Below are 57,671 nucleotides of genomic sequence, written 5' to 3'. Positions count from 1 at the left end.
AGGTGTTAGCGGTAAATTTACGCTCACCCGTGGCTATTGCATCAATTCTACACCGTCTATCTGGTGTAATCGTTTTCTTATTAGTCGCTGTTCTTTTGTGGATTTTGGATAAATCTCTATCTTCACCAGAAGGATTTGACTACGTAAAAAATGTCGTTTTCGGAAATATCTTAGTACGTTTCATCGTATGGGTATTTGTAGCAGGCTTAATCTTCCATTTTATTGCAGGTATCAAACATCTACTTGCTGGCCTTGGTTTTGCTGAGGAATTACAAAGTGGTCGTATTGCAGCTACAGTTTCGTTGATCTTATCTGTGATCGGTATTGTCGCAGCTTTTGTATGGATTATGTTCTAATGAAAAGTGCTACAGGTTTAACGGGTTCAGGTTCTCGCGATTGGTATATCCAACGTGTATCAGCTGTAGTTTTAGCTGCTTATACTGTCGTTATGTTTGGCTGGATCCTATGCAATAGTGGATTCGGTTATGAGCAATGGGCTGGCTTTATGCTAACGCTTCCAATGAAAATTTTCTCATTGTTAGCTGTGTTATCGCTTGTTGCGCACGCTTGGATTGGTATGTGGCAAGTCTTTACAGATTATGTAACGACACGTCAAATGGGTCCTTCGGCTTCAGGTTTACGCCTTGTGTTAACTTCTGCTGTCATTATTTCAGTGTTCGTATACGCAATCTGGGGTATCCAGATTTTCTGGGCAAATTGATAGGAAGAGATCATGGCAACTACCCCTAAAGAAAATTATTCAAATATTCAAACACTATCATTCGATTCAGTTATCGTTGGTGGTGGTGGTTCTGGTATGCGTGCTGCTTACCAACTTGCTCAAGCAGGTTTGAAAGTTGCTGTATTAACCAAAGTATTCCCAACACGTTCGCATACAGTTGCTGCTCAAGGTGGTATTGGTGCATCGTTAGGAAATATGCAAGAAGATAACTGGCATTATCATTTCTACGACACAGTAAAAGGTTCTGACTGGTTAGGCGACCAAGATGCGATTGAGTTTATGACTCGTGAAGCACCGAAAGTTGTTTATGAGTTAGAGCATTTAGGTATGCCTTTTGACCGTAACGAAGATGGTACGATTTATCAGCGTCCATTTGGTGGTCACTCTGCAAACTACGGTGAAAAAGCAGTTCCACGTGCTTGTGCTGCAGCTGACCGTACTGGTCATGCACTACTACACACGTTGTATCAAAGCAACGTAAAAATGGGTACTCAATTCTTTGTTGAATGGATTGCATTAGATCTAATTCGTAACGAAGAAGGTGATGTGCTTGGTGTAACTGCAATTGATCAAGAAACAGGTAACATCGCAGTATTCCAAGCTAAAGCAACATTGTTTGCTACAGGTGGTGCTGGCCGTGTTTACCGTGCATCTACCAATGCCTACATTAATACTGGTGATGGTTTGGGTATGGCTGCTCGTGCGGGTATTCCATTACAAGATATGGAATTCTGGCAATTCCACCCAACGGGTGTTGCGGGCGCTGGTGTATTGTTAACTGAGGGTTGTCGTGGTGAGGGTGGTATCCTTCGCAACAAAGACGGCGAACCATTCATGGAACGTTATGCACCGACTTTAAAAGACTTGGCTCCACGTGATTTTGTATCTCGTTCTATGGACCAAGAAATTAAAGAAGGGCGTGGTTGTGGTCCAAAAGGTGATTATATCCTATTAGATATGACACACTTGGGTGCTGATACCATCATGAAGCGTTTACCATCAGTATTTGAGATTGGTAAGAAATTCGCGAACGTTGACTGTACTAAAGAGCCAATTCCTGTAGTGCCAACAATCCATTATCAAATGGGTGGTATTCCAACGAATATCCATGGTCAAGTTGTTGTACCTCATGGTGTTGAAGAGGGTGAATTCTCTGCTCATTATGATAAAGATACAAAACAATATACATATAAAGGCACACGTGATTATGTGAAACCAGTTAAAGGTTTCTATGCAATCGGTGAGTGCTCATGTGTATCTGTTCATGGTGCAAACCGTTTAGGTACTAACTCGTTGCTTGACCTTGTTGTATTTGGTAAAGCTGCTGGTGAACACATTATTGATTATGTGACTAAACACCATGGTGATGATTATGCTCCATTACCAAACGATGTGTTAGAAAGCACATTGGCACGTGTACGTAAGTTGGATGAATCTACATCTGGCGAAAATGCGCAAGAAGTTGCTGATGTAATTCGTGACATCGTTCAAGATCATGCTGGTGTATTCCGTACTCAAGCATTACTTGATAAAGGTGTTAAAGAAATTCTTGCGATTGAATCACGTGTTCGTAACATTCATTTGAAAGACAAATCTAAAGTATTCAACACTGCACGTATTGAAGCATTAGAAGTTGAAAACTTGTATGAAGTTGCTAAAGCAACCTTGATTTCTGCTGCTGCACGTAAAGAATGTCGTGGTGCACATACCGTTGTTGATTATGAATTAGCTCCAGATCATCCGACTTACTCTTATGGTCGTCGTGATGATGAGTGGATGAAACATACGTTATGGTATTCTTCAGACAATCGTCTTGAATATAAACCAGTACGTTTCAATCCATTAACGGTTGAAGCTATTGAACCTAAACCACGTACATTCTAATCGGGAGAACAAAGATGAGTAGAGGTACTCGTACATTCGAAATCTACCGCTATGATCCTGATAAGGATAAAGCGCCATACATGCAAACTTTTAAGTTAGAGTTAACTGACAAGCACCGTATGTTGCTTGACGCGTTACTTGCATTAAAAGTTCAGGATGAAACATTAACATTCCGCCGTTCTTGCCGTGAAGGTATTTGTGGTTCTGATGGTGTGAACATTAATGGTAAAAATGGTTTGGCATGTTTGTGGAACTTGAATGACTTGCCTGAAAAAATTGTAATTCGTCCTTTACCTGGTTTACCAGTTGTAAAAGACTTGGTTGTAGATATGAATCAATTCTACGATCAATACAATAAAATTCAGCCATTCTTGATCAACAATCAGCCAGCTCCTGCGAAAGAGCGTTTGCAGTCTCAAGCAGATCGTGAACATCTTGATGGTTTGTATGAATGTATTCTATGTGCATGTTGTTCAACTTCATGCCCATCGTTCTGGTGGAACCCTGACAAGTTCTTGGGACCATCTGCACTGTTAAATGCTTATCGTTTTATTATCGATTCGCGTGATACTGCTACTCAAGAGCGTTTGGCGCGTTTGGATGACCCATTCTCATTATTCCGTTGTAAAGGAATCATGAACTGTGTGTCTGTATGTCCAAAAGGGTTAAACCCAACTAAGGCAATTGGCCACATTCGTAATATGCTATTGGATCAAGCTGGTTAATTCGGTTTTCCTGTAGAAGAAACGGAAGTTTTGAAAAAAGCTTCCGTTTTTTTATTTGCGTCATAAAAGTATGTTTTGTGCTACAAGGATGCTGGTATGCTTATTACTTATGTAGATAAAAAGAATTAGAAAAGTTGATCAATTGCTTTGCGTTGATTCGTTTTTGAGCACTGTGCTTAGAGTTTGTGCGAGATTTGTAGAAAATCTTTAACTTTGGTCGATAAGAGTGCAACTTTTTTTGAAAGGGCGCTATATTAGATTATAATTTGATGTGTGTATTTCGCTGATTTATGGATGGTATGTGTCAAAAAAATCAATCCAAGCTTGATAACATGTTAGGATTTCTGCCAACGACTGAAAGCAAAAAATTAGGATATTCCTTAAGTTATACAGGAGATATTCACAAAAGATTTATGCAGATTATTCAGTCAAAGTCAATTTAGAAAAGTTAAAAATTTAGTTAATTTTTCTAAAATGATTTGCAAAAAATTGCTCGATGTCGTCGAGTATAAGAATGAGTTGCGCGCCTTGTTTATGGGTGCGTGACTGATTTGTTACATCAAAAGGAATACTCCTGATGTGTAGTGATAATGTCCTAAGGTTGGATGATCTTGGGTAGTAGTGTCTTGTTACCAATTCGATACTATGAATCATGGGTCTGCTTAAAAGGCAGCCTGTATTATTTTTTGCAATAGGAAATGGGTCCAAAAATGCAAGAAGTTGCTGACGCACTGCGTCTTGACACTGAACTTTCCGCTGATAGTGCAGCGTATATTGAAGAGCTTTACGAACAGTATCTAACATCTCCAACCTCAGTGTCAGAGGATTGGCGTGAATATTTCGACAAATATCCTAAAGGGGATCAACCACACGGTAGTGTGCGTGAACAATTCCTGCTTTTGGGTCGTAATTCAAGCCGAATTCAACCTGTAGTTCAAAGTGCTGTGAGCACAGAGCATGAGCGTCGTCAAATTGGTGTACTACAACTCATTGCTGCTTATCGTAACCGTGGTCATCAAAAAGCTAAACTCGATCCATTAGGTCTTGCGAAACGTGAAGACGTTCCTGACCTCGATTTATCTGCACATGGTTTAACAAAATCTGATCTTGATACTGTATTCAATACAGGTAATCTCGCGATTGGTAAAGCAGAAGCTACATTGTCGGAAATGATTGAGGCAATGGAAGCAATTTACTGTACCTCAATCGGTGCAGAATACATGCATATCGTCGACACTAAAGAAAAACGTTGGATTCAGCAGCGTTTGGAAGGTGCTCGTGGGAAATTTAATTTCTCAGCTGATCAGAAAAAAGGCTTTTTAGAGCGTTTGACTGCAGCAGAAGGCTTAGAAAAGTATTTAGGTACAAAATTCGTAGGTGCTAAGCGTTTTGGTGTGGAAGGCGGTGAGTCTTTTATTCCAATGATGAATGAGATCATTCAGCGTGCAGGTAGTGTTGGTTGTAAAGAAGTTGTGATTGGTATGCCACACCGTGGTCGTCTCAACGTTTTAGTCAACATTATGGGTAAAAACCCAGCCGACTTGTTTGGTGAGTTTGAAGGGAAGAGCCTACACAAAAAAGGTTCTGGTGATGTTAAGTATCACCAAGGTTTCTCTTCAAATGTGATGACGCCTGGTGGTGAGGTTCACTTAGCATTAGCATTTAACCCATCGCACTTAGAAATTGTTGGACCAGTAGTCGAAGGTTCGGTACGTGCTCGTCAAGTACGTCGTAAAGATATTGGTGGTGACGATGTTCTTCCTGTGATTGTTCACGGTGATGCGGCATTTGCAGGTCAAGGTGTTAACCAAGAAACCTTCCAAATGTCACAAACACGTGGTTATACAGTCGGTGGTACAGTTCATATCGTTATTAATAACCAAGTTGGTTTCACGACTTCAGATCCGCGCGATACACGTTCTACAGAATACTGTACTGACGTAGCAAAAATGATTCAGTCACCAATTTTCCATGTGAATGGTGATGATCCTGAAGCTGTAATTTTTGCAACACAACTTGCACATGATTTCCGTCATGAATTCCGCAAAGACGTTGTGATTGATTTGTTCTGTTACCGTCGTCGTGGTCATAACGAAGCAGATGAACCATCTGCAACTCAACCGTTGATGTATCAAGTGATTAATAAGAAAGCGACTACACGTACGCTTTATGCTGATCAATTGGTTCAAGAAAAAGTACTTGATCGTGCAAGCGCTGATCAAATGGTTGAAGGTTATCGTTCTGATTTAGAAGCGGGCAACCATGTTGCTAATGCATTAGTACGTGAACCAAACAAAAAAATGTTTGTGGATTGGACACCATATCTAGGTCATGAATATACAGATGTTTGGGATACGAGCTTTAACATTGATCGCTTAAAAGAACTTGGCAAAACAATGAATACATTACCTGAAGGTTTTGTATTACAACGCCAAGTACAAAAAGTTATTGATGACCGCATCAAAATGCAAACAGGTGAAATGCCACTGAACTGGGGTGCTGCTGAAACATTGGCGTATGCATCTTTGCTGGACGATGGCTTCCTAGTACGTATTACGGGTGAAGACGTTGGGCGTGGTACATTCTCTCACCGCCATGCGAAACTACATAACCAAGTTGATGGTTCTGTTTACATCCCGTTGTGTCACATTAAAGAAAATCAGCCACGTGTTGCGGTGTATGACTCTTTATTATCAGAAGAAGCTGTGCTTGCTTTTGAATATGGTTATGCAACCACTCTACCGAAGAGCTTGATCGTTTGGGAAGCACAATTTGGTGACTTTGCAAACTGTGCGCAAGTCGTGATTGACCAATTCATTGCTTCTGGTGAAACCAAGTGGGAGCGCGTATGTGGTTTAACTATGTTGTTACCACATGGTTATGAAGGTCAGGGTCCTGAGCATTCATCTGCACGTTTAGAGCGTTTCTTACAATTGTGTGCTGAAGACAATATGCAAGTATTGACTCCTACAACACCAGCACAGATTTTCCATGCTTTACGTCGTCAAGCGGTTCGTCCTATTCGTAAGCCAATGATTGTGATGTCACCAAAGTCATTGCTACGTCATAAATTAGCGACTTCAACTTTAGATGAATTAGCAAATGGTTCATTCCAAACAGTGATTGATGAAGTCGATCAAATTAACAAAGCTGACGTTACTCGTTTAGTTCTTTGTGGTGGTAAGGTTTATTACGATTTACTCGAAAAACGTCGTGAGCTTGGTTTAAACCATATCGCGATTGTTCGTATTGAACAGTTATATCCATATCCAGAACAGCGTTTAGCTGAAGTTATGGCTCAATATCCAAACATTCAAGAACTTGTTTGGGCGCAAGAAGAACCTAAAAACCAAGGCGCTTGGTTATTTATCGTTCCTCGTTTGTATGAAGACGTTCTTAAATCAGGTAAACAAATTCGTATTAGCTATGCTGGACGTGAAGCATCTGCCGCACCTGCTTGTGGCTCACCGTACTTGCATGCAAAACAACAAGCTCAGCTCGTCAATGACGCACTTGCAATTGAAGCTGAACAATCAGGAGATTCTAAATAATGGCAACCGAAATTAAAGCACCGGTATTCCCAGAGTCAGTTGCTGACGGTACGATCGCAACTTGGCATAAAAAAGTAGGTGAACCTGTATCACGTGATGAAGTGATCTGTGACATTGAAACCGATAAAGTTGTTTTAGAAGTGGTTGCTCCAGCTGATGGTAGCTTAGTTGCGATCATCAAAGGTGAAGGCGATACAGTTCTTTCTGATGAAGTAATTGCTCAATTTGAAGCTGGTGCTGTTTCTGCGGCTGCTCCTGAAGCTGCTGCACCAGTTGCAGCGGCTCCTGTGGCATCTGCCCCAGCTGCGGCTGCATCAACTCAAGCTGTTGATCAAAACCAAGCCCCTGCTGTTCGTAAAGCATTATCTGAAACAGGTATCAATGCTGCTGACGTACAAGGTACTGGTCGTGGTGGTCGTATCACTAAAGAAGACGTTGCAAATCATAAACCAGCTGCTTCAGTTCAGCCGTTAAGCGTTGCTGTAGGTGAACGTATCGAGAAACGTGTTCCAATGACACGTTTACGTAAGCGTGTTGCTGAGCGTTTATTGGCGGCTACCCAACAAACTGCAATGTTAACAACATTCAATGAAGTTAACATGAAGCCGATCATGGAAATGCGTAAGCAATATAAAGATGCTTTCGAAAAACGCCATGGCGCTCGTTTAGGTTTCATGTCTTTCTTTGTTAAAGCAGCAACAGAAGCTTTAAAACGCTATCCAGCTGTAAATGCGTCGATTGATGGTGATGATATTGTTTATCACGGTTTCTATGACATCGGTGTAGCAGTTTCTTCTGATCGTGGCTTAGTTGTGCCAATCCTTCGTGATACTGATCGTATGAACTATGCTGAAGTAGAAGGTGGTATTGCTGCATATGCTGCTAAAGCACGTGAAGGTAAATTATCGATCGAAGAGATGACTGGCGGTACATTCACTATTACTAATGGTGGTACTTTCGGTTCATTACTTTCAACACCTATTTTAAACCAGCCACAAACAGCGATTCTTGGTATGCATAAAATCCAAGAACGTCCTATGGCGGTAAATGGACAAGTTGAAATCTTGCCAATGATGTATTTAGCGCTTTCATATGACCACCGTCTAATTGATGGTAAAGAAGCAGTAGGTTTCTTAGTAACAATTAAAGAATTGTTAGAAGAGCCGGCTAAACTTATTCTTGACCTATAACTTATTATTTAAAAATCATCCCTAACTTTTCTTTAATTAAGAAAGTTCAGTCCCCTTAATCAAAAGGGGATTTAGGGAGATTGATTGGAGATAAAAATGTCTCAACAGTTTGATCTTGTTGTTATTGGCGGTGGACCTGGCGGTTATGAAGCAGCAATCCGTGCTGCACAACTAGGTTTTAAAGTTGCATGTATCGAAAAACGTATTCATAACGGTAAACCATCTTTGGGTGGTACGTGTTTAAACGTTGGTTGTATCCCTTCTAAAGCATTGCTTGACTCTTCTCATCGTTACGAAGCAACAGTTCATGAACTTGCTGAACACGGTATCACGACTGGTGAAGTTAAATTTGATTTAGATACTTTGTTAGCTCGCAAAGACAAAGTTGTTGATCAATTGACTGGTGGTGTTGCTCAATTACTTAAAGGTAATGGTATCGAGTGGTTACAAGGTACTGGTAAATTACTTGCTGGTAAAAAAGTTGAATTCACGCCATTTGAAGGTGAAGTACAAGTTTTAGAACCTAAGTATGTCATCCTTGCGACTGGTTCTGTACCTGTAAATATCCCTGTAGCTCCTGTTGATGAAGATTTGATTGTTGACTCAACTGGTGCTTTGAAATTCCCAGAAGTTCCAAAACGTCTTGGTGTTATCGGTGCAGGTGTTATCGGTTTAGAGTTAGGCTCGGTATGGCGTCGTCTTGGTTCGGAAGTTGTTGTATTTGAAGCATTAGATACTTTCCTGCCAATGGCTGATAAAGCACTTTCTAAAGAATTTCAAAAAATCTTGAAGAAACAAGGTTTAGATATTCGTATTGGTGCAAAAGTTTCTGGTACAGAAGTTAATGGTCGTGAAGTGACTGTTAAATATAACCAAGCTGGCGAAGATAAAGAGCAAGTATTTGACAAATTAATCGTTTGTGTAGGTCGTAAAGCTTATGCAGAAGGTCTATTGGCAGAAGATTCAGGCATTAAACTCACTGAACGTGGTTTAGTTGATGTAAATGATCAGTGCCAAACATCTGTTGAAGGCGTTTATGCGATCGGTGACTTAGTTCGTGGTCCAATGCTTGCTCATAAAGCAATGGAAGAAGGTGTGATGGCTGTTGAGCGTATCCATGGTCATGCTGCTCAAGTAAATTATGACACTATTATTAGTGTTATTTACACGCATCCTGAAGCTGCTTGGGTTGGTTTAACTGAAGAACAAGCTGCTGAAAAAGGTCACGAAGTTAAAGCCGGTCAATTCCCGTTTGCGGTTAATGGTCGTGCATTAGCTGCTGGTGATACAGCTGGTTTTGTTAAATTTGTTGCTGACGCAAAAACAGATCGTCTTTTGGGTATGCACGTTGTCGGTCCTAATGCATCAGACATCGTTCATCAGGGTATGATCGCACTTGAGTTTGTTTCTTCTGTTGAAGATCTACAGTTGATGACTTTTGGTCATCCAACGTTTTCTGAAGTTGTACATGAAGCTGCACTTTCAGTTGATGGTCGTGCAATCCACGCGATTCAACGTAAGCGCAAATAAAAACAAAAAGTGTGGTTCGCCACACTTTTTTGAATGAAGACGATTGGTTTATAAGACAGTCGTCGTCTCATAATGTAGTGTCCTAGTGTTAAGAATATCTAGGTCGCGTCACAATAAACAACGTAGTAGGTAATTAAATGAACTTACATGAGTATCAAGCTAAAGCGTTATTAAAAAAATATGGCATGCCAGTACAAGAAGGTATTTTGGCAACAAATGCAGATGAAGCAGTAGCTGCGTTTGAACAGCTTGGTGGTAAATTCGCGGTAATGAAAGCGCAAGTACATGCTGGTGGTCGTGGTAAGGCTGGTGGCGTAAAAGTTGCAAAATCAAAAGAAGATGTTATCGAATTTGCTAACAATATTATTGGTACTCGTCTTGTAACGTATCAAACAGATGCAAATGGTCAGCCTGTTAACAGCATTATTGTTGCAGAAGATGTCTATCCAGTTGAGCGTGAGCTTTACTTAGGCGCGGTTGTAGATCGTTCTAGCCGTCGTATTACTTTCATGGCTTCTACCGAAGGTGGTGTAGAAATCGAGAAAGTTGCTGAAGAAACACCTGAAAAAATTATTAAAGTTGAAGTTGATCCATTAGTAGGTTTACAACCATTCCAAGCACGTGAAGTTGCATTTGCTCTTGGTTTGAAAGATAAACAAATCGGTCAATTTGTTAAAATTATGTCTGCTGCTTACCAAGCATTTGTAGAAAATGATTTTGCTTTATTTGAAATTAACCCACTTTCAGTTCGTGAAAATGGCGAAATTTTATGTGTAGACGCGAAAGTAGGTATTGACTCTAACGCGCTTTATCGTTTGCCAGAAGTTGCAGCTTTGCGTGATAAATCTCAAGAAAATGAGCGTGAATTAAAAGCATCTGAATTTGACCTTAACTATGTTGCTTTAGAAGGTAACATCGGTTGTATGGTGAATGGTGCTGGTCTTGCAATGGCAACGATGGACATCATCAAGCTTTATGGTGGTCAGCCTGCTAACTTCCTAGATGTTGGTGGCGGTGCGACTAAAGAGCGTGTAATCGAAGCATTCAAAATTATTCTTGCTGATACTTCTGTACAAGGTGTTTTAATCAACATCTTTGGTGGTATCGTTCGTTGTGACATGATTGCTGAAGCAATTATTGCAGCAGTTCAAGAAGTAAACGTAACTGTACCAGTTGTTGTTCGCTTAGAAGGTAACAATGCTGAGCTAGGTGCGAAATTGCTTGATGAATCTGGTTTGAAATTAATTTCTGCAAACGGTTTATCTGATGCTGCAGAAAAAATTGTTGCTGCAGTTAAAGCGTAAGGGGAGTATCAATCATGAGCGTATTAATTAATAAAGACACTAAAGTATTGGTACAAGGTTTTACTGGTAAAAACGGTACTTTCCACTCTGCACAAGCTTTAGACTACGGTACAAAAGTTGTTGGTGGTGTTACGCCAGGTAAAGGTGGAACAACACACCTTGACCTTCCTGTATTCAATACAATGAAAGATGCTGTACGTGAGACTGGTGCTGATGCATCTGTTATTTATGTTCCAGCTCCATTTGTATTAGATTCTATCGTTGAAGCGGTTGATTCAGGCGTTGGTCTTATTGTTGTGATCACTGAAGGTGTTCCAACAATCGATATGCTTAAAGCAAAACGCTATTTAGAAACTAACGGTAATGGTACTCGTTTAGTTGGTCCTAACTGCCCAGGCGTGATCACTCCAGGTGAATGTAAGATCGGTATTATGCCTGGTCACATCCACCAACCTGGTCGTATTGGTATTATCTCACGTTCAGGTACATTGACTTATGAAGCGGTTGCTCAAACAACTAAGCTTGGTTTAGGTCAATCTACTTGTATCGGTATCGGTGGTGACCCAATCCCTGGTATGAACCAAATCGATGCATTGAAATTATTTCAAGACGATCCTGATACTGATGCAATCATCATGATTGGTGAGATTGGTGGTACTGCAGAAGAAGAAGCTGCTGAATTCATTCAATCGAATGTAACCAAGCCAGTTGTTGGTTACATCGCTGGTGTAACTGCGCCTAAAGGTAAACGTATGGGTCATGCTGGTGCGATTATCTCTGGTGGTAAAGGTACAGCAGAAGAGAAATTTGCTGCATTCGAAAAAGCAGGTATGGCTTACACTCGTAGCCCAGCTGAACTTGGCTCAACAATGATGCAAGTGCTGAAAGAGAAAGGTTTAGCGTAATACGTTAGATTTATTTATCTTGAAAAAACCCAATGGTGACATTGGGTTTTTTTTATAAGTGCAATATTGTGACAAAATACGTGCAAGATGCCGAAAAAACATATAAATAAATTTGATGGATATAATTAACTGATTGTAATAGATGAAAATATAACTTTTTATATTATGTTTAGGTTTTATTTTTTTTGAAAAAGCTTAATTAAAATATTAAAAATGAGTTTTAAATATTATCTATTTTAATTTATACAGAACGATCTTTATTATACAGGTCGTTCTTTCTTTTTAAGTTTTATTTAATAAAATGTTTATCTAAATTATTTTTCGTTTTTTTAAGTTTTTCGTATGGAAAATTAAATTTGATTTTATTTTTATATTGTTTTTGAATAAGTATAATTATTACATATGCTTATATTAATTTTTATTTTAAACTTTGGTATAATTTTATATTTAAATTTAATTTGGAGTAAAATTTTTTAATTTATTGTTGTGGTTATTTTTTTATTAAATTATTATTTATAGTAAATATTAAATAATGAGGAATAATATGATTAAAATAAAATTATTTATTCCTGTGCATTGTGTATCTCTTTTTGTTTTATTGTGTTGTGGAAGAGCTGTTTATTCAAATCCGATTGATCAACACAGGGAGTACGCTGTTCAATTAATCCAGAAAGGAGAGGTTGATCATGGGTTACTTGATTTAAAGAAATTATTAGTTTTGTATCCTAAAGACCAAAAATTAATTGCGGATTATTTTGTACTTTCGTATGGAAGAAATACGCTTCATGCTACTGAGTTGATTACCTGTATAGAAAATATACAAATAGAAGTATTTCCTATTTATGCGCAGACCAGTGTCGTGAAAACCTTAAGAGATGCCACACAATATTCTTTGGCTAAAAAGATGATTACAGGGTTTAGAGCTCATAATCCTCAAATGGGGTGGAACGTATGGTTAGCAACGATAGCTGCTGAAACAAAGCAAAATCAGGAAGCTCAAAGCATATTAAAACAAGTAGATATGCAGCAATTAAATGCAGAAGAACTAGTGCTGTTATCGCATACTGAACCGTACCAGGTTTGTCGGAGACTCAATATTCTGAGAGACTATTCCGATGAAAAAACCAAACTATACCCCCGAAATTAGAGAAAGAGCGGTTCAATTACTAATTGAATCTGAAAAAGATTATCCTTCTACTTGGGCAGCAATCACAGCTATTGCTCCTAAAATCGGTTGTACTCCTGAAACATTGCGTGTTTGGTATTTAAAGCATATGGATCAACTAAATCCTGCCAAAGTACAACAGAAATCTGACCAAGAAAAAATGAAGCAAATGGAACGTGAAATTAAAGAATTAAAGCGTGCCAATGAAATTCTACGCAAAGCAGCCGCTTTTTTCGCCCAGGCGGAGCTCGACCGCCCACACAAATAATGGTGGATTTTATCCAGAACAATAAAGATCGATATGGTGTTGAAGCGATTTGTAGAATTTTACCGATTGCAGCTTCGACCTATTATCGGGCTTTAGATCTCGTTGATAACCCAGAACATCGAGCGAAACGTGCTCTGCATGATTTACATCATGCAGAGCAAATCAAACGTATTTGGAAAGAAAGTTTAGGTCGATATGGTGTGCGTAAGGTCTGGCAACAATTGAAACGTGAAGGTTATGTTATCGCACGTTGTACAGTTGCTCGATTGATGCAGAAGCTAGGTATACAAGGTGTTTGGCGTGGTAAGAATAAACAAACCACCCGTAGCCGAGATGATCAAAAACGAGCAGATGACTTAGTAAAACGCAATTTTAATGCAGATCATCCTGACCAGCTGTGGGTCGCTGACTTCACGTATATTCAAACTCATTCAGGCTGGGTCTACACCGCATTTATTATTGATGTGTTCTCGCGAACAATTGTTGGATGGAAAGTATCAACACGGATGAATACAGATATGGTACTTGATGCACTGGAGCAAGCATTGCATGATCGAGGCATGCCAAAGAATGTGATTCATCATTCCGACAGAGGTGTGCAATATCTTTCCATTCGCTATACCAATCGTTTAGAAGCAGCAAATTTACGAGCATCAGTCGGTACAACGGGTGATTCATACGATAATGCTCTGGCTGAAACGGTGAATGGCTTATACAAAACAGAGGTGATTGAATATTTAAAAGCAGATTGGCAAGGTTTAGCGGATGTACAACTTGCGACATTAAATTGGGTAGATTGGTTCAACAAAAAGCGTGTACACAGTGCACTGGGTTATGTATCGCCTTTTGAGTTTGAAGCAATGTACTATGATAAGATTAATCCGTTAGGTCAGGTGGCCTAACTTAAATAAAAAAGTCTCCGATAAACCCGGTACGGTTCATACCTATCGATTAGTAGGAATGCCTATCCAAGCATTGCAAGCCGCAAATGCTGCTTTTGATAAGAAAAAAAATCAATTTTCTCAAGAGGAATATTTATTAGCACTGAATGATAACGGAAATTATAAGGTGGCAGATGAATATATAATGCGTTTTGTCTTATTTCAGACTCATCCTGATTTAGTGATCAGAATTAAACTCAGTCAATTCGCCACTCAAATCAAAAATGCAGTACTTGCTTATAAAACTGCTCAACAAGAAAGCAAATATGCAGATGCATATGTTGTTAGACCAAGTGCTTGCTGAAATGGAATCGTATAAACCCATAGTAAATGGTTATCCTCATTGGCAAAAAAGCTTTTATGCTGATTACATCTATGCTTTAGCGAAACGTAAGCGTTACACTGATATATTAACTACTTTACAGAGTATTAGTATTCCACTAGATCTTTGGCCAACTTATACACGTCATGCAATTGCAGATGCGTATTTAGCTACCAATCAACCTGAACAAGCAGAGCAAGTTTATTTGTCATTATTTAATGAAAAGAACTATGCTGATTATGATGTTTATTCAGCCTTATATTATGCGTATTTAGAACAAGAAAAATTTGAAGAAGCAAATAACTTGATTGATGAAATGGAACATCAATTAAGACGTTATCAATATAGCCAAGTAAAAGGTGTAGATCGTACAACTCATGAAGATTGGGAACAATATTTAAGTTTAAAAGGGTTAAATCTTGCTTATCGGAATGAGTTAGAAAAAGCCGAACAGTATTTTGAAAATTTGGTTTCAATCGCACCACGTAATATTGGTTATCAAAATAATCTCGCTTTGATTCAATGTTGGAGGCAAAAAACATTAACAGCGAAACTAACTTTAGAACAATGGAATGGTTTGGATGAAGTCAGCCAAATGACGGAAATCAACCAAATGAATAATGCGCAAGCTCTGGGAAATATTTCATATTGGCGAGAATTAAATAAAAAGCTCTTACAAACTGCTGCTGAGGATACAGGAGTACAACTGAGTTATAAAGAGTTGAAGGATCGTGATCGGTGGAGTATAGAACATCACAGTTCTTTTTCAAGGAATAAGTCTAATGATGATCGTCTATTAAATAGTTTACGAGGATCAAACGAACAGAGTTTTTGGACGCGTTTAAATAGTCCTTGGTTTAATGATTATTATCGTATCTTTGTTGAGCATCAATATCGAAAAGCACGGTATAAAAATAAGAAATTAGACGATGCTCGGGTAGGGCTGGGACTGGAATGGTCTTCAAATAGAAAAACAGCCAATATTCTATTGTCCGAAAGAAAGGATCAAGAGCGACTTGGTGTTAGATTGGATTGGTCGCATTGGTTAAATGATCATTGGGCATACAACTTCTCAGTCGATTCTGATGCTGATATACCATTACAAGCGATTGCCCAAAAGCACAAAGGGCAATCTTATGTAGCTGCGATGAATTGGCAAGCTAATGAGTCTAGAAAAGCAGGTATTCAATATCAAGCGATAGATATTGATGATGGAAATTTACGACAAGCCTATCAGGCATATTTTAGTCAGCAATTTTTTCAATCACCACAACACACAAGCACAGCGACTGTTACTGGATATTACGGAAGAAATAAAGCTGTGCAAGTTGATTATTTTAACCCTGTATCTAGCCATAGCATCGAGTTAAATCTGCAACATGATTGGTTGACATGGCGGGAATATGAGCGTGACTTTAAACAGCATTTTGAGCTGACTCTGGGTACTTTAAGCAAAAAGATTTTGCCCATCAGCCCGTTTATAACTTTTTGTATCGCCATGATTGGCGAATTTCACGTGTTTGGTATCTAAATTATGGCGTAGGGTGGGGATCTCATCCTTATGACGGTGAGCACGAAGACAAAACGTATGCCATTTTGGGCTTCGAAGGAAGGTTCTAATGAATATAAAATCTCCTTTCTGCTTATTGGCGTGTATAAGTGCAATGTCATTCAATCTATTTGCACAACCTATTGATAAGGCAGTTTCCGAATCCGCACAAACGAGCTCTAACGCTAATCAATTTGTGACGCTGACATTTCATGATGTTCGTGATGATGTCGCAGCAAAAGGGGATCGTGATTATTATGCGATTAGCAGTCAAAATTTTGCGCAATTTTTACAATGGATTAAAGATAATAAATGGCAACCGATACGATTAAAGGATGTTTGGCAAGCGCGTAATGCAGGAAAAGCTCTTCCTGAGAGAGCGTTGTTATTAACCGTTGATGATGGTGTATCGAGTGCATACACACATATTTTTCCATTATTAAAACTACATAAAATCCCTGCTGTATTTGCAATACCAACCAGTTGGATTAACGGCAATACCAAAGATGCTATTGAGGCATATGGTACAAGTAATTTGATGACATGGCAGCAAATGCGAGAAATGCAAGCTTCGGGCTTGGTGGAGTTTGGATCTCATAGTGACAATTTACATTACGGTATTGCCGCAAACCCTCAAACAAATCTAGAGTTTGCAGCAATTACTCGGCAATATTTTCCGCAGTCTGAAAGTTATGAGACTGATGAAGTCTTTAGACGTCGAGTCTTGAACGACTTGCAACAATCTAAGCAAATTTTAGATAAAGAGCTAGGTACTAATACTCGCGCAATCTTTTGGCCATATGGAGCTGTGACCAAAGAAACCGAGGAATTGGCGAGAATGGTGGGTTTACCGTTGTCATTTAGCCTAGGTAGTGAGTTAAACACAGCAGATTTATTTGGGACTTATCAACGTGCTTTGATCATTGATAATCCAATACCAGCTCAAATTTACGCTGAAATGCAAGATTTTGTATTGGATCGTCATGCACCTTATAAGCAACGTAAGAGTTTTCTGCGTTTTAATTTAGCTGAACTGGTAAAAGATAATGGAAATTCTGAACAGCGATTAGGTCAATTATTGGATCAGGTTGGAGCTTTTAAGTCGAATAATTTATTGCTGACCGTTGTTGAAGATCAGAATGATGATGGAAAAATTGATGTTGCTTATTTTCCTAATCGTAGTTTACCGATGAAAGCGGATTTATTAAATCGGGTGGTCTGGCAAGCACGTACACGGATTGCAAATAAAGTTTATGCAGAACTTCCTCTGAGTTTAGAAACTCAACAAGGTTACGACTTGTCAGAGTTAATTGCAGATTTAGTCAAAAATAATAGTTCCATCACGGGTTTGATGATTGAAACAGATGACACATTACACTGTGCAATTAGTCAACGAGATTGGGATCACATTTGTCAGAAGAAAATCGATGATGTATTGGCGATCAAAAATAAGACTAAATTGAAAGCAAATTATTATGTCAATGTCAGTACAAATTATCAGACAGCACTAAAATTCAGTTACAAGGGAGCACAGTGGGGTGGGCTACAAAAGTTACTGCAGTTGATTCCTGATCATGCTGATTTTCTGTATATCGCTTTAGATTCGAATCAATCAAAAAATAATATAAATGAGCTAGATAAAGTTTTATCGACTTTAACTGAACGTGAAAAACAACATTTGATCATTAGTTTGCAGATCGATAATCAAGCTTCTTCTTATGATTGGAAGAAATATCAGAAAATCTATCAGCAATTAAAAAGACAAGGTGTTCAAAAAATTGGTGTAGATAATTATCAGCTTTCTTATGGGGCTACGATTCATCAATATCTTTATCGTGAGTTGAGCTTAAATGGTAGTCCGCTCAGCTATCGCAATCCTTATGTGTTGAAACAAGGAGGGCGCTAATTATGGAATTTTTTTCAGATATTTCTTTAAGCGACTTATTTTTTGGCTTTGCATTTTTATTTCCTTTATTAATGGCTTGGCTTTGGATGGCGGGTGGAATTTGGTTTTATTTCAAACGTGAATTTCGGCAAACGGTTTTCCCTGAACCTAGTCAAGAAAGTTGTAGCATTATCATTCCTTGTTTTAATGAAGAAGAACAAATTCGAGAAACCATCAAGTTCGCTATGCAAAGCCAATATCCTGATTTTGAGGTGATTGCTATAAATGATGGAAGTACGGATAAAACCGCAGAGATTTTAGATGAACTTGCGTTGCACTATCCAAAACTACGTGTGGTGCATTTGGCAGAAAATCAGGGCAAAGCATATGCCTTGAGAGCAGGTGCGATGGTCAGCCAGCATGAGTTTCTAATTTGCATTGATGGCGATGCTTTACTGCATCCTCATGCCGTTTTTTGGATGATGAATCATCTAACACACTATCCGAGAGTCGGTGCAGTAACAGGTAATCCACGCATTATTAACCGTTCCAGTGTATTGGGCAAAATTCAAGTAGGTGAGTTCTCTTCAATCATTGGATTGATTAAACGTGCACAACGTACTTATGGGCGGATTTTTACGGTATCAGGGGTGATTGCAGGTTTTAGAAAAACAGCACTAGATCGAATTGGTTATTGGCGTGATGACATGATCACAGAAGATATTGATGTCTCATGGCGGCTCCAGTTCGATCATTGGGACTTACAGTATGTACCAAAAGCACTTTGTTATATCTATATGCCTGAAACCTTTAAAGGATTGTGGCAACAACGCCTACGTTGGGCGCAAGGTGGTATCGAAGTTTTATTTGCTTATGTACCGAAGTTATTTAAATGGCGTTTAAGACGCATGTGGCCAGTCGTTTTTGAAGCAATTATCAGCGTGATTTGGGTTTATGTAATGACTGCTATCATTCTTCTTTATGTGATTGGATTATTTATAGAATTACCTGAACAATGGGCGGTTACTACCGTATTGCCTAACTGGTATGGGATTGTTTTAGGTACGACCTGCCTTATACAGTTTTTAGTGAGTTTGATGATCGATCGCCAATATGACAATAGTCGAACCTTACGGACATATTTTTGGGTTATCTGGTATCCATTATTTTTCTGGGTATTAATGACCATCACAACCGCGATCGCATTGCCAAAAACCATATTTAAAAAACCAAAACGTGCACGTTGGGTAAGTCCTGATCGTGGATTTAGAGAGGGGCAAGATGATGTCAAACTTTAAAATGGTCTATGACCTTACACAATTGGAAATTCCTGAGTACATTGATGAACCTCGTTATGTCAGAAACAAAACGGCTGGATATGGATTGTTTTTTTTAGGTTGGTTGCTTTGGATATGGATTTTTATGCCATTAATCACTGCATTATTATGGATTTTCCAAGGTTTCAGTGCATATGAACAATTATTCGTGATGAATATACCAGAGCAATCGATTGATATCCTTTATTTAATCATTTCAATCATGTTGTTCATCCTGACTTTAATTATTTGGGCGACCTATAATTGGTTTCGTTTTTATAATAAAGAAAGAAGATCCTTTCCGAAAAATATTTCTGTTGATCAATTGGCACAGAGTTTCGAGTTAAATACCGAACAAATGAATGCCTTAAGAGATGCTAAGAATGTCACCCTGCATTATGATCAGGAAGGAAGATTAACCAATTTTGAGCTGGCTGAAAAACAATAAAAAACGCGGTCAAGACCGCGTTTATTTTTGACCTATTCTTATCAATCTAACTTATTTTGAGATTTTAAAGTATTAGTAAGGCCGTTAATATCACCACCTTGTAGGCCTAATTCATTCATTAAGCTATCGATCAAAGGTGCTTGAGAACGGTAGCGTAGGGCACTATTCACAACTTGATCAGACAAAGATGTTTGACCATTTTCAGTGGTTTCACCTGATGTAGTACCACCAGCAAAACCATTTAAACCATTCACCTGTAGAATCTTGATATCGTCAATATTCTCCATTGGTTTAACGCTTTCACGAATAATATCTGGTAAATGTTTGAGTAAGGCTAAACGAACTTGCATCTCTACTTGCTCTGCAGAAAGAACATTGGCTGCCTCATTCACTGCACGTGTACCTTCAGCATCTACTTGATATTGTTTTTCGAGAGCTTGTGCGAGAAGTACCTTAGCATCAGCTTCACCTTTTGCTTTTAAGCGTATCTTTTCGGCTTCAGCTTCCGCAGCAATTCGAACAGCTTCTGCTTCATCTGATGCAGCTTTTTTACCAGCATCAGCTGCCACAGTAATCGCAATCGCTTCTTTTTCAGCAGTTTGTTTGGCTGCTACAAGCTCGACAGCTTTTTGACGTTCTGCTCTTTGAGTTTCTCGCACCGTGACGACTTCTTCTTCAGCTTTTACAGCCTCAGCTCTGGCTTTGTCAGCTTGAGCTTTAGCTTCAGATTCGGCACGTGATTTTTCAGCGATAGCAATTGCACGATCTTGCTCTGCGAGTTCGATAGTTTTTTTCTGTTCAACTTGTGCTTTTTGAATAAGTTGAGCTTTTTGGATATTTTCGTTTTCTACATCACGAGCAGAAGCGATACGTTTAAGTTCAACTTCACGTTCAGCAGCAATACGAGCTTCTTCGGCTTCACGCTTTTTACCTGCTTCTTGAGAAGCAATTTCAGCATGTTGTTCGGCTTTACGAATGGAAATTTCGCGTTCTTGTTGCAGTTTTGCATATTCTTCTTCACGAGAAATCTCAAGGCGCGCACGCTCTGCTTCAAGATTTTTAGCACGAATCGCTAAATCAGCATCCTGTTCAATATCATTACGCTTCTTACGACGGTCTTCGATTGTTTCTGTAAGTTTAGTTAAGCCTTCAGCATCAAAAGCATTTTGTGGATTGAAATATTCAAAACCAGTTTGATCTAAACCTGTCAATGAAACGGTTTCAAGTTCTAAACCGTTTTTAGATAAATCTTCAGAAACCACCTGTTGAACTTTTTGTACAAAGTCGACACGCTTTTCATGTAGTTCTTCCATTGCCATTTCCGCGGCTACAGCACGTAAAGAGTCGACAAATTTACCTTCGACTAAATCTTTTAACTCCTGTGGAGACATGGTTTTCCGACCTAAGGTTTGCGCTGCAGTCGCAATCGATTCACCTGTAGGTTTTACGCGAACGTAGAATTCTGCCATTACATCTACACGCATACGGTCACGTGTAATCAAAGCTTGGTCAGCTGCACGTTTTACTTCTAAACGTAGTGTGTTCATGTTGACGGGGATGATTTCATGCAATACAGGAAGCACAATCGCACCTCCATTCAAGATGACTTTTTCTCCACCGAAACCAGTTCTTACGAATGAAACTTCTTTGCTTGAACGAGTATATAAACGAGCAATGACGATACCGATAAATATCAGTGCTGCGAAAATTACACCTGTAATAATTAAAATTTCAGTCAATGCTGAATTGAACATTAAAACACCCTCATATCATTTATATTAAAAAAATTAAGCGGAAATAGCCTGAAAGCCAATTTTGGTTCTTTGAGTTAAAATCACATCTTGACCTTGAGTAAAAACAACATCTAATTCTGGTTCCACTAAAACATAGTGCATTTGTCCAAATTGATCTTTCACTTTTGCTTGGGCAGGAGAATTAGGCTTTGCCTCACCCAATATAATTTTGGCAGTACGACCAATCAGATCATCACTATGAATTGCCGTTGTTTCATCTTTAGGAATAATTTTGGAAATGAGTTTTGCTGCAACACGAACGAGTGGCATACATAGAACAAGACAGGCAGGTGCAATGATCCAAGCAGATAGATAGTCTTCAGTAAAATTGAAAAAAACATCTTGAATAATTAAACCAGTGAGTGAATAAACAGTTAGGAAAATAATCAACCAAACTAGTAAAGGTACTTTTCCAAGATACAGCCATTCTAAAAACTGAGTGAAAAGGTTATCTGCATGATCCATAGAAACATCAGCGTGATCAACGTCAGTCAAACTATCGGGAAGAAATTGATCGATGAAGCTGCTGCTTCCCCCAAACATTAATAAAATCAATTCCAATACACCTATACATAGACATAGCAATAAAGAAACGCTAAAAACAATGTTGGAAGGGTGTATTAATAAATCCCATATCATTTGTATATACTCTTTTTTCTTTTGGAAAAATTTTTTTAAAAAAATTATAAAAACTAATTATTTATAAGATTAATTGTATCGAGCATAAAATTCAATCAAATTCCAAGCTAAATATTTAAAGCAAAAAAAACGCAATGATTGGGGTTGTCATTGCGTTGAACAACGAATCTGTAAAACAGTTTCGGTTGAAAGGAGAAATGTCATGAGATTAGTGTTATCTAACCTACTTGGCTATACTAATAAAAAACTTGACTGTGTTCATAGGTATTCGTGTTAACGAGTGTTATCAAGTGTTAATAAGTGACAAAATTTGTTAGTTATTGGGTTCGGGTTAAAGTTCCTAAAATAAACTTAAATCAAAAGCTTAAATAAAAATAGCCCAAAAAATGGGCTGTTTTTATGGTAAAAGTATTGTAATTAGAATTTAAATAAACCTAATCCACTTTTTACTTCATCTAAAGTTTGTTGCGTGATATCTCGACATTTGTCAGTACCATGCTTAAGAATATCCATAATATAGTCTGGATCTTTTTCAAGTTCAGCACGACGTTCACGGATTGGAGTGATGAGTTCCTTTAGAATACCTTCTAAGCGTTTTTTAACTGTACCATCACCTAAACCACCACGACGATAATGTGCTTTTAATTCTTCAACTTCTTCTTTGTTTGGATCAAATGCATCTAAATAAGTGAATACGATATTTCCTTCAACTTGACCTGGATCTTCAATACGCAAGTGATTCGGATCTGTATACATCGCATTGACAGCTTTTTTGATGTCTTTATCAGAAGCATTTAAAACAATAGTATTACCTAAAGACTTTGACATTTTTGCCTTACCATCAAATCCTGGTAAACGTCCCATGTTCGATAATAATGCTTTGCATTCAGGTAGGAGGTCATGTCCAATTTGACGATTTACACGACGAACAATTTCATTAGTTTGTTCAATCATTGGAATTTGGTCTTCACCTACAGGCACAACCGTTGCTTTAAATGCCGTAATATCCGCTGCTTGAGCAACTGGATAGCATAAAAAACCAGCAGGGATATCACGCTCAAAACCGCGCATCTGAATTTCAGATTTAATTGTTGGATTGCGTTCTAAACGAGCAACCGTAACGAAGTTGAGGTAAAGCATGGTCAGCTCATTAAGGGCTGGTAAGCATGATTGAACGCAAATCGTTGTTTTAGTTGGATCAATTCCAACTGCAAGATAATCTAAAGCAACTTGAAGAATATTATTTCGTACTTTATCAGGATTATCTGCGTTGTCAGTCAAAGCCTGAGCATCAGCAAGCAATAAGTGTTGATGATGACTGTCTTGTAAACCAACACGAGAACGCAATGAACCGACAAAATGACCTAAATGAAGTTGTCCAGTAGGGCGGTCGCCAGTCAAAATGATTGGACGTTGATCAGCATTACTCATGATATGTTCCAAGTTTCAGTGATTTCATAAATATAAAATTGACCTTATTGTACGGGAAATAAAAAAATTTCGTCAGCGATTGAACAAACTTTTATAAAAATAATGTTGTGAATTTATTGAGTAAATCTACAATAGCGAGATAAATACAAACTAGGAAATAAAAATGGCGAGTGGTTTATTACTTTTACTTGATGATATTGCAACAATTTTAGATGATGTTGCTGTAATGAGTAAAATGGCAGCAAAAAAAACAGCTGGCGTATTGGGTGATGATTTAGCTTTAAACGCTCAACAGGTGAGTGGTGTTCGCTCTGACCGAGAATTACCAGTTGTGTGGAGCGTAGCAAAAGGCTCATTTGTTAATAAACTCATTCTTGTTCCATTAGCATTGTTAATTAGCGTAGTTGCACCTTGGCTTATTAATCCATTATTGATGATTGGTGGTCTGTTCCTTTGTTATGAAGGTGTAGAAAAAGTAGTACACATGCTACATCACAAAAAAGCAAAAACTGCCGAAGAAGCAAGTGCTGATCTAGAAGCAATAGAGGTTGATTTAGCAAAATTTGAAAAAGAAAAAGTCAAAGGTGCAATACGTACAGATTTTATTCTATCTGCTGAAATTGTTGTGATTTCGTTGGGTACTGTTGCGACAGCCACATTTATGACTAAAGTATCTGTATTGAGTGTCATTGCGATTGCCATGACGATTGGTGTTTATGGTTTTGTAGCGATGATTGTCAAAATTGATGATTTAGGGTTGTATTTAACTCAACAAGCTTCAGAATTTAAAAATAAAGTAGGGCGTGGCTTACTGGCTTTTGCTCCGATTCTGATGAAAACATTGTCTGTTGTAGGTACAGTAGCAATGTTTTTAGTCGGTGGTGGCATCATTACACACACGATTCCCTTATTACACCATTTTACGGAAGAAACTGTTGATCATTTGGAGTTAATCCCAAGTTTTGGTTCAATTATTGGTGCATTAACACCAACATTAATTAACTTGGGTATTGGATTTATCGCGGGTGCTATTGTATTAATTGTTGTCGGGCTAATACAAAAAGTTTGGTCAAAAGCATCTAAATAAAAAGAAACCGTCATCATTATAATAAAGAGAGGTAGTCATGCGTTGGAAAGGGCGTCGTGTAAGTACCAATGTGGAAGATCGTCGTGGTGGTGGCGGTGTTAAAGCTGGTGGTATTAGTATCATCGGTTTAGTGGTTGCATTTATTGCTTGGAAGTTTTTTGGTGTTGATCCTCAGCAAGCTTACCAAGCAACACAAGCTGTTACCAGTGAAACAACATCAACAGCCGAAGCACCACAAAATCTGACTTTAGAACAAAAAGAAGCAAGTGAGTTTGTGGGTACGGTATTAGCTGATACAGAAGATACATGGACGCCAATTTTTCAACAATTAGGCATGACTTATAAGCCACCTCGACTAGTTTTATTTAGTGGGGTAGTGAAGTCAGGTTGCGGTACTGCGCAATCGGCAATGGGTCCCTTTTATTGCCCAGCAGACCAGAAGGTTTATATCGATACTTCTTTCTTTAAAGATATGCGCCAACAAATGGGTATTTCTGGTGAGCAAAATCAAACAGAATTGTCACGTCAAGATCAAGCTGGGGATTTTGCACAAGCTTATGTTATCGCACATGAGGTTGGACATCATATTCAGAACCTACTTGGTATCTCAGGAAAAGTGCAGCAGGCTCGTGCGCAATCCAGCCAAGTTGAAGGAAATCAACTTTCAGTTCGCTTAGAACTTCAAGCAGATTGTTTCGCTGGTATTTGGGCGAATCAAAATCAACAAAGAACACAATTTCTTGAACAGGGTGATATCGCAGAGGCGATGGATGCTGCTAAAAAAATTGGTGATGATTACTTGCAAAGAAGAGCAACAGGTCAAGTTGTACCAGATAGCTTTACTCATGGTACAAGCGAACAGCGTATGCAATGGTTTGAGTTGGGATACACCACAGGTGATATCAATCAATGTAATACTTTTAAATAGTCTGAATTTTATTTATTGTTGATTTTCATACGAAATTTATACCGATATATCGTTTCGCTCGATTAAAATAACAATGTTTAGCTGATGGAGTAATTTCCTAGCTAAACTATAAAGTTTAGAAAAAGAAAGAAAAAGAAATGAACTTCTGATGAGGTGATGCCTTATGCATTTATATTGTACGCATTATGGCGAGAGTCTGAGCACTGAATGAGCTAAATCTGAAGGTGATGAAAAAAGAGGTGGTATGGGTCACTACTGTCCCATAGTTTGCTTTAAATAAAAAAACCTGAGTCTAAATAGTTAAAATATGAGTGCAAACAAACACTTTAACTATAAAGGACTCAGGTTTTGTCACATCAGAATACCGTATTTCATCAATTACTCAAACCCATTCTAAGACAAGATTTTGAACGTCTGGCTAAACTGCATCACTCTGGGCAAAAATTAAGATCAGCCACCCGCTGGGATCAGTTTGTTGCCATATTGATGTCCCAACTTTCTTGTCGGCAAAGCTTAAGAGACATTCAATCCAATCTCGAATCCCAGCAGGAAAAGCTCTATCATCTTGGCGCGAAGAGAATTGCGCGAAGCACCTTAGCAAGACTCAACGAAGAACAGCCCGCCAGCCTGTATCAGCAATTGTTCACACAGCTGCTTCAGCGCTGTGAAAACTCTAAAACTGCACATAAATTTAGATTCAAAAATCCGCTGTATTCACTAGATGCCAGTCATATTGATCTTTCACTGTCATTGTGCGCATGGGCAAAAGTGCATGAATCCAAAGCCAGTATTAAACTCAGTGTTGGCTTAAATCACAGCAATACCATTCCTGAATTTGTAGCACTTGGGGATGGTATTGAAAATGATATGGTGCAAGGCAGAGCATTTAAATTTCCTGCTGGTAGCATTATCGTCTTTGATAAAGGATATGTTGATTATCAATGGTTTGCTCAGTTGACACTTCAGAACGTCAGCTTTGTAACCCGGCTACGCCCAAAGACTAAATCAAGCCGCAGCGTATTAGCGACTAAAGGGATTATTGCGGATGAATGTATTGAATTGAGCAGTGCGTATGCCAAGAAAAGAGGCGCACCTGAATTATTAAGACGTATAGAGTTTTATGATACAGATAAGAAAAGAACATTCGAATTTCTGAGCAACAACTTTCATCTGGCAGCATCCACCATTGCTGCAATTTATAAAGACCGCTGGAAGATTGAGTTATTCTTTAAAGCCATCAAGCAGAATTTAAAACTGAAGTCATTTCTAGGTCGAAGCCGCAATGCGATACAAACGCAAATATGGATTGCATTAATTGCCTATTTGCTGGTGAACTTCGCTAAACACATGGCACAAGAAGGATGGAGTGTTCAGCGTTTACTGAGAATTATTCAGGTCAATTTATTTGAAAGGAAACTTTTAAGGTCACTCTTTGTGCCTGATAAAAAATGGCGAAAACAAGAAGAACCTCAATTGAGGTTCTTCTTGTGATATTTGTGGGACAGCAGTGCCTTCGGGTTCTCTTTTTTATTTCAATTCAAATATAAATTTGTATGGTATCGTGTTAAAAATACAAAGAATTTTTAGAATATAAAGTCATGATAGTTACATCAAACGAAGAATTTAAACACCTAAAAAAAACAGATTAAAGAATATTTTGAAAGGATTGCTCAGCATATTAATATGAGTAAAACTGTGCTGTTTTATTCATATGGCGATCGAGAAAATTGTTGCCAAGTTTGGAATTCTTCATACTCAGAATTAAATAATGCGTTAAATCAACTTTTTGAAATACTGGATCATCAGTTTGCAATCAATCAACAACTCAATGAATATATAAAAATTGATTGTGCTTACAATATCCAAAAGGAAGATTGGCAAAAAATAGATCAAGCTATTAAAACTCAACAGCACAATAACCATTACCGTAAGGGATTAAGTTTTGATGAAAAATTTTCCATTTGCTTTCTAGAACAAGAGCTTTATGGAAGGGCAATTATTCGTGGATTAAGTTATGATCAGCCGAATTACTTTGACCAAGATAATCTGAACTCGACACTTGAATATAAATATTCAAACCAGAACACATCTATACAATTCAAGCAACTTGAATATGCTTGGACTTTTGACACCTACGCTGTGTTTTATGAAAATGGTCAACTGATTCCTTTACAAAGCCAATTTACTGAAAATGGAGTACGTTATTTAACAAGCGACAAAAAGACGCACATCAAAGACATCATTAAAAAAAATGCGAGCTTTTTATCAAGTCAAATAGCACAAGATGGAAAATACAATTACGGTTTTTTCCCTGCCTACGATCGTTTTATTAGAAGCTATAATACGGTCAGGCACTGTACTACGACCTATTCATTACTAGAAACCCTGATCATAGACAAAAATGACTCAGTTCTTGGTCGTTGCAAATTAGCAATAGAGTATGCATTTCAACATTTCTATGTAGAAATTCAGCCTAATCAAGCTTATATGTTAGATGGATCGACTCCAGAAGATTTAGATGAAATAAAATTAGGAGCAAATGCAGCAGCGTTGTTAATGCTAACAAAATATCAGGAGATTACAGGGGGAGACTACTTATCTAAATCAGGCATTGGCATTGGCTAAGGGTATTCAATCTTTGATGAATAGTGAGGGTGAAACTTCACATGTTTTGCATTATCCAAGTTTAGAATTAAAAGAAAAATTTAGAATTATTTATTACGATGGTGAAGCTGCTTTAGCCTTACTGCGTTTATATCAACTACATTCAGATGAGCATCTATTAAACAGTGTCAAACTTATGTTTGAACGATTCATACAAGAAAAATACGAGCGTTATCATGATCATTGGTTGAGTTATTGCACCAATGAACTTACCAAAATTTGTCCAGAAGAAAAATATTTCTTATTTGGAATAAAAAATTACGTCAGGCATATGATTTTTATTCGTAATCGAAAAACTACTTATTCAACTTTTCTAGAAATGATGATGTCTGCATATCTCATGGTCAATCGGATCAAACAATTGGGTCTAAATGATATTCTTGAGAAAGCACATTTTGAAGATCTCAAGAAGTTGATTGAATTCAGGGCTGAATTTCAGAGAACTGGATTTTTCTATCCAGAAGTTGCGATGTATATGGCATGTCCTGAGAAGGTTTTACACGCATTTTATGTCAGACATGATCGTTTTAGAGTTCGTATTGATGATCAAGAACATAATCTTTCAGGTTACATCGCCTATGTACAACATTTTAACTAGTCAAAATCTAGGATCATGACTATGAAATTACAAGAAGAAATAAAAATAATTTCGCATTTGCATCAAGAAACTTTCCAACATCCAATTTGGAATCAAGTATTAAATGTCGATTGCACTCATTGGATGACTTTACTTTTAGCCATCGAACATATTTCCGATCAAAAAATTCAATTAGATGATGTGATTCCGATTGAGAAACAGCAACAAGAAAATTTTTGTGCAAGTTTTGAGAAAAAAAATTATTCGGTTTTAGCTCTTCTACAGCGCCTCATTCTGACTGCAGATAAGGAAATGAGTCAGCACATTTTGTCTCATATTTTTGGAAATATGCTGATTGCTCAAGAAGTTATAGATAATAAATTAAAAGAATTAGACATAGACTCACATCGGGTAAAAATTAAAGATTTATATGTGATCGCTCAGACAATATTTGAGCTGCCAAATGCACTAATCAAGAAAATATTTTCTATCCAGCCGCTTATTGATAGTGCAAATATTCCATTAAAAACATTACTTTTTAGTTGTACTCAACTTGATGCACTTATGTATTTAGAGTTTGAACAAAGGATCCTATATTGTTCTTATCGTGCTGAAAATCAAAGTATCGGCCTGTTTTCCTTATTAGATAATATCCATCGAATAGATCATCTCGTACCTTATTATCATTATTTTCCAGAAGGCTTAATTGAAAATAAAACCATTCAGCCTAAAAGTGAATGGATGAATGTAATGGGGGATACTTATTTTGGTGAATACTATACTGAAATTAGAAAATGTCGTGGTCAAGATGATGCGTTGCAACGTTATGGTTATGGGCATTCATTTGAAAAAATTAAATCTTTCTTTCAAAAAGATGATATTAATTGCATTAATTTTGAAGCTGTATTTAATACAGAAATGCGTTCACCATTACAAGACGCAAAAGCTTTTATTTTAGGGGCTGATCATACTCAAACGCTTGAACAGTTTCAGCATTTAAATATCAATCTTGTCAATCTCGCAAATAACCACTTAAAAGATTATGGTAGCAAAAGTTTAAAATTTACCTTAGATAAATTTGAGGGAGCAAATATCTGTCATATGGGTGGAGGTGTTGATCAGCAGAAAGCACATCAGTTTATTGAGTTAAATCTCAAACCTAAAAAAGTTGCTATTTTTAATGGCTATTGGCATTGTGATATTGCTTATCAAGACTATGACTTTTATGCTCTAGGTAAAAGTGCAGGCGTGGCTTGCTTAAATGCCATTCTATTTGAACAAATCATGCAATATCGTATGCAGAATCCAGATGCAAAAATCATTTTAATTTGTCATTGGGGCATAGATTTTAAATCAATACATCCTGAACAAGAAAAATTAGCCAACTTATTTACACAGATTGGTGTTGATTTAATTATTGGACATGGTGCTCATACGATTCAACCCATTCGCTATGTAAATAATAAGCCGGTGATTTTTGGCATCGGTAATGGAGTGTTTAATAGCAATGGAGAATATGAAAAATACCAAGCTTTACCATTTGGAGCTATCGTTCGAATTAATTTAGTAAAAGAAGTTGTTCAGTTGTATCCTATTTTTACTGATAATTTATCAAGCTTTTGGCAACCTTATCCAGTCAATCAGCAACAATTTGAACGAGCAAGTGATTACCTAACCAAAGACTTAAATCAACATCATTTTAGAATTCAGAAAAATGATTTAGGATTTTATGTAGAGCTAAATATTTAAGGGTACTTTGAGTAATTATCTAAAATTATATTCAATTGCTCAGAAGTAAAACCAAGATTACGTAATCCGCCACTTCCTAGTTTGCAATCATAACTAGTCATGATATTTGTCGGTGTGGTTTTCTTGGCGTTTGGTGCACAGACATGATTGAGACCAAAAGCATGTCCCATTTCATGAATACTCGCAGCTTGAGTCTGATAATTTAATCGTTCCCAATCAATTAGAATGAAAGGTCGACCTTGATTCCTAAAACCCCAACTCGTGATATCACTATATTTCAGCTTAGGAGAGTAGGAGTCATAGATAATAAATAAAACTTCTTTACTTTTGCGTTTAGGAAAACAGTCTTTGACTGCACTAGGCACATTTTCAGTGACTAAATCCATTGGTTGATTCACTTTTGAAGCAAGATCACATTTCCTTTTTGTAAAATCAAGATATGAATAGTAGTGATTCATTTTAAATTTAAAAATTTTATTGTTATTTTCATCCAAAAAGTAACGATTTAAGATTTCGATTTCTTTCTGCATCTGAGCTTTAGTATCAAAGATCTTTGCTTGAGGTCTATTGATTGTATAAACAAAAGTAACATATATGATAGGCAAATGATCGGATGAATCAGTTTTGTATTTATACGGGGTAATTTTAATAGGCGGTTTTTTGGAAGGTGTACACGAAGCCGTAATCGCAATACTCAGTATGGATACAAATAATAGTTTCAATTGCATCTTCGAACTCTCAACTCTTCAAGATTTTAATTGTTATGGAAATATTTTAATGTGGATTCAGACATGCTAACAGATTTTATGAGTAATGATGATGAATGATACCAATGAACTACAACGCCAAATCCTTGAAGTCGTCGCTTTAATTCCATTTGGAAAAGTCGCTACCTATGGGCAAATTGCTAAGCTAGCTGGGCTACCAAAACATGCCCGCCTTGTAGGTACAGTTTTAAAGAATTTAGATGAAGGAAGTCATCTTCCATGGCATCGGGTAATTAATTCACAAGGTAAAGTGAGTACAATAAACTTAGATGAAAATGGTGAAAATCGACAATTAAAACTATTAAAAAATGAAGGTATTTTGTTAGAGAATCACAAAATTAAATTAAAAGATTATCAATGGATATTTTAATTTTGTGCTTAAAAGAAAATAAATAATTTATTCAATCGAATCAAATCACGTTAATAAGTAAATTATAGGTCTGACTTATTAAAATAATTAAAAAACTGCATGTCTGAAATCGGACATGCAGTTTTTTTAGACTAAGGATAACCTTAGATCAGCGAACGATCAGAACAGGAATATGACTTTCTCCCAAAACTTTCTGAGCAACGCTACCTAAAATAAACTTTTTAAATCCAGTTCTACCATGAGATCCCATGATAATTAAATCCACTTCAAGATTTTGAGCAGCTTTAATAATTTCCTCATGAACTGAAAAACCTTCTACAACTTGTGTTGCAACTGTTTGTCCTAATTCTTCAAATTGTTTTTGAGCTTTCGTTAAATTTTCCTGAACATAAGATCGCACACGTTCGATCAATTCATTACTTTGCCCCATACGTAAATACGCATCTGCCAAATATGGGTCTAAAGTCATTACTTGAACCAAAGTAATTTGGCTATTTAAAGCTTTAGCAAGTTGTGCTGCTTGCTGAATGACATTTGCTGAAATTTCAGAGTCGTCGATAGCGACAAGAATTTTTTGATAAGCCATGATAAATACTCCTTATTATTACACTTTGATTCGCTTCTAAATTTTTGTTTAAAATAAAAACTATACTTTCATATTAAACTTATTATTCGCATAATAAAACCTAGTAATTTCATAAGAATAATTGTTGGTTTTAGATGTTTTGATGTGTTTAGTTATTTGAAAAATATAAGAATATTAAAATTGCATGAGGTGCATTGTACAGTTAATTATTTTATAGACTTTTGTCTAAATATGAGTGTAAATCATCAAGTTGATCAGTTTGTAATAGTTCTCTAATTTTTAAAATCTGCTTTTCATCTAGCTCATAGAGTTTTAAAGAAAGTAGTCTTTCAATATCTGTTTCAGAAAAACGATACTTAATAATTTTAGCAGGTACACCGCCTACAATTGCATAAGGTGGGACATCTTGAGTGACTATAGCTCCTGTGGCAACCACAGCACCTTCACCGAGTTTAACACCTTGCATGATCATGGCTCTGCTTCCAATCCAGCAGCCATCTGCAATTATGGTGTCACCCGCAGGGAGAAAACTGCGTGTATCAAAGGGGAATGTTGAGATCCAGTCTGGTCTATGCAGCTGATTGCCGCCCATCATAATGACGCATTCGGCACCGAAGCAAACAAAATTACCAATATAGAGCTGGTCTATTGGTTTATCTGGTGTGGATACTTTGTCATGTAGATAACGTACTACACAACGTTCAAAACCTTGATCCCAATAAGCAGAATAATAGGAATAATTACCTTTAATATGAATATTTGGATTTTTTACAGTTTTCGCAATAAATTCGAACTCACACCAATGTTTAACAGGGGAGTTGATCGAAGTTGAGTCCATTTACATTTCACAGAATAATTTGAGAAGAAAAACCCCTCAAAGGTGAGGGGTTAATTGAGCTTGGAATATTATAGGTATTCCACGCTCACGATTTCGTATTCAACTTCACCTTGTGGTGTTTGAATTTTAGCTTCATCGCCTTCGCTTTTGCCTAATAGGCCACGTGCGATTGGAGAGTTCACTGAGATTTTATTAATTTTAAAATCTGCTTCATCGTCGCCTACGATTTTATAGGTCTTACGTTCTTCAGTATCTAGGTTTTCAATCGTTACCGTAACACCAAATACAACACGACCGTTTTGTTCAAGATCTTTAACGTCAATTACCTGACATGCGCCAAGTTTACCTTCGATATCTTGAATACGACCTTCACAGAAGCCTTGTTGCTCACGTGCTGCATGATACTCAGCATTTTCTTTGAGGTCACCATGCTCACGTGCCTCAGCAATAGCCTGTGTAATACGTGGGCGATCAACTGTTTTTAACTGTTGTAATTCTTTCTCTAAGGCAACCTTGCCTTCAGGAGTCATAGGATAACGTTGCATTTTAGTCCCCTCTAAATTGGTTGGGAAAATACAGGATTAAAAAAAGAAAAAGCCCGCCACCGATAAGGTGACGGGACTTTATCGGTAGAGAATTAACCTACAGTTTGTAAATCTTGCAAGCGGTATACATCCATTGGCAATTTCACAGCAAATGCTTGGCAAACTGCTTCTGCACCATTGATTGTCGTTGTGTAGTACACTTTGCCTTGTAGGGCAGCACGACGAATCATTGCAGAATCGTATTGAGCTTGTTTGCCTTCAGTGGTGTTGACAATAAGATGAATTTCACCATTTTTCAAGCGGTCTACAATGTGTGGACGACCTTCAGTCACTTTATTGACTGCTTCACATTCCAAACCAGCTTCTTGCAATACTTGGTAAGTACCGTTGGTTGCAACAAGTTTGAAACCGTAAGCAATCAATTGTTTAGCGATATTAGCAATATATTTCTTGTCTGATTCACGAACAGATAAGAATGCATATTTCACTTCGCCTTCAGTTGGCAAGCCTGGTAAACGTTCATTTGAACCAAGCACAGCTTTGTAGAATGCTTCGCCAAATGTTTCACCTACACCCATAACTTCACCTGTAGATTTCATCTCAGGTCCAAGCATTGGGTCAACACCTTGGAATTTAGCAAACGGGAATACCGCTTCTTTTACAGCAAAGTGAGTTGGGATGATCTCTTTAGTGAATCCTTGAGATTCTAAAGATTGACCAGCCATACAACGAGCAGCAACTTTCGCTAAAGATTCACCGATACATTTCGATACGAAAGGAACCGTACGTGATGCACGTGGATTCACTTCAAGTACATAAATGTCGTTGCCTTTTACTGCAAACTGAACGTTCATCAAACCTACAACGCCAAGCTCTTTTGCCATCGCAACAGTTTGACGACGCATTTCATCCTGAACTTCTTGTGAAAGAGAGTAAGGAGGAATCGAACATGCTGAGTCACCTGAGTGGATACCTGCTTGTTCAATGTGTTGCATGATACCGCCGATCACAACGTCTTTACCGTCAGATACGCAGTCCACGTCAACTTCAGTTGCATCATCAAGGAAACGGTCAAGTAAGACAGGGGCTTCATTCGACGCTTGTACTGCTTCACGAAGGTAACGCTTAAGTTCTTCTTCGTTATATACGATTTCCATTGCGCGACCACCTAATACATAAGATGGACGAACAACTAGCGGGTAACCAACTTTTGCAGCTTCAGAGATACCTTCTTCAGCAGATTTTACAATGCTGTTGTTCGGTTGACGAAGTTGTAGACGTTGAATCATTTGCTGGAAACGTTCACGGTCTTCTGCACGGTCAATCGCATCTGGAGATGTACCAATGATTGGTGTACCTGCTTCTTCTAAAGCACGAGCCAATTTCAAAGGTGTTTGACCACCGTATTGTACGATCACGCCTTTAGGCTTCTCAGTACGTACGATTTCAAGAACATCTTCCAATGTAACAGGTTCGAAGTACAAACGATCTGATGTGTCATAGTCAGTTGAAACAGTTTCAGGGTTACAGTTCACCATGATTGTTTCGTAACCGTCATCACGCATAGCTAGGGCTGCGTGTACACAGCAGTAGTCAAACTCAATACCTTGACCAATACGGTTTGGACCACCACCGATGACCATGATTTTGTCACGGCTTGATGGATTTGCTTCACATTCTTCATCATAAGTTGAATACATGTAAGCTGTACCTGATTCGAACTCAGCAGCACATGTATCAACACGTTTATAAACTGGATATACACCCAAGTTCCAACGTTGTTTACGGAATTGCTTTTGTGAAATACCCATTAAGTCAGCAATACGAAGGTCAGATAAACCTTTGCGTTTGAATGAACGGATATTGTCAGCATTTAAATCCCCAAAGCCTAAAGTTTTTACTTGAGCTTCAGTTTTGATAATGTCTTCGATTTGGATCAAGAACCAACGATCGATCTTGGTTGCTTCAAACACTTCATCTAATGAGAAACCATGACGGAATGCATCAGCTACATACCAAATACGCTCAGGACCTGGAACTTTAAGCTCTTTTAAAATGATGTCTTTAGCATTAGCTGTACCAACTTCGATTTTTTCATCAAAGCCACTCACACCAACTTCAAGACCACGAAGTGCTTTTTGAACAGATTCTTGGAAGTTACGACCAATCGCCATCACTTCGCCCACAGATTTCATCTGAGTTGTAAGAACAGGCTCAGCTTGTGGGAATTTTTCGAAGTTAAAGCGTGGAATCTTGGTTACGACATAGTCAATTGCTGGTTCGAAGCTTGCAGGTGTTACACCGCCAGTGATGTCATTTTTCAATTCATCAAGGGTATAACCAACAGCAAGTTTTGCAGCAATTTTTGCAATCGGGAAGCCAGTAGCTTTAGACGCAAGCGCAGATGAACGAGAAACACGAGGGTTCATCTCGATCACAACCATACGACCATCTTTCGGATTAATACCGAACTGAACGTTTGAACCACCTGTTTCAACACCGATTTCACGCAGAACAGCAACCGATGCATTACGCATGATTTGATATTCTTTATCTGTCAATGTTTGAGCAGGGGCAACAGTGATTGAGTCACCAGTATGCACACCCATTGGGTCAAAGTTTTCGATCGCACATACGATAATACAGTTGTCGTTTTTATCACGAACAACTTCCATCTCGTATTCTTTCCAACCAATTAATGATTCATCAATCAATAATTGTTTAGTTGGAGAAAGATCGAAACCGCGTTCACAGATTTCAATAAATTCTTCTTTATTGTATGCGATACCACCACCAGAACCACCCATCGTGAATGACGGACGAATGATCACTGGGAAGCCGAAACGTGCTTGAATTTCCAATGCATGTTCCATGCTTTCTGCAACATCAGCACGTGGACATTCAAGTCCAATTTTACGCATTGCGATGTCAAAAAGTTTACGATCTTCTGCTTTCTCAATCGCTTCTTTTGATGCACCAATCAATTCAACGTTATATTTTTCTAAAATACCGTTAGCATCTAATGCAAGTGCACAGTTCAATGCAGTTTGACCACCCATCGTTGGGAGAACTGCATCTGGGCGTTCTTTTTCAATAATTTGTGCAACTGTCTGCCAAGTGATTGGCTCGATATAAGTTGCATCCGCCATTGAAGGATCGGTCATGATGGTCGCTGGGTTAGAGTTCACCAAAATAACACGGTAACCTTCTTCACGAAGCGCTTTACATGCTTGTGCACCTGAGTAGTCAAACTCACACGCCTGACCAATGACAATAGGACCAGCACCAATAATTAAGATGCTTTTAATATCCGTACGTTTAGGCATTATTCGCTCCTTAATTACTTCTTAGCTGCTTGGATAAGTTCGATGAAATGATCGAACAACGGAGCGCAATCATGTGGACCAGGACTCGCTTCAGGGTGACCTTGGAAGCTAAATGCTGGTTTGTCAGTGCGATGAATACCTTGGTTTGTACCATCAAACAATGAACGATGTGTTACTTTTAAGTTTGAAGGTAAGGTGCTTTCATCAACTGCAAAGCCATGGTTTTGAGAAGTAATCATCACTGTACCATTCTCAAGGTTTTGTACAGGATGGTTGGCGCCGTGATGACCATGATTCATTTTCATCGTCTTCGCACCAGAAGCAAGCGCTAAAATTTGGTGACCTAAACAAATACCAAAGACTGGTAATGTTGTGGTTTCAACAATTGTTTTAACTGCTTCGATTGCATACTCACATGCTGCTGGATCACCAGGACCATTTGACAGGAAAACGCCATCTGGATTTAAAGCAAGGACTTTTTCAGCAGGTGTTTGTGCAGGAACAACTGTTAATTTACAGCCGCGATCTGCGAGCATACGTAAGATGTTGGTTTTGACACCATAATCATATGCAACAACATGATATTTAAGTTCTGGTTGGGTAAAACCATTGCCTAATGCCCAAGAACCTTCAGTCCATTCGAAACCTTCAGGGTCACAGCATTCTTTAGCAAGATCAAGACCATTTAAACCACCGAATTCACGTGCTTTGGCAATAGCTTCTTCTTCTGTAATATTTTCGCCAGCAAGGATACAACCGTTTTGTGCTCCTTTTTCACGTAAGATACGAGTTAACTTTCGTGTGTCAATATCTGCGATTGCAACAACATTGTGTTGTTGTAAATATTCGCTAAGTGATTGCTCAGAACGGAAGTTACTGTGTAATAGTGGAAGATCACGAATAATTAAACCATTCGCCCATACTTTATGGATGCGACCTGATTCAACGTCTTCACTATTACAGCCAGTATTTCCGATATGAGGATAAGTCAACGTAACAAGTTGCTGTGCGTAACTTGGGTCAGTCAAAATTTCTTGATAACCAGTCATGGCAGTATTAAAAACGACTTCACCAGTCGTACTACCCGATGCACCGATAGACGTTCCTTTAAAGATCGTTCCATCTGCGAGGGCTAAAATGGCGGGGGTGCTCAAACCAAAGCTCCTGAACTAAAACCACAAAAATAGGGCTGTAAAAAAGCGAGTAGACATAAAAAAAGGTAGGCCGTCTTTAAAAACATGCCCCTCCTTCCAGTCTGCTCGCTTGTAACTTAACAGCGCATTATACGCATGAGTCTCTGAAAAGTCTATGTGTTTTATTTATTAAAGTGAGTTAAAAGTACATGTGTAAAAATGAGGAGCAGAAGAGAGTGTCTATTGCAAAATAACTCATTCTTCTAAGTATAGAATGAGATATTATGAAAATTGTTAGACAATTTTTGCCTGATTCGATGCTGAAGCGATTTATCTTATACCTAGCCAAAAAATCAACAATCAGTATAGAGGGGAATCAAGATGGCTGAGAATCAAGCGCCGACAACTGCTGAAGAAGTGAAAGAAGTTGCTGTCGAGAAAACGGCTAAAGCTAAAGAAACTGTTGCTGCAAAAACAGCAGAAGTGAAAGAAGTTGTAGCTGAAAAGACTGCTGAAGTTAAAGAAGCAGTTGCAGAGAAAACAGCAAAAGCGAAAGAAGTTGTAGCTGAAAAGACTGCTAAAGCGAAAGAAGTAATTGCTGAAACTCAAGAACAAGCGAAAGAAGTAATTGCTGAAACTCAAGAGCAAGTGAAAGAAGTGATTGCTGAAACTCAAGAAAAAATTGAGACTGAAGCTAAAGAATTGAATCAAAATATTCAAAATCAATTGACTCAAATCAAGCAAGATTTACTTCAACGTATTGAAGTGATCAAATCACAATTAAATTCTTCTCAAGGTAACTTGTTTGAATTAAAGAATGCGTTGAAAACTGAGTTAAATGCTTTAATTGAAGATTTAACGAAAGTAAGCAAAGAATTAAAAGATGATATTAGCCAAATCTCTGTTAAGCACAAAGATACGCTAGTTGGCAGTTTTAAACGTACTAAAGATCAAGCTGTAGAAGCTTGGAACAAAGTTCGTGCTAGTTAATTACTAGCCAATAAAAAAGCGAGATATATTCTCGCTTTTTTATTGATTAAAATTGATGTAGCCAATCACGTTTGTTGTGAAAATCGGCTTGAGGGCTACTGTGCTGCATTGCAAAATAATGCATACCTTGTGTGGTATTTAATACAGCAGTTAAACCTACATATAAATCTGACCACTTCAACTTATTGCTTTGCATAAATTGAGTAAGGTCTAAACTTACATTTAATCCGTAATGGGTTTTCTGTAAGTGATTTAGCTCAATATCATATGCAGGAAGTGGCGGTATATTTTCAGGGAATCGGTATTCTTCAAATTGATAAGCTTGCCAAGCTTGAGAAGGGGAAAGATTAATTTCTCTATAGAAATCTTCATCTTTCACACCTACAAAAATTTCAAAACACGTTTGTTCCCATAAAAAGTCGAGGCGAGGATGTGCTGCGACGAGATCGGGATAAATTAAAAACTGATTTGGGTCACGAACCCAAAAACCAACATTTATAGTCGCTGGTGTTTGTTGCTCAATCGCTCCAACAACGGTAATTGCACTAAAACGATCGAAAGCAGAGAGTTCATAACTTGCCATAGCTTGATTACTTGCTTAAATGTGCAAAACGAACGAGATTTGAGAGATTTTGATTTTGTTTGTTCGCTTTCTTATAAAGCAAAACAATTTTACCAATTTTTTGTACTGATTCAGCGCCTGTAGCTTCAACAAGTGCATCAATTACAGCTGCACGATCTTCACGATCTTCGCCCGCGATTTTAACTTTGATAAGTTCATGATCATTCAAAGCGCGATTTGTTTCTTCAATTACGTTTTCTGTCAAACCCTGACCACCAATCATAACAACTGGATTCAGCGCGTGGCCAATTTGACGTAAACGTTTGCGCTCATGGATAGATAAAGCCGCCATTTAAAAAATACCTGATTTGAAAAACGAACTAGTATAACTTGCATCCCGTTTCTAAGATAGATTAATGGTGCTTGTGGATGGATAAAAATGATCAAAAATAAGAGAAATATCCAATCTAGATGATCGAAAAAAATCTGTAAAAGTTCGTGTGAATGAAGTACATCCGTACTGTAATGAGAGTAATTTTCACGTACAATGACTAATCAGAAGTTTTTTGAAATTTAGTGAGTTATGGCGACACGCATTACCAATCAAAAATTGTCTAAAAGCAGTCGTGCATGGATGAGAGAGCACTTGGATGATCCTTTTGTGAAAAAAGCACAAAAAGAAGGTTATCGCGCTCGTGCAGCATATAAGTTACTTGAAATCCAAGAAAAATATAAAATGATCAAACCAGGAATGACGGTTGTCGATCTTGGTGCAGCACCAGGTAGTTGGTCACAAATCGCTGGAAAGCTGGTTGGTTCTAATGGTCTAGTAATTGCTTCAGATATTTTACCAATGGATGCACTTCCTGACGTGACTTTCTTACAAGGTGACTTCCGAGAGGAAGAAGTTTTTGAAAAATTGTTAAATATTTTAAATGGACGTCAAGTTGACGTTGTAATTTCTGATATGGCCCCCAATACATCAGGTAATAGGGCTGTTGATCAACCGCGCCAAATTTATCTTTGTGAATTGGCTTTGGATTTTGCTCAAAAAGTTTTAGGACCAAATGGACAATTTATTGTTAAAGTGTTCCAAGGTTCGGGCTTTGACGAATTCAGAAAGCAAGTGGTCGATAGTTTTGATGTATTAAAAACAGCTAAACCTGAGGCGTCTCGTGCTCGATCAAAAGAGGTTTTTTTGATTGGACAAGGTCGTAAAAAGGCATTGCAATAAAAGTGTACTTGCCAAGTTGTTAAAAATTGTGCATTTTGTACCTTTTAAGTTTTTTGCAACGCAAATTCATTGCTGTTTTTGTGAAGGTCAGCCAAGATTAGGTATGATCAAATTAGATTGATATGGGAATAAAGCCTTGAGCGATTACTTCAAGAATGCCGTATTGTGGCTCATCATACTCGGTGTTCTGATTTTGATTTTTAGCAACGTCAGTGACCGCAATAAGCCTGCCGCGATGAAATATTCTGATTTCGTAGCAGCAGTTAATGCTGGGCAGATTAAACAAGTCACAATTGACGGTTTAAATATTAGCGGTGAAAAAACCAATGGTTCTTCATTTGAAACGGTTCGCCCACAAGTTGAAGACACTGAGTTGCTACCAAGCTTGAACAAACAAAATGTTGTAGTTGAGGGGACAGCTCCGCAACGTCAAGGCATTTTGATGCAACTTCTCATTGCGAGTTTCCCAGTATTGCTCATCATTTTATTATTCATGTTCTTCATGCGTAATATGGGCGGTGGCGCTGGTGGCAAAAACGGTCCTATGAGTTTTGGTAAGTCAAAAGCAAAAATGTTATCTGAAGATCAAATCAAGGTAACGTTTACTGATGTTGCAGGTTGTGACGAAGCAAAACAAGAAGTCGTTGAAATTGTCGATTTCTTAAAAGATCCAGCAAAATTCAAACGTCTTGGTGCAACTATTCCACGTGGTGTGTTAATGGTTGGTCCTCCAGGTACAGGTAAAACATTATTAGCCAAAGCAATTGCTGGTGAAGCTAAAGTTCCTTTCTTTAGTATTTCTGGTTCTGATTTCGTTGAAATGTTTGTTGGTGTTGGTGCTTCACGTGTTCGTGATATGTTCGAACAAGCTAAACGTCATGCACCATGTATTATTTTCATTGATGAGATTGATGCTGTAGGTCGTCATCGTGGTTCAGGTACAGGTGGCGGTCATGATGAACGTGAACAAACCTTGAACCAAATGCTTGTAGAGATGGACGGTTTCGAAGGCAATGAAGGTGTGATCGTAATTGCTGCCACAAACCGTGTAGATGTATTGGATAAAGCTTTACTTCGTCCAGGTCGTTTTGACCGTCAAGTGATGGTAGGGTTACCTGACATTCGTGGTCGTGAGCAAATCTTAAATGTTCATTTGAAGAAATTACCTTCAGTGACTGGTGTTGATGTTAAAGTCCTTGCACGTGGTACACCAGGCTTCTCTGGTGCGCAACTAGCAAACTTAGTGAATGAAGCTGCATTGTTCGCTGCTCGTCGTAACAAGAACACTGTCGACATGCATGATTTCGAAGATGCAAAAGACAAAATCTACATGGGTCCTGAACGTAAGTCGATGGTGATTCGTGAAGAAGAACGTCGTGCTACTGCGTACCATGAAGCGGGTCATGCCATCGTTGCTGAAATCTTGCCTGGTACTGATCCTGTGCATAAAGTAACGATTATGCCACGCGGTTGGGCTTTGGGTGTGACATGGCAGCTGCCTGAACAAGACCAAACTAGCCATTATAAAGATAAGATGTTGAATGAGCTTTCAATCTTATTTGGCGGTCGTATTGCTGAAGAAGTTTTCATTAATCAAATGTCAACTGGTGCTTCAAACGACTTCGAACGAGCGACTAAAATGGCTCGTGCGATGGTAACCAAATATGGTATGTCAGAAAGACTTGGCGTCATGGTCTATGAAGATGAAAACCAAAATGGTTTCTTTGGAAATGTTGGTAGTCGTACAATTTCTGATGCTACACAACAAAAAGTAGATGAAGAAGTTCGTCGTATCCTTGATCAACAATATAAAGTTGCTCGTGATATTTTGGAAAATAATCAAGATATCGCACATGCTATGGTTAAAGCCTTGATGGAATGGGAAACGATTGATCGTGACCAAATTCGTGACATCATGGAAGGGCGTGAACCTCGTCCACCAAAAGTATATGTTGCTGAGAATCCTGTGGCTGCATTTGAACCACCAAAAGATGGTCCATCTACGCCACCACCATTACCAGCAATGGGTTAATACTTTGAAATTTAAAAGAGCAACTTAGGTTGCTCTTTTTTTTATGTTCTAAAAAAATATTAATAAAATGAGCATTTGTTAGCTTGGAAATTGCAACTTTATTATTCTATTGAAAATAAATCATCAGCTTGCGCACTTCAGTCTTGTTAATATATACGAACTAGAGAGAGGAGTGTCTAAATGCAGTTGATGCCATTACCAAATTGTCAGTTGAAGTGTGGTCGTTTAAGTTTAGATTTATCTCAACCTCAAATTATGGGTATTCTGAACGTAACTCCTGATTCTTTTAGCGATGGTGGGTTGCATCATCAAAAAGATCAAGCAGTACAACGTGCGTTACAAATGATTGAGCAGGGCGCTACTATCATTGATATAGGCGGAGAATCTACCCGTCCAAATGCTTCACCAGTCGAACTAGAAGAAGAAATTCGCCGTGTGATTCCTGTGGTTAAAGCATTATCAAAACACGATGTGATCATGTCGATTGATACCAGTCAGCCCGAGGTGATACGTGCGGCAGTGAAAGCAGGTGCACATATTTGGAACGATGTTCGTGCACTCACACGTCCCCAAGCATTAGAAATGGCTGCCGAATTGAATATACCTGTCGTGTTAATGCATATGCGTGGTGAGCCGACTAATATGAATCAGTTAGATCAATATGAAAATGTGACAGAGGACGTGATTCAAGAATTACAACAGCGTCTAGATCAAGCTGTTCAAGTTGGAATCAAACCTGAAAATATTATTCTCGATCCTGGTTTTGGTTTTGCTAAAAATGCTCAACAGAACTTTCAATTACTAAACGAGTTTTGGAAACTGAATCGCTTGGGATTTCCTTTGCTATCTGGTTTATCTAGGAAAAGATTTATTGGTGATGCATTAGCGGGTATACCAGCACAAGAGCGTACAGTAGGGAGTGTCATGGGGCATATGTTAAGTATCCAGCAGGGTGCGAGTATTGTTCGCGTACATGATGTTAAGGCGACTAAAGATGCAATCAATGTTTGGAGTAGAATGTTGTTCAGTTCATTGTAATTTAAGAGAAATTATGAAGATAAAGATACATTAACATACGGTGTATCTTTATTTTTTTACGTAGAATATTAATCAAAAGATATATTTAAAAAATTGAAATTAGATCTAGGGGTTTTAAGATGTATCAATCAAAGAAAATTTTGAGTTTAGCAGTACTCAGTTCTATGCTCGTTGCTTGTGGTAATCCAGTCAGGGAAACAGGCATTGTTGCTATGTCACCGCCGCCGACTGCGCACATGTCTTCGGAAATGGCACGTAAGATGGTTACACCGTCTTACATAGCTGCAATCCCTGCACCTGAGCGAGTAAAACTTGAGGCAAACACAGAAAAATATCAAAAGAATGAAGTCAATCCAGTTCATCGCGTAGCTGAGCGAGCAGTTTCTACTTTTAGTATCGATGTTGATACAGGAAGTTATACCAATACAAGACGTTTTCTAAATGATGGTCGCTTGCCTCCTGTTGATGCTATTCGTGTCGAGGAAATGATTAATTATTTTGATTATCAATATCCTCAACCTGTTGGAATCCATCCATTTTCAGTGACAACAGAAACTGTTGATTCTCCATGGAAAGAAAATGCCAAATTAATCAAAATTGGCATTCAAGCAAAAGATTTATCAGTCAAACAGTTACCTGCTGCTAATCTTGTTTTTTTAGTCGATGTTTCAGGCAGTATGGATGATCCAGATAAATTGCCATTAGTAAAGCAAACATTAAGAATCTTAACTGAACAGCTTCGTCCCCAAGATAAAGTAACGATTATTACTTATGCGAGCGGGGAAAAATTAGTTTTAGAACCCACCTCAGGTGATCAAAAAGATAAAATTCTTCGTGTAATTGATGAGCTTCGTGCGGGTGGGGCTACATCAGGAGAGCAGGCGATACAACTAGCTTACAAACAAGCTGAAAAAGCATTTATTAAAAATGGAATCAATCGCATTTTATTGGCAACGGATGGCGATTTTAATGTTGGAATTACAGATTTTAGTACCTTAAAAGGTATGGTGGCTGAGAAGCGTAAAAGTGGAGTTTCTTTGACTGCATTAGGTTATGGTACAGGTAATTACAATGAAGAATTAATGGAGCAAATTGCTGATGCAGGTGATGGTAATTACTCTTATATCGACAATAAGAATGAAGCTAAAAAAGTCGTGCAACGTCAGTTATCTTCAACATTAGCCACTGTCGCTCAAGATGTTAAAATTCAAGTTGAATTTAATCCAGCAACTGTTAAAGAATATCGATTAGTTGGTTATGAAAATCGTATGTTGAAACAGGAAGATTTTAATAATGATAAAGTTGATGCTGGAGATATTGGAGCAGGACATAATGTCACAGCACTATATGAAATTATTCCTGTGGGTCAGCAAGGCTGGAATAATGATTCACGCTATCAAGCAAGCACAAAAATCGATGCTTCAAAGAAAACAGAATATGCATTTGTAAATTTGCGCTATAAATTGCCAAATCAAGATAAAAGCATCTTATTGAATCAAGCTGTTCAGCTTGGTAGCAAGCCTCTAGAAAAAGCCAATAGTGATACAAGATTTGCGATTGCAGTAGCTTCATATGCACAGCAATTAAAAGGTGGACAATATAATGGTGCAGTGGGCTGGGATCAGATCATTCAACTTGGTCAGCAATCTACTCAACCTGATCCATATCAAATGCGTGCAGAGTTCGTAGAGCTTGCTAAGATCGCCAAGAATTTAAGTGCACGAAAAGATTAAAATCTGTTTTCTAAAAAGCGGTTGATAGAGCCGCTTTTTTTATGCCTAAATATCGTGCTTTACATGAGATTGTGATATAAGCATGTCGTTTTATTGATGTATTCATTTTTATGTTTGAAAATTTACTTCTCCCGATGTTTGATGATGATTATTATCCCGATATTCTCGTAGCTGAAATCAAACAACATATTAAGCAATTTTCAAAGAAAGTCAGTCGGTCTGATTTATCTGAAATGGAAATTTACGCAGTAGCTCATCAAACGATGAAAGAAATCAATGAGATGAAACCTCAGTTTGAAGATTTAGAGTCAAGTCTAGATGATACAGCTGCAGATTATATCGCTGAAGCTATGATGATGATTGTTCAAGATGCAGGTTATCTTGATATCGAAATGGAAGAGTTAATTGCCAATCGAGAGTGGTAATCACACTCTCGATATAATTATTTAATAATTACTGCTGAGTTACCTCTTTTTCACTCCATAATTTAGGTAACTTTATTTGGCCAGAAATCCAAGCTTCAACTTTGTTCTGTTTTACTCTTTTGTAATATTTACTTTGACTATGAACGAGTAGCCCAATCGTATCTCCTTGTTGAAGATGGGTATTAATACTTGGTAACTCAACATCTTGATAATTCTGTGTCTTTAAATTTAATCCAGAAATAATTTGGTCATAAAGCTGCTTACGTTTTGGGTTAAATGGCGTTGTTTGTTCATTAAGAGTCTTATATTTCCCTGTTTGAGCTGACTTGACTGCCATTGAAATAAAAAAAGTTGCATCATCATTTTCTGTTTCGACAGCAAGTGACAATAAAGATGATCCTGTGATGAAGCTTTTTTGATTTGCTGTATGGATAGGAATAAATACATCCTGAGTTGTGTTTGGTGCAATCCATTTTTTGTTCAAATCGTAGGATGTAATCGGTTTTAAATCATTGATTTGGATTACTGGACTTTGATCAATACAGACTTCAGGAAGTTCAGATGATGAATTTTGATCTTTTAGTTTGAGGTCGAACCAGCTTATTATGGTTTTTTGTAAATCGTAGCTCTTTTGATTCCCACAACGAATAGATTTTCCAATATACCAAAAAGGTGTACTGCCCAAAGGAGAGTGTTGAGCAAATGGCTGTAGATGCCCACCTTCGACACCGATCAAATGAACTTGACGATTCGCTTCTTGCAAGCATTTTGTTGCTTTCACACCTTCATTAAATGGGAAAAGTACATCTCTAAATCCCTGAATAATTAAAGCATCAGCCTGAGGACGTTGTTCACGTTGGCAAAACCAGCTAGCTTGATGTGTTTTTAGAAAATCATAAATGGAAGGGTTGAGTTGTGGCTGTTGAGTATCTCGATATGCTTGTTTTAATTCTGGGTCGAATTTGTTCCAGTTCCACCAGTCTCCAATCAGATTTAAGAAATCAATCCAATTACTTTTTGGCACACCATTTGGGGCTAAACTTTCAACAATATCGTACCATGTCGTAATAGGCACAATTGCTTGTAATCGTTTGTCTAAAGCTGAAGCAATATATTGCACACCGCCTGCATAGGATTCACCAATCATTCCAGCACGAACACCATTTTGATTTTTAGCCAGTTGCGGTAAATTTTGTTCAGCCCAATTTAAAATCGTAATGACATCTTGTGCTTCTTTTTCAGGGTCTGTTAAGCGAATCTTTCCTTGACTCCCCCCATGTCCTCGTTGATCAAAACTGATGACCCAATAGCCTTTTTTCCAAGCTGATTTAGCGACTTGTCCGGTTGGAAGTAAAAAACCATACAAGCTTAGTTCAGGACGCTTCATGCGAGATAGGCCGAAACCATGTGTATGGAGGATTAATGGGGCAGTTTGATTTGTTGATAGTTTGGGTTGATAGACGGTAAAAGCAATCAAGGTTCCATCAGAAGCTTTTGTTTTGACTTGATAATAACGTTGTTTTAGCTCAGTCGTATGAGCTTTAGAAATTTGATTTGGTTGAACAGTGGCATGCACACAGCCTTGTAAAATCAAAAATACAGCGAACCAAATCCATAAAAGGCTACTACGCATTGATTCTTTCATCCTTGAATAAATCTTTCTATAAGTAGTGTAACTGTAGCATAGCGGGTTATGCTATCGACGAGTCGGTCATTTTTCTGACCAACTCGAGTTCTGATTAGCTAGAATTTAGTTCTAGGATAGGTATACGCAAAAAGACCAAAACACAGCAAGCCCAATCCAGTAACCAAATATATATGGATTTGCTCATGATTAAATAAAGTACCCCAAATTGTTGCCAGTAATGGTGTAATAATCGTAATGAGCATGACTGTTGTTGGATTGAGTTTCTGGACTAAGTGGAAATAAAAAATCATAGCCAAAACTGAAGAGCACAAAGCACTATAGAGTAAAGCTATAGAGGTTTGAATGCTTGGCAGCTCTGTTGGAATTGCTGACAGAAAAAAGGGAAGTAGGCATACATAACCTAACCATGACACGATCGTTGAACCTGTCATTTGAATGATAGGGTGTATATCAGCTCCAACTCGTGCAATTGCAAACATAGATAATACATAGAGCATCACTGCAATGATTTCATAAATCACACCTACAAGATCAAGTTGAATATCGCGTGAACCGATACCCATTGTCAGTAACAAGCCTATAAAGGCAATCGTCAGACCAAACCATTGGCGGTTATGAAATCGTTCTTGTTTAAGGATAAAAACTGAAATCAAACCTGTCCATAAAGGTGCTGTTCCATAAATGATTGAAATCATGCTCGATGAAACTCGAGTTGCTCCCATATAGCAAAATGTCATAGAACCAAATAATCCCAATGCACCTGCGATATAACTCATCAGTGCCTGTTTACTGAGGGTTAATTTAAGTCGAAAGCAGACTAAACAAATGAGTGCTAAAGGAATGGCCAAACTGAATCGGATAAACAAGCCCCACGCCCAATGAATCTCATGCACGGTCCAGACGGCTGCTAATGGAGTGAGCGACCAAATCAATACAACCGCAATAAATTGCCCGACTGTAGCAAGGCGAGGGTGAAACATCGCTACAGTCGGCGAAGTCTGTGTTGGTGAAATAAAATTCTTTTGTTGTAACTGTGTCATTTGATAACTTCCTTATGGATAGGTTTTTTTATGCAATAAAAAAGGTCGCTGTTGAGGCGACCTTTCTGCTGTGAATGTTTTATTTAGTCATTCATTTGATCAACGTTAGAAAAGTTTCCTCGCATAAAAATGCAGACACGTCGCCATGCTGCATAGGCTGAGACGCGATGCGAAATTTGTACTAAGCGTGGAGAAAAACTTTTCGATTTAGTCATAAGAGGTTTAATTGAATATTTGTAATTTTTATAACATAAGATATGTTTAAAAAATAGCCATATTTATAGTGGCAATAAAATAGATTTAAGGAAAATCATATTTTAAAAATTGATTACTAAATAGAATTTCTCATAATAAATAGATCGGACTACATTGAAGTATTAATTTGTCTAATTTAGAAATTTTCGCCGTTTTAATTAGTATTATTGGCGTTAGCTTAACCATAAAGCGAAATATGTGGTGTTGGGGATTTAATGTATTCGCATGTGTTCTCTATGCATATCTTTTTTTTAATTTTAAGCTCTATGGCGAAACGATTCTACAGTTCTTCTTTGTAGGTATGAATCTATATGGATTGTATGTATGGCTGACAGGAAAACGCCAAGATCATGAAATTCGCGTTGAAACAATAAATATAAAATCGATGTATCTGCAAATAATTTTAGCGTCGATTGGTGGTTTGTGCTTCGGTGTGTTCCTTAAGCAATTTACGGATGCATCTGTTCCAATGCTGGATTCACAGTTAGCAGCATTTAGTTTACTAGGAACCTATTGGACAAGTCGAAAATATATTGAGACTTGGGTTTTATGGATCGTCGTTGATATTGTTTATGTAGCTATGTTTATCTATAAAGAATTACTGTTAACTGCAGGCTTGTATGCGGTATTTGTAGGTTTAGCGGCTTATGGATGGTGGCAATGGCAACAGGTAAAGCGTAATCAAATAGTAATGAAAGGAAATGGGTAGTCTGAAACTACCCATTTTTTGATTTATTGTGCAGAGGTAGTTAAATAACTTTGTACTGCTTTGCGCCCAATAGCAGGATCATCAGTAAATACACCGTCAACACCTGCTTTAAAGTAGAGTTGCATTTCTTTGATAGAGCCAGACTCACAACGTTCGTCAGCTTTTGAGCTGCATTTTAATGATTCAGCTAAGAAATTATTCTCAGGTCTGAAAGTATAAGGATGAACCTTTAAACCGACTTGGTGTGCATCTTTTACAAAGGATGTGGTTTCAGTCATGCTTGCATCTTTAAAGACATATACTTTCCATGGTCCAACACCATTTGCATAGCTTGCCACTTCTTTTAAGCCTTGAGCGGTTGCCATATCTCCATATGTTGTCGAGATTTGTTTTGCAACATAATCTGCTGGTCGAGCTGATTGTTCATCGTAAAGTTGGATGAGTTGTGCGTGTTTGAGGCTCTTGTGCAAATCTAACTGTTGTTTAAGGTATTTTAAATTGCTTACTTCAAATGATTGAAGATAGATTGGTGCAATATCTCGACTGTATTTATATTTAGATAAAGTTTGAAGTAAACGATCTTCCATTGCTAGATTTTGATTTTGGAAATACGTTGGATGTTTCGTTTCTATATATAAGCCGACAATCTTGCCTGTTTTTTGTAATGAGCATCAGCAAGTTCAATTATTTGCTCTAGAGTCGGAACTGGATATAAATCATTGTATTTAGTATTTTCTGGTCGATACTGTGGAATTCGTTCACGCGCTTTCAGTTGCTGTAGCTCATTTAAGGTAAAGTCTTCTGTAAACCAGCCTTCAATACTTACGCCGTCAATGACTTTAGTTTTTTTACGATTAGCAAATTCTGGCAATTCTGCAACATTGGTTGTTCCACTAATTTCATTTTCATGACGTGCGACTAACACACCATCTTTGGTCGAAACTAAATCGGGTTCAATGAAATCTGCACCATCTTCGATAGCTTTTTGATAGGAGGCGAGTGTGTGTTCTGGGCGTAGAGCACTAGCACCACGGTGACCAACGACTAAGATTTTCGGTAGCTCATAATTCGGTTGTTTGGAGTTGGTTTGATCATTATTGTCATCATTACAACCAACTAAACTGAGTAAGCTCAGGCAAATCACTGCTTTTTTTAACATAAATTGACGCTTTCATTTTTAATTAAAGCAGTCAGTGTGCAAATTAAATTTATCAAACGGATGACAATAAGATGATAATTTTATGAATTTTTTATAGATAAAAATAAACCCAGCTTAACCTCTTGATCAAACTGGGTGAGATAATAATTTTCTTAGGATTTATTTTCCCAATACGGCCAATTTGCCTCAGGTGTAAAACGATAATCTTGATCTAGCCAATACGAATGATTGGAAGAGGATTTATCTTTCAAGCCCATGATATGCATTAAATTCTGATCCAGTTCAGCAGTATTGAGATTTGTGTCTTTATTCACGCCTGTTAAATTTAACTTATCCGACCACATGATGACAGGAACTTGGTAGCCTGCTTTGGTCGTTGGGCTATGACCAGCATAATCTAGTTCATGTCCAACTTCATTGCCGTGATCTGAAACTACCGTGAAAGATCTAAAATCAGGTAAATGATCAGCTCTTAAAGTGTCCAGCATTTTTGCCAATAAATGATCTTCATATAGCACTGCATTGTCATAATCATTACGTAAGGAACGAATCCAAGGATCGATATTTCGTGCTTTTAAATCTGATTCAACACGATCATTACTATTACTATTAAATTTATTGAATGTCGTTGGGTAGCGTTCTTGGTAATTAGGATGAGTCCCGATCAGATGTAAAATAATAAGTTTCTTTTCGACGGGATCAGCAAGTGCCTGCTGGTAAATAGGCAGTAAATTTTCATCTAAAGATGAGCTGCTACGACCTGAACGGGTATTTTTATAAATAGCTTGATCCGCATAAGAACCAAACAATGATGATAGATAACTATCATCTTGATTACTTAGCCAATAAATTTTATATCCTGCTGCTCGAGCATAAGCCAATACACTTTCGGGTGAATATTTTTTATGTTCTGATGCAGGGCTTTCAGTCAATAAAACACGTAAAGCATTGATGGTAGACGGTGATGGCGAAAACGCATTACAAAAAATTTTAATCTCTGAAAGTCGTTTATTCAACTCTGGAGTGGTATCTCTAGGGTAACCGCAAATGCCAAGATTCAAACTGGTTAAGCTTTCTGAAAGCACTAGGACATGGGTTTGTTTACCTTTGGCCTGTCGCGTCATGACTAGATTTTTTTCAGCACTTAAATCCCATTGCTTATGTACATTCTTATGTTGTTTTACTCGCCCGCGGAAATCTTGAATCTTAGTTTGATACTCTGTCCAAAAAATAAGAGGATGCACCTTGCGAGAAGGTTTCATCAAATAGCTAGTCAGACTTAATACGGTAAGCAAAATGATAAATGAGCGAAAGATTTTACTTTGCCAAATTTGCTCTACATGTTGAACTTTAATTAATTTAAAGACTGCAAAACTATGCAGCGCGATGAGAATAATTAAACTGATAAAAACAGTAAATACTGCGACTGAATGAAGTTGCAGAAATTCCCAAATTTCTTGGCGATTAGTATTGGCAATCGCTTCAATAATAAAGTAGGCTTCACTATCACTACTAAAAAGAAACCATGTACTTGATCTAAGCAGTGAGTCGAGTAAAAAAATAAACCACCACAACAAAGAAAAAATATACCAATATGTTTTTCTTCGCGTGATCGCAAAGTAAGTAAAAATAACGCCTGGTAGGGATAAAAAACCTAGGCGTAAACCATCTGATAGGTTTCCTGCAACAATTAACAAACCACCTGTAACGAGAGCAGGCAGCAGAATAAGTAGCAGAATATTAAAACTTTTTAAGCTTGCCGTCATAAATGTCAAGTACAATGGGAGAGAGAGCCGAACACGCTAATATCTGTGGAAGTTCTTGACCTGTCAATCTGTATTTGTGAAGTATTTGATTGTGCAGTAAATTAATTTTAAATGTATGATCTTCATTTCAAAATGCTTCATACATTTAAGATGTGAACCTTGTAATAAAATCCATTATTTCTCCTCATTTCCTTCGATTTGAAATGATATGTTAAAAGGCATGGTGTTTGCTTAATTGTTCAGTAATGATCAAGAACTTAACTACTCTTATTAGTCTCATTTAACAATTGACTGTTTCAGAAAATGGAATGAACAGCCATGCTATCCAAGTTTTTTATTGAGCGACCAATTTTTGCCACCGTACTCGCGATTATCGTTATGGCGGTTGGTTTTTTTTCGATACAAAATCTCCCTGTTGAGCGATATCCAGATATCGCGCCTCCTCGAATTACTGTTTCTGCAACTTATAGTGGTGCAGATGCTCAAGCTGTTGAAGATAGTGTTACGCAAGTGCTTGAACAACAGATCAAAGGAATCGACAATTTACTGTATTTTAGCTCCAGCAGTGATGCGAGTGGTAATAGCCGAATAAGTTTGTTCTTTGATCAGGGCACAGATCCAGATCAAGCACAAGTCCAAGTCCAAAATGCAGTTAATGGGGCAATAAATCGTCTGCCTGAAGATGTTCAACGTCAAGGGGTGAACGTACGCAAGTCATTAAGCGATTCATTTATGGTGATTGGTCTAGGTGATAAATCTGGACGTTCAACAAATTTAGATATTTCTGACTATTTGACCAATAACTTTGAGCTTAATTTGAGCCGTATTGAAGGGATTGGTGAAGTTAATATTTTTGGTTCGCAGTATGCAATGCGAATTTGGTTAGATCCACAAAAACTACAGAGTTATCAATTACAAGTTAGTGATGTTCGATCAGCATTAGAAAATCAAAATACTCAAGTAGCTGCAGGTGCAATTGGAGAACTCCCTTCGGTTGAAAATCAATATCTGAATGCGAAAGTGACTTCAGGGTCTTTGTTGCGAACACCTGAACAATTCGAAAACATCGTCGTAAAAGCAAATAATGATGGGCAATTTATTTATCTAAAAGATATCGCACGAGTTGAAGTAGGAGCAGAAAATTATCAGGTTTTTAACCGTTTAAATGGTTATCCAGCATCAGGTCTTTCGCTGTCATTGACCGTTGGTGCAAATGTAATGCAAGTTGCTGATGCAGTATATAAAGAGGTCGCTCGATTAGAAAAAGCATTACCTGAAGGGTATTTTGTGGTGTATCCACGTGATGATACTCCTTTTGTAAAAGAGTCTATGTCACAAGTGGTTTCGACATTAGTTGAGGCAATTATCCTCGTTGTCTTAGTGATGTTTATCTTCCTCCAAAACTGGCGAGCAACACTCGTTCCTGCTGTGACCGTACCCGTTGTGATTTTGGGGACGTTTGCTGTTTTATCTGTTTTAGGGATGAGCATTAATACTCTGACATTATTTGCGATGGTATTGGCAATTGGCCTGTTGGTCGATGATGCGATTGTTGTGGTTGAAAACGTTGAACGTCTTATGCACGAACAGCAATTAAGTGCTAAACAAGCTTCGATTCAGTCCATGCAGGAAATCAGTGGAGCATTGGTCGGGATTACGTTGGTTCTAACTGCGGTTTTTATTCCGATGTCGTTCTTTAGTGGAGCAACAGGCATTATCTATCGACAGTTTTCGATAACCCTTGTCGTTGCCATGGTGCTATCACTTTTTGTTGCTTTGATTTTGACTCCAGCGATGTGCGCCATTTTACTCAAACCGCAACAGAAACAGGCGAAATGGGCGATCTGGTTCAATAATAGTTTGGACAATATCAAAACGCGTTATTTGAAGTTTTCAAGTAAGGTTATTGGTTTTAAAGTATTTTCTTTAATCGCGATTGTTGGCTTAATTGCAAGTTTTGTTTTGGTTTATCGAATTCTTCCAACGAGTTTCCTACCTCAAGAAGATCAAGGTTTGCTGGGAGTACAATTTACGCTTCCACAAGGTACACCGATGAGTAAAACAGAAGCGGTAGGTAAGACGATTTCTGATTATTTCCTTGAAAATGAAAAAGCAAATTTGAATGGTGTCATGGTCATCCATGGTCGAAATTTCTCTGGTACAGGACAAAACCTTGGACAAGCATTTATTTCTCTTAAACATTGGGATGATAGACCTGGTTCAGAAAATAGTGCTCAACAGATTCGTGCTAGAGCGATGCAATATTTTTCCAAAAATAATCAAGCGCGAATCATGGTGATTATGCCTTCAGTGATTCGCGGTTTAGGTAACTCAGACAAAATGGATTTCTGGCTTCAGGATACTCAAGGTCTGGGGCGGGATAGTCTTGTGAAGTCTTTTGAAGCTTTACAACAGCAGGGCAATCAGCAGGATTCTGTAGAGAATCTCGATAAAAAAAGCAATGATGATCAAGCCGTATTAAATATCAAGATCGATTATAAGGCTGCGATGATTCATGGTCTTAATGTAAATGATATTAACCAAACTTTATCTACTGCTTGGAGCGGAAGCTATATCAATGACTTTATTGATCGTGGACGGATCAAACGTGTCTATTTACAAGGTGATGCACCATATCGTTCAAAGCCTGATGATCTAAACTATTGGTATGTAAAAAATGCCAGTGGACAAATGGTGCCTTTTACTCAATTCAGCCAAATAGATTGGCAAGGTGCACCACCGATGTTAGAGCGTTTTATGGGTTACCCTGCGATCAATCTCGAGGCTGATGCAGCTGCTGGTTTTAGCAGTGGGCAAGGCATGCAAGCGATTCAAACTTTAGTAGATCAAATGCCCGAAGTCGGATTGGAATGGAGTGGTTTATCTTATCAAGAGCAACAATCGAGTAATCAAGCGATTTGGTTATATCTGGTTTCAGTCGCGTTTATTTTCCTTTGTTTAGCAGCACTTTATGAAAGTTGGTCTATTCCATCTGTTGTGATGGCAGCCATACCTTTAGGAGTTGGAGGAACGATTATCTTTAGCTATCTGTTTGGCTTTGCTAATGATATTTATTTTCAGATTGCACTATTAACCACGATTGGTTTGTCATGTAAGAATGCAATTTTGATGGTTGAGTTCGCAGCAAGCTTACAGCAACAGGGTCGCAATAGTTTAGATGCAGCATTGCATGCGGCAGGTTTACGTTTAAGACCGATTCTGATGACATCAATTGCTTTTGGTGCGGGTGTTATCCCATTAATGTTTTCAACAGGAGCAGGAGCGCTGAGCCGACAAGCGATTGGTTTTAGTGTGTTTGGCGGTGTGGTTTTTGGAACTGTTTTGGTGCTGATATTTATTCCATTTATGTACGTGTTAGTCACACATTACTTTAAGCCTAAAATGAAAACTGCAAAATTATAGATTATTAAAACTTTAAGTTTTACGAATGAACAATTTGATAGGGGGTATTTTACCTTTGACTCAAATTGTTCATTTTTGTTGTGTAGGTTGAGTAAAAAAAGAAATATTTGTAGTATTGCCCTGCCGTATAAGCGGTTCTAAGAGGTTTTGTTCCCTAAATGGAAATACATAGTTGTGATTTATTCATAATTTCACATTTTTTTATTCATCAAAATCAGGATGAAGAGCTTCTTTTATCAGTCAAATAATTGACTGTACATCACTCTTCATTGCTGATTATTTGTAGTGAAGAGATCCACATGAGCTATAACAACTTTTTATATTTATTAAGCGACGCGTTAAAAAATAATCATATCGAACTCGCTCTAGCATCACTAAAAACATTTCGCCCTGTTGATATTGCAGATGTATTGACCCAGTTATCTTTAGATCAAAGTCAATTATTATTGACCCATTTGCCTGATCGTGCCTACGTGTTTTCATATCTAGCACCGAATGAACAAGTCAAATTGGCAAAAGCCATGTCACGAAATACCTTGGCTGAAATCATAGGTGAAATGTCATCTGATAAACGTGCAGATGTATTTAAGTGTTTGGATGAAGATCAACAAAATGCACTGTTGCCTGCACTCGCGCAGGCTGAAAGAGAAGATATTCGCCAGCTAGCATCCTATCTTGAAGGAACAGCTGGTGCGATTATGAGTTCGGAATATGCAACCTTAAAGCCTAATATGCAGGTCAATGAGGCGATCAAAATGTTGCGTTTAGAGGCCCCTGACACTGAGATGATTTATTTTGCATATGTTCTCGATGAAGCTAGAAAGCTTCTAGGTGTATTATCCTTAAAGCAACTCATCTTGGCAGCTGAAGATCAAAATATTAATCTACTTATGGAAACCAATGTACTGACAGCTTATGTCGATACAGACCAAGATGAGGTTGCAAAGACCATTGCACGTTATGATCTATTGGCATTGCCGATTATTGATCGCAAGGGCATGATGGTCGGTATCGTGACCTATGATGATGCGATGGATGTTGCTAGTGAAGAAGCAACAGAAGACTTTTTAAAAGTAGGTGCAGTAAATGCATCATCGAAACTTAGTATTAAATCTGCTCCGATTGTTCAGCTCTATCAAAAACGTGTCTTTTGGTTGGTGTTTTTAGTTTTTGGTAGTTTGCTTTCGGGTATCGGAATAGCACACTACGAAGATGTGATTGCCCAAAACTTAGTTTTAGTTTTTTTCTTACCGTTACTTGTGGGGAGTGGAGGAAATGCTGGTTCGCAATCATCTACTCTGATGGTGAGAGCTTTAGCGACAGGCGATGTCCAATTTAAGGATTGGTTTTACTTACTCGGACGTGAAAGCCTAGTCGCGTTGTGTTTGGGGGGAACAATGGCGATTGCCGTATCATTACTAGGTTTTTTTCGTGGTGATGAAATGGTGGCTTTAGTCCTTGCCCTAAGTATGATGGGAATCGTATTGATGGGGTGTTTG

General features: G+C 37.9%; 43 protein-coding genes, 3 pseudogenes and 1 other annotated feature (2 of these 47 running past the window's edge). Of the genes and pseudogenes, 31 read left to right on the top strand and 15 right to left on the bottom strand.

What is annotated here, in order from left to right; translation table 11 throughout:
• From sdhC to pgaD, 16 genes and pseudogenes are all read left to right on the top strand, one after another.
• Positions 1-356, top strand: partial view of a succinate dehydrogenase, cytochrome b556 subunit gene (gene sdhC / locus R2H34_RS12525; RefSeq protein WP_042892385.1) — the 3' portion only. It extends 46 nt beyond the left edge of the window; the window shows 356 of its 402 coding nt (coding positions 47-402); the start codon falls outside the window, past its left edge; its stop codon occupies positions 354-356.
• Complete coding sequence (sdhD, locus tag R2H34_RS12520; RefSeq protein ID WP_004908359.1) at positions 356-721, top strand: succinate dehydrogenase, hydrophobic membrane anchor protein; 366 nt, start codon at positions 356-358, stop codon at positions 719-721. The genes sdhC and sdhD overlap by 1 nt, the downstream gene beginning before the upstream one ends.
• Positions 722-730: 9 nt before the next feature.
• Positions 731-2,626 (top strand): succinate dehydrogenase flavoprotein subunit, encoded by a 1,896-nt coding sequence (gene sdhA / locus R2H34_RS12515; RefSeq protein WP_035336742.1) that lies wholly within the window; start codon positions 731-733, stop codon positions 2,624-2,626.
• 14 nt (positions 2,627-2,640) lie between these two features.
• Positions 2,641-3,351, top strand: coding sequence for a succinate dehydrogenase iron-sulfur subunit (locus R2H34_RS12510; RefSeq protein ID WP_004908354.1), 711 nt, complete (start codon positions 2,641-2,643; stop codon positions 3,349-3,351).
• Between the two features lie 710 nt (positions 3,352-4,061).
• Positions 4,062-6,902, top strand: coding sequence for a 2-oxoglutarate dehydrogenase E1 component (locus tag R2H34_RS12505; protein WP_004908351.1), 2,841 nt, complete (start codon positions 4,062-4,064; stop codon positions 6,900-6,902).
• The gene (gene odhB, locus R2H34_RS12500) at positions 6,902-8,092 is read left to right on the top strand and encodes a 2-oxoglutarate dehydrogenase complex dihydrolipoyllysine-residue succinyltransferase (protein WP_004963584.1); all 1,191 of its coding nucleotides are present in this window, start codon (positions 6,902-6,904) and stop codon (positions 8,090-8,092) included. Before R2H34_RS12505 ends, odhB begins: the two co-directional genes overlap by 1 nt.
• 96 nt (positions 8,093-8,188) lie before the next feature.
• Positions 8,189-9,622, top strand: coding sequence for a dihydrolipoyl dehydrogenase (gene lpdA / locus R2H34_RS12495; protein WP_004963581.1), 1,434 nt, complete (start codon positions 8,189-8,191; stop codon positions 9,620-9,622).
• Between the two features lie 137 nt (positions 9,623-9,759).
• Positions 9,760-10,926 (top strand): ADP-forming succinate--CoA ligase subunit beta, encoded by a 1,167-nt coding sequence (sucC, locus tag R2H34_RS12490; RefSeq protein ID WP_004908344.1) that lies wholly within the window; start codon positions 9,760-9,762, stop codon positions 10,924-10,926.
• Between the two features lie 14 nt (positions 10,927-10,940).
• Complete coding sequence (gene sucD / locus R2H34_RS12485; RefSeq protein ID WP_004908342.1) at positions 10,941-11,831, top strand: succinate--CoA ligase subunit alpha; 891 nt, start codon at positions 10,941-10,943, stop codon at positions 11,829-11,831.
• 544 nt (positions 11,832-12,375) lie between these two features.
• The gene (locus tag R2H34_RS12480) at positions 12,376-12,978 is read left to right on the top strand and encodes a hypothetical protein (RefSeq protein ID WP_318342283.1); all 603 of its coding nucleotides are present in this window, start codon (positions 12,376-12,378) and stop codon (positions 12,976-12,978) included.
• Positions 12,947-14,166 (top strand): IS3-like element ISAba29 family transposase gene (locus R2H34_RS12475; RefSeq protein ID WP_318342272.1). Its coding sequence is split into 2 segments (ribosomal slippage): positions 12,947-13,223 and positions 13,223-14,166, totalling 1,221 coding nucleotides; the frame shifts between segments, so codons are not numbered across the junction. Before R2H34_RS12480 ends, R2H34_RS12475 begins: the two co-directional genes overlap by 32 nt.
• Positions 13,222-13,338: a sequence feature (AL1L pseudoknot), on the top strand. (Overlaps the previous gene by 117 nt.)
• Positions 14,167-14,224: 58 nt before the next feature.
• On the top strand, positions 14,225-14,509 hold the full coding sequence (locus R2H34_RS12470; protein WP_318342282.1) for a hypothetical protein: 285 nt from the start codon (positions 14,225-14,227) through the stop codon (positions 14,507-14,509).
• Positions 14,430-16,147 (top strand): annotated as a pseudogene (locus R2H34_RS12465) (hypothetical protein). Before R2H34_RS12470 ends, R2H34_RS12465 begins: the two are co-directional and overlap by 80 nt.
• Positions 16,147-17,982: a poly-beta-1,6-N-acetyl-D-glucosamine N-deacetylase PgaB gene (pgaB, locus tag R2H34_RS12460; protein WP_075696736.1), complete on the top strand. Its 1,836-nt coding sequence runs from the start codon at positions 16,147-16,149 to the stop codon at positions 17,980-17,982. The pseudogene R2H34_RS12465 and the gene pgaB overlap by 1 nt, the downstream one beginning before the upstream one ends.
• A gap of 2 nt (positions 17,983-17,984) precedes the next feature.
• Positions 17,985-19,259: a poly-beta-1,6-N-acetyl-D-glucosamine synthase gene (gene pgaC / locus R2H34_RS12455; RefSeq protein WP_282896745.1), complete on the top strand. Its 1,275-nt coding sequence runs from the start codon at positions 17,985-17,987 to the stop codon at positions 19,257-19,259.
• On the top strand, positions 19,243-19,725 hold the full coding sequence (gene pgaD / locus R2H34_RS12450) for a poly-beta-1,6-N-acetyl-D-glucosamine biosynthesis protein PgaD (protein WP_318342281.1): 483 nt from the start codon (positions 19,243-19,245) through the stop codon (positions 19,723-19,725). The genes pgaC and pgaD overlap by 17 nt, the downstream gene beginning before the upstream one ends.
• A gap of 41 nt (positions 19,726-19,766) precedes the next feature.
• Here the strand turns inward: pgaD and R2H34_RS12445 are convergent, their stop codons facing one another.
• The 3 genes from R2H34_RS12445 to trpS all read right to left on the bottom strand — a co-directional run bounded on the left by R2H34_RS12445 (position 19,767) and on the right by trpS (position 23,588).
• Positions 19,767-21,479 carry a flotillin family protein gene (locus R2H34_RS12445; RefSeq protein ID WP_282896743.1) on the bottom strand — a complete coding sequence of 571 codons (1,713 nt, stop codon included), beginning with the start codon at positions 21,477-21,479 and terminating at the stop codon, positions 19,767-19,769.
• A 33-nt stretch (positions 21,480-21,512) separates the two neighbouring features.
• Complete coding sequence (locus R2H34_RS12440) at positions 21,513-22,157, bottom strand: YqiJ family protein (protein ID WP_282896742.1); 645 nt, start codon at positions 22,155-22,157, stop codon at positions 21,513-21,515.
• A gap of 417 nt (positions 22,158-22,574) precedes the next feature.
• Positions 22,575-23,588, bottom strand: coding sequence for a tryptophan--tRNA ligase (trpS, locus tag R2H34_RS12435; RefSeq protein ID WP_004908319.1), 1,014 nt, complete (start codon positions 23,586-23,588; stop codon positions 22,575-22,577).
• 163 nt (positions 23,589-23,751) lie between these two features.
• On the opposite strand from trpS, the gene R2H34_RS12430 reads away from it, so the two are divergent.
• The 5 genes and pseudogenes from R2H34_RS12430 (at position 23,752) to R2H34_RS12410 (ending at position 30,593) form a co-directional block, all read left to right on the top strand.
• A complete protein-coding gene (locus tag R2H34_RS12430) occupies positions 23,752-24,675 on the top strand; it encodes a DUF808 domain-containing protein (RefSeq protein WP_282896741.1) in 924 nt (307 codons plus the stop codon).
• Between the two features lie 37 nt (positions 24,676-24,712).
• The gene (locus R2H34_RS12425; protein WP_112986126.1) at positions 24,713-25,603 is read left to right on the top strand and encodes a neutral zinc metallopeptidase; all 891 of its coding nucleotides are present in this window, start codon (positions 24,713-24,715) and stop codon (positions 25,601-25,603) included.
• A gap of 348 nt (positions 25,604-25,951) precedes the next feature.
• Positions 25,952-27,094: an IS4 family transposase gene (locus R2H34_RS12420; RefSeq protein ID WP_318342280.1), complete on the top strand. Its 1,143-nt coding sequence runs from the start codon at positions 25,952-25,954 to the stop codon at positions 27,092-27,094.
• Between the two features lie 153 nt (positions 27,095-27,247).
• Positions 27,248-28,865: pseudogene (locus R2H34_RS12415) on the top strand (poly alpha-glucosyltransferase).
• 21 nt (positions 28,866-28,886) lie between these two features.
• On the top strand, positions 28,887-30,593 hold the full coding sequence (locus tag R2H34_RS12410; protein WP_282896868.1) for a CapA family protein: 1,707 nt from the start codon (positions 28,887-28,889) through the stop codon (positions 30,591-30,593).
• Here R2H34_RS12410 and R2H34_RS12405 read toward each other — a convergent pair.
• Positions 30,590-31,321: a metalloprotease gene (locus tag R2H34_RS12405; RefSeq protein WP_282896867.1), complete on the bottom strand. Its 732-nt coding sequence runs from the start codon at positions 31,319-31,321 to the stop codon at positions 30,590-30,592. The two genes, R2H34_RS12410 and R2H34_RS12405, sit on opposite strands and share 4 nt — an antisense overlap.
• Positions 31,322-31,412: 91 nt before the next feature.
• Here R2H34_RS12405 and R2H34_RS12400 point away from each other — a divergent pair, with 91 nt between their 5' ends.
• Positions 31,413-31,730, top strand: a complete 318-nt coding sequence (locus tag R2H34_RS12400) for an MGMT family protein (RefSeq protein ID WP_125318091.1) — start codon at positions 31,413-31,415, stop codon at positions 31,728-31,730.
• Between the two features lie 148 nt (positions 31,731-31,878).
• Here R2H34_RS12400 and R2H34_RS12395 read toward each other — a convergent pair whose 3' ends face one another.
• From R2H34_RS12395 to carA, 5 genes are all read right to left on the bottom strand, one after another.
• On the bottom strand, positions 31,879-32,316 hold the full coding sequence (locus R2H34_RS12395) for a universal stress protein (RefSeq protein WP_004956015.1): 438 nt from the start codon (positions 32,314-32,316) through the stop codon (positions 31,879-31,881).
• Between the two features lie 211 nt (positions 32,317-32,527).
• A complete protein-coding gene (locus R2H34_RS12390) occupies positions 32,528-33,154 on the bottom strand; it encodes a CatB-related O-acetyltransferase (RefSeq protein WP_125318090.1) in 627 nt (208 codons plus the stop codon).
• Positions 33,155-33,222: 68 nt separating this feature from the next.
• On the bottom strand, positions 33,223-33,699 hold the full coding sequence (greA, locus tag R2H34_RS12385; RefSeq protein ID WP_004878279.1) for a transcription elongation factor GreA: 477 nt from the start codon (positions 33,697-33,699) through the stop codon (positions 33,223-33,225).
• A 92-nt stretch (positions 33,700-33,791) separates the two neighbouring features.
• On the bottom strand, positions 33,792-37,025 hold the full coding sequence (carB, locus tag R2H34_RS12380; RefSeq protein WP_125272360.1) for a carbamoyl-phosphate synthase large subunit: 3,234 nt from the start codon (positions 37,023-37,025) through the stop codon (positions 33,792-33,794).
• A gap of 14 nt (positions 37,026-37,039) precedes the next feature.
• The gene (carA, locus tag R2H34_RS12375) at positions 37,040-38,179 is read right to left on the bottom strand and encodes a glutamine-hydrolyzing carbamoyl-phosphate synthase small subunit (RefSeq protein ID WP_042893365.1); all 1,140 of its coding nucleotides are present in this window, start codon (positions 38,177-38,179) and stop codon (positions 37,040-37,042) included.
• A gap of 360 nt (positions 38,180-38,539) precedes the next feature.
• Here carA and R2H34_RS12370 point away from each other — a divergent pair, with 360 nt between their 5' ends.
• Entirely contained in the window at positions 38,540-39,148 is a 609-nt protein-coding gene (locus R2H34_RS12370) for a hypothetical protein (RefSeq protein WP_004963543.1), read from the top strand.
• 46 nt (positions 39,149-39,194) lie between these two features.
• On the opposite strand, the gene R2H34_RS12365 is transcribed toward R2H34_RS12370, so the two are convergent.
• Positions 39,195-39,731 (bottom strand): DOMON-like domain-containing protein, encoded by a 537-nt coding sequence (locus R2H34_RS12365; protein WP_004908285.1) that lies wholly within the window; start codon positions 39,729-39,731, stop codon positions 39,195-39,197.
• Positions 39,732-39,738: 7 nt separating this feature from the next.
• A complete protein-coding gene (gene yhbY, locus R2H34_RS12360; RefSeq protein ID WP_004908282.1) occupies positions 39,739-40,062 on the bottom strand; it encodes a ribosome assembly RNA-binding protein YhbY in 324 nt (107 codons plus the stop codon).
• 231 nt (positions 40,063-40,293) lie between these two features.
• Between yhbY and rlmE the strand changes: the two genes are divergently transcribed.
• The 5 genes from rlmE (at position 40,294) to R2H34_RS12335 (ending at position 46,172) form a co-directional block, all read left to right on the top strand.
• Positions 40,294-40,944, top strand: coding sequence for a 23S rRNA (uridine(2552)-2'-O)-methyltransferase RlmE (gene rlmE / locus R2H34_RS12355; RefSeq protein WP_004908277.1), 651 nt, complete (start codon positions 40,294-40,296; stop codon positions 40,942-40,944).
• A gap of 136 nt (positions 40,945-41,080) precedes the next feature.
• Positions 41,081-42,976, top strand: coding sequence for an ATP-dependent zinc metalloprotease FtsH (gene ftsH, locus R2H34_RS12350; RefSeq protein ID WP_004963534.1), 1,896 nt, complete (start codon positions 41,081-41,083; stop codon positions 42,974-42,976).
• Between the two features lie 180 nt (positions 42,977-43,156).
• Positions 43,157-44,014, top strand: coding sequence for a dihydropteroate synthase (folP, locus tag R2H34_RS12345; RefSeq protein WP_282896704.1), 858 nt, complete (start codon positions 43,157-43,159; stop codon positions 44,012-44,014).
• A 119-nt stretch (positions 44,015-44,133) separates the two neighbouring features.
• A complete protein-coding gene (locus R2H34_RS12340; RefSeq protein ID WP_004908265.1) occupies positions 44,134-45,747 on the top strand; it encodes a vWA domain-containing protein in 1,614 nt (537 codons plus the stop codon).
• 110 nt (positions 45,748-45,857) lie between these two features.
• Entirely contained in the window at positions 45,858-46,172 is a 315-nt protein-coding gene (locus tag R2H34_RS12335) for a DUF5713 family protein (RefSeq protein ID WP_004963525.1), read from the top strand.
• Between the two features lie 28 nt (positions 46,173-46,200).
• On the opposite strand, the gene R2H34_RS12330 is transcribed toward R2H34_RS12335, so the two are convergent.
• The gene (locus R2H34_RS12330) at positions 46,201-47,805 is read right to left on the bottom strand and encodes an alpha/beta hydrolase family protein (protein ID WP_282896705.1); all 1,605 of its coding nucleotides are present in this window, start codon (positions 47,803-47,805) and stop codon (positions 46,201-46,203) included.
• Positions 47,806-47,915: 110 nt separating this feature from the next.
• Positions 47,916-48,860 carry a DMT family transporter gene (locus R2H34_RS12325; protein WP_318342279.1) on the bottom strand — a complete coding sequence of 315 codons (945 nt, stop codon included), beginning with the start codon at positions 48,858-48,860 and terminating at the stop codon, positions 47,916-47,918.
• Positions 48,861-49,242: 382 nt separating this feature from the next.
• On the opposite strand from R2H34_RS12325, the gene pnuC reads away from it, so the two are divergent.
• On the top strand, positions 49,243-49,824 hold the full coding sequence (gene pnuC, locus R2H34_RS12320) for a nicotinamide riboside transporter PnuC (protein WP_151958630.1): 582 nt from the start codon (positions 49,243-49,245) through the stop codon (positions 49,822-49,824).
• Between the two features lie 23 nt (positions 49,825-49,847).
• Here pnuC and R2H34_RS12315 read toward each other — a convergent pair.
• Together R2H34_RS12315 and R2H34_RS12310 are read right to left on the bottom strand one after the other, a co-directional pair.
• Positions 49,848-50,983: pseudogene (locus R2H34_RS12315) on the bottom strand (glycerophosphodiester phosphodiesterase).
• A 152-nt stretch (positions 50,984-51,135) separates the two neighbouring features.
• Entirely contained in the window at positions 51,136-52,749 is a 1,614-nt protein-coding gene (locus R2H34_RS12310; protein WP_151690920.1) for a phosphoethanolamine transferase, read from the bottom strand.
• 318 nt (positions 52,750-53,067) lie between these two features.
• On the opposite strand from R2H34_RS12310, the gene R2H34_RS12305 reads away from it, so the two are divergent.
• Both R2H34_RS12305 and mgtE read left to right on the top strand, forming a co-directional pair.
• Positions 53,068-56,172 carry a multidrug efflux RND transporter permease subunit gene (locus R2H34_RS12305; protein ID WP_282896707.1) on the top strand — a complete coding sequence of 1,035 codons (3,105 nt, stop codon included), beginning with the start codon at positions 53,068-53,070 and terminating at the stop codon, positions 56,170-56,172.
• Between the two features lie 299 nt (positions 56,173-56,471).
• Positions 56,472-57,671 carry the 5' portion of a magnesium transporter gene (mgtE, locus tag R2H34_RS12300; RefSeq protein ID WP_151958634.1) on the top strand. It continues 138 nt past the right edge of the window, so 1,200 of the gene's 1,338 nt are visible here — the first part of the coding sequence; its start codon is at positions 56,472-56,474; its stop codon lies beyond the right edge, outside the window.

The organism is Acinetobacter sp. 16 (assembly GCF_033439925.1).
In the GTDB taxonomy this organism is placed as follows: domain Bacteria; phylum Pseudomonadota; class Gammaproteobacteria; order Pseudomonadales; family Moraxellaceae; genus Acinetobacter; species Acinetobacter junii.
Note: the sequence above shows the minus strand (reverse complement) of the source record. Positions and strands in the feature narration are given on the sequence as shown.

Coding starts and splice junctions, on each gene's coding strand:
- sdhD (WP_004908359.1), top strand. CDS start 356: ATGAAAAGTGCTACAGGTTTAACGGGTTCAGGTTCTCGCGATTGGTAT.
- R2H34_RS12510 (WP_004908354.1), top strand. CDS start 2,641: ATGAGTAGAGGTACTCGTACATTCGAAATCTACCGCTATGATCCTGAT.
- R2H34_RS12505 (WP_004908351.1), top strand. CDS start 4,062: ATGCAAGAAGTTGCTGACGCACTGCGTCTTGACACTGAACTTTCCGCT.
- odhB (WP_004963584.1), top strand. CDS start 6,902: ATGGCAACCGAAATTAAAGCACCGGTATTCCCAGAGTCAGTTGCTGAC.
- lpdA (WP_004963581.1), top strand. CDS start 8,189: ATGTCTCAACAGTTTGATCTTGTTGTTATTGGCGGTGGACCTGGCGGT.
- sucC (WP_004908344.1), top strand. CDS start 9,760: ATGAACTTACATGAGTATCAAGCTAAAGCGTTATTAAAAAAATATGGC.
- sucD (WP_004908342.1), top strand. CDS start 10,941: ATGAGCGTATTAATTAATAAAGACACTAAAGTATTGGTACAAGGTTTT.
- R2H34_RS12480 (WP_318342283.1), top strand. CDS start 12,376: ATGATTAAAATAAAATTATTTATTCCTGTGCATTGTGTATCTCTTTTT.
- R2H34_RS12470 (WP_318342282.1), top strand. CDS start 14,225: ATGCCTATCCAAGCATTGCAAGCCGCAAATGCTGCTTTTGATAAGAAA.
- pgaB (WP_075696736.1), top strand. CDS start 16,147: ATGAATATAAAATCTCCTTTCTGCTTATTGGCGTGTATAAGTGCAATG.
- pgaC (WP_282896745.1), top strand. CDS start 17,985: ATGGAATTTTTTTCAGATATTTCTTTAAGCGACTTATTTTTTGGCTTT.
- pgaD (WP_318342281.1), top strand. CDS start 19,243: ATGATGTCAAACTTTAAAATGGTCTATGACCTTACACAATTGGAAATT.
- R2H34_RS12445 (WP_282896743.1), bottom strand. CDS start 21,479: ATGTTCAATTCAGCATTGACTGAAATTTTAATTATTACAGGTGTAATT.
- R2H34_RS12440 (WP_282896742.1), bottom strand. CDS start 22,157: ATGATATGGGATTTATTAATACACCCTTCCAACATTGTTTTTAGCGTT.
- trpS (WP_004908319.1), bottom strand. CDS start 23,588: ATGAGTAATGCTGATCAACGTCCAATCATTTTGACTGGCGACCGCCCT.
- R2H34_RS12430 (WP_282896741.1), top strand. CDS start 23,752: ATGGCGAGTGGTTTATTACTTTTACTTGATGATATTGCAACAATTTTA.
- R2H34_RS12425 (WP_112986126.1), top strand. CDS start 24,713: ATGCGTTGGAAAGGGCGTCGTGTAAGTACCAATGTGGAAGATCGTCGT.
- R2H34_RS12410 (WP_282896868.1), top strand. CDS start 28,887: ATGAAATTACAAGAAGAAATAAAAATAATTTCGCATTTGCATCAAGAA.
- R2H34_RS12405 (WP_282896867.1), bottom strand. CDS start 31,321: ATGCAATTGAAACTATTATTTGTATCCATACTGAGTATTGCGATTACG.
- R2H34_RS12400 (WP_125318091.1), top strand. CDS start 31,413: ATGAATGATACCAATGAACTACAACGCCAAATCCTTGAAGTCGTCGCT.
- R2H34_RS12395 (WP_004956015.1), bottom strand. CDS start 32,316: ATGGCTTATCAAAAAATTCTTGTCGCTATCGACGACTCTGAAATTTCA.
- R2H34_RS12390 (WP_125318090.1), bottom strand. CDS start 33,154: ATGGACTCAACTTCGATCAACTCCCCTGTTAAACATTGGTGTGAGTTC.
- greA (WP_004878279.1), bottom strand. CDS start 33,699: ATGCAACGTTATCCTATGACTCCTGAAGGCAAGGTTGCCTTAGAGAAA.
- carB (WP_125272360.1), bottom strand. CDS start 37,025: ATGCCTAAACGTACGGATATTAAAAGCATCTTAATTATTGGTGCTGGT.
- R2H34_RS12370 (WP_004963543.1), top strand. CDS start 38,540: ATGGCTGAGAATCAAGCGCCGACAACTGCTGAAGAAGTGAAAGAAGTT.
- R2H34_RS12365 (WP_004908285.1), bottom strand. CDS start 39,731: ATGGCAAGTTATGAACTCTCTGCTTTCGATCGTTTTAGTGCAATTACC.
- yhbY (WP_004908282.1), bottom strand. CDS start 40,062: ATGGCGGCTTTATCTATCCATGAGCGCAAACGTTTACGTCAAATTGGC.
- rlmE (WP_004908277.1), top strand. CDS start 40,294: ATGGCGACACGCATTACCAATCAAAAATTGTCTAAAAGCAGTCGTGCA.
- folP (WP_282896704.1), top strand. CDS start 43,157: ATGCAGTTGATGCCATTACCAAATTGTCAGTTGAAGTGTGGTCGTTTA.
- R2H34_RS12340 (WP_004908265.1), top strand. CDS start 44,134: ATGTATCAATCAAAGAAAATTTTGAGTTTAGCAGTACTCAGTTCTATG.
- R2H34_RS12335 (WP_004963525.1), top strand. CDS start 45,858: ATGTTTGAAAATTTACTTCTCCCGATGTTTGATGATGATTATTATCCC.
- R2H34_RS12330 (WP_282896705.1), bottom strand. CDS start 47,805: ATGCGTAGTAGCCTTTTATGGATTTGGTTCGCTGTATTTTTGATTTTA.
- R2H34_RS12325 (WP_318342279.1), bottom strand. CDS start 48,860: ATGACACAGTTACAACAAAAGAATTTTATTTCACCAACACAGACTTCG.
- R2H34_RS12310 (WP_151690920.1), bottom strand. CDS start 52,749: ATGACGGCAAGCTTAAAAAGTTTTAATATTCTGCTACTTATTCTGCTG.
- R2H34_RS12305 (WP_282896707.1), top strand. CDS start 53,068: ATGCTATCCAAGTTTTTTATTGAGCGACCAATTTTTGCCACCGTACTC.